Origin of the sequence: Sodalis sp. dw_96, from assembly GCF_018449575.1 — a bacterium.
In the GTDB taxonomy this organism is placed as follows: Bacteria; Pseudomonadota; Gammaproteobacteria; order Enterobacterales; family Enterobacteriaceae; genus Acerihabitans.
The window spans coordinates 56,638-114,308 of sequence record NZ_JAAVUT010000010.1; the positions used below are offsets into that span (position 1 = coordinate 56,638).

At 52.2% G+C, this 57,671-nt stretch carries 48 protein-coding genes, 1 tRNA gene and 6 pseudogenes (2 of these 55 only partly in view); 36 read left to right on the forward strand and 19 right to left on the reverse strand.

The window, feature by feature from the left end:
- The 3 genes in view from HB631_RS15890 to HB631_RS15900 are tightly spaced (at most 40 nt apart) and all read left to right on the forward strand, a layout consistent with a single transcriptional unit that may run on beyond the window.
- Positions 1-370 carry the 3' portion of an organic hydroperoxide resistance protein gene (locus tag HB631_RS15890; RefSeq protein WP_213992151.1) on the forward strand. Its footprint begins 56 nt before the window's first position, so only the last 370 of its 426 coding nucleotides appear in the window; its start codon lies off the left edge, out of view; the stop codon is at positions 368-370.
- Positions 371-375: 5 nt separating this feature from the next.
- Positions 376-849 (forward strand): MarR family transcriptional regulator, encoded by a 474-nt coding sequence (locus tag HB631_RS15895; protein WP_213992152.1) that lies wholly within the window; start codon positions 376-378, stop codon positions 847-849.
- A gap of 40 nt (positions 850-889) precedes the next feature.
- Entirely contained in the window at positions 890-1,849 is a 960-nt protein-coding gene (locus HB631_RS15900) for a helix-turn-helix domain-containing protein (protein ID WP_213992153.1), read from the forward strand.
- A gap of 133 nt (positions 1,850-1,982) precedes the next feature.
- On the opposite strand, the gene HB631_RS15905 is transcribed toward HB631_RS15900, so the two are convergent.
- Positions 1,983-2,231, reverse strand: coding sequence for a hypothetical protein (locus tag HB631_RS15905; protein WP_213992154.1), 249 nt, complete (start codon positions 2,229-2,231; stop codon positions 1,983-1,985).
- Between the two features lie 33 nt (positions 2,232-2,264).
- On the opposite strand from HB631_RS15905, the gene HB631_RS15910 reads away from it, so the two are divergent.
- The 4 genes from HB631_RS15910 (at position 2,265) to def (ending at position 4,936) form a co-directional block, all read left to right on the forward strand.
- On the forward strand, positions 2,265-2,540 hold the full coding sequence (locus HB631_RS15910; RefSeq protein ID WP_213992155.1) for a metal/formaldehyde-sensitive transcriptional repressor: 276 nt from the start codon (positions 2,265-2,267) through the stop codon (positions 2,538-2,540).
- A gap of 68 nt (positions 2,541-2,608) precedes the next feature.
- Positions 2,609-3,718 carry an S-(hydroxymethyl)glutathione dehydrogenase/class III alcohol dehydrogenase gene (locus HB631_RS15915; protein WP_213992156.1) on the forward strand — a complete coding sequence of 370 codons (1,110 nt, stop codon included), beginning with the start codon at positions 2,609-2,611 and terminating at the stop codon, positions 3,716-3,718.
- Between the two features lie 13 nt (positions 3,719-3,731).
- Positions 3,732-4,298, forward strand: a complete 567-nt coding sequence (gene gfa, locus HB631_RS15920; RefSeq protein WP_213992157.1) for an S-(hydroxymethyl)glutathione synthase — start codon at positions 3,732-3,734, stop codon at positions 4,296-4,298.
- Positions 4,299-4,420: 122 nt separating this feature from the next.
- Positions 4,421-4,936 carry a peptide deformylase gene (def, locus tag HB631_RS15925; protein WP_213992158.1) on the forward strand — a complete coding sequence of 172 codons (516 nt, stop codon included), beginning with the start codon at positions 4,421-4,423 and terminating at the stop codon, positions 4,934-4,936.
- Positions 4,937-5,020: 84 nt separating this feature from the next.
- On the opposite strand, the pseudogene HB631_RS15930 reads toward def, so the two are convergent.
- The 3 genes and pseudogenes from HB631_RS15930 to lptF form a co-directional block, all read right to left on the reverse strand.
- Positions 5,021-5,286, reverse strand: a pseudogene (locus HB631_RS15930) (transposase); the annotation flags it as partial.
- 74 nt (positions 5,287-5,360) lie between these two features.
- Positions 5,361-6,440, reverse strand: a complete 1,080-nt coding sequence (gene lptG / locus HB631_RS15935; RefSeq protein ID WP_213992159.1) for an LPS export ABC transporter permease LptG — start codon at positions 6,438-6,440, stop codon at positions 5,361-5,363.
- Complete coding sequence (lptF, locus tag HB631_RS15940; RefSeq protein ID WP_213992160.1) at positions 6,437-7,507, reverse strand: LPS export ABC transporter permease LptF; 1,071 nt, start codon at positions 7,505-7,507, stop codon at positions 6,437-6,439. The genes lptG and lptF overlap by 4 nt, the downstream gene beginning before the upstream one ends.
- 576 nt (positions 7,508-8,083) lie before the next feature.
- Here lptF and HB631_RS15945 point away from each other — a divergent pair.
- Entirely contained in the window at positions 8,084-9,421 is a 1,338-nt protein-coding gene (locus HB631_RS15945; RefSeq protein ID WP_213992161.1) for a lipopolysaccharide biosynthesis protein, read from the forward strand.
- Positions 9,418-10,254, forward strand: coding sequence for a hypothetical protein (locus HB631_RS15950; RefSeq protein WP_213992162.1), 837 nt, complete (start codon positions 9,418-9,420; stop codon positions 10,252-10,254). Before HB631_RS15945 ends, HB631_RS15950 begins: the two co-directional genes overlap by 4 nt.
- Positions 10,255-10,354: 100 nt before the next feature.
- On the opposite strand, the gene HB631_RS15955 is transcribed toward HB631_RS15950, so the two are convergent.
- From HB631_RS15955 to HB631_RS15975, 5 genes are all read right to left on the reverse strand, one after another.
- Positions 10,355-10,912: a YtfJ family protein gene (locus HB631_RS15955; protein ID WP_213992163.1), complete on the reverse strand. Its 558-nt coding sequence runs from the start codon at positions 10,910-10,912 to the stop codon at positions 10,355-10,357.
- A 200-nt stretch (positions 10,913-11,112) separates the two neighbouring features.
- Positions 11,113-12,285: an aminotransferase class I/II-fold pyridoxal phosphate-dependent enzyme gene (locus HB631_RS15960; RefSeq protein ID WP_213992164.1), complete on the reverse strand. Its 1,173-nt coding sequence runs from the start codon at positions 12,283-12,285 to the stop codon at positions 11,113-11,115.
- A complete protein-coding gene (locus tag HB631_RS15965; RefSeq protein ID WP_213992165.1) occupies positions 12,272-12,532 on the reverse strand; it encodes a phosphopantetheine-binding protein in 261 nt (86 codons plus the stop codon). Before HB631_RS15965 ends, HB631_RS15960 begins: the two co-directional genes overlap by 14 nt.
- A 31-nt stretch (positions 12,533-12,563) precedes the next feature.
- Positions 12,564-13,481: an NAD(P)-dependent oxidoreductase gene (locus HB631_RS15970; RefSeq protein ID WP_213992166.1), complete on the reverse strand. Its 918-nt coding sequence runs from the start codon at positions 13,479-13,481 to the stop codon at positions 12,564-12,566.
- A gap of 227 nt (positions 13,482-13,708) precedes the next feature.
- Positions 13,709-15,409: a fatty acyl-AMP ligase gene (locus HB631_RS15975; RefSeq protein ID WP_213992270.1), complete on the reverse strand. Its 1,701-nt coding sequence runs from the start codon at positions 15,407-15,409 to the stop codon at positions 13,709-13,711.
- A 531-nt stretch (positions 15,410-15,940) separates the two neighbouring features.
- Here HB631_RS15975 and HB631_RS15980 point away from each other — a divergent pair.
- The 3 genes and pseudogenes from HB631_RS15980 to HB631_RS15990 form a co-directional block, all read left to right on the forward strand.
- Positions 15,941-17,065 carry an N-acetyltransferase gene (locus HB631_RS15980; protein WP_213992167.1) on the forward strand — a complete coding sequence of 375 codons (1,125 nt, stop codon included), beginning with the start codon at positions 15,941-15,943 and terminating at the stop codon, positions 17,063-17,065.
- A 233-nt stretch (positions 17,066-17,298) separates the two neighbouring features.
- Positions 17,299-17,658, forward strand: a complete 360-nt coding sequence (locus tag HB631_RS15985; RefSeq protein ID WP_213992168.1) for a diacylglycerol kinase — start codon at positions 17,299-17,301, stop codon at positions 17,656-17,658.
- A 100-nt stretch (positions 17,659-17,758) separates the two neighbouring features.
- A pseudogene (locus HB631_RS15990) lies at positions 17,759-17,842 on the forward strand (IS200/IS605 family transposase); the annotation flags it as partial.
- Positions 17,843-17,920: 78 nt separating this feature from the next.
- Here the strand turns inward: HB631_RS15990 and HB631_RS15995 are convergent.
- Positions 17,921-18,676: a hypothetical protein gene (locus HB631_RS15995; RefSeq protein ID WP_213992169.1), complete on the reverse strand. Its 756-nt coding sequence runs from the start codon at positions 18,674-18,676 to the stop codon at positions 17,921-17,923.
- A gap of 30 nt (positions 18,677-18,706) precedes the next feature.
- Positions 18,707-19,432, reverse strand: a complete 726-nt coding sequence (locus HB631_RS16000; RefSeq protein ID WP_213992170.1) for a hypothetical protein — start codon at positions 19,430-19,432, stop codon at positions 18,707-18,709.
- A gap of 152 nt (positions 19,433-19,584) precedes the next feature.
- On the opposite strand from HB631_RS16000, the gene HB631_RS16005 reads away from it, so the two are divergent.
- The 4 genes from HB631_RS16005 to HB631_RS16025 all read left to right on the forward strand — a co-directional run bounded on the left by HB631_RS16005 (position 19,585) and on the right by HB631_RS16025 (position 22,847).
- A complete protein-coding gene (locus HB631_RS16005) occupies positions 19,585-20,310 on the forward strand; it encodes a thymidylate kinase (protein ID WP_213992171.1) in 726 nt (241 codons plus the stop codon).
- A gap of 475 nt (positions 20,311-20,785) precedes the next feature.
- Complete coding sequence (locus HB631_RS16010; RefSeq protein ID WP_213992172.1) at positions 20,786-21,538, forward strand: glycosyltransferase family 2 protein; 753 nt, start codon at positions 20,786-20,788, stop codon at positions 21,536-21,538.
- 504 nt (positions 21,539-22,042) lie between these two features.
- A complete protein-coding gene (locus tag HB631_RS16020) occupies positions 22,043-22,495 on the forward strand; it encodes a hypothetical protein (protein ID WP_213992174.1) in 453 nt (150 codons plus the stop codon).
- 85 nt (positions 22,496-22,580) lie between these two features.
- Positions 22,581-22,847 carry a hypothetical protein gene (locus HB631_RS16025; protein WP_213992278.1) on the forward strand — a complete coding sequence of 89 codons (267 nt, stop codon included), beginning with the start codon at positions 22,581-22,583 and terminating at the stop codon, positions 22,845-22,847.
- Positions 22,848-22,866: 19 nt separating this feature from the next.
- Here the strand turns inward: HB631_RS16025 and HB631_RS27310 are convergent.
- A pseudogene (locus tag HB631_RS27310) lies at positions 22,867-23,016 on the reverse strand (transposase); the annotation flags it as partial.
- Between the two features lie 305 nt (positions 23,017-23,321).
- Between HB631_RS27310 and HB631_RS16035 the strand changes: the two are divergent.
- Positions 23,322-23,597 carry a hypothetical protein gene (locus HB631_RS16035; RefSeq protein ID WP_213992176.1) on the forward strand — a complete coding sequence of 92 codons (276 nt, stop codon included), beginning with the start codon at positions 23,322-23,324 and terminating at the stop codon, positions 23,595-23,597.
- A 59-nt stretch (positions 23,598-23,656) separates the two neighbouring features.
- Positions 23,657-23,914, forward strand: a pseudogene (locus HB631_RS16040) (transposase); the annotation flags it as partial.
- Positions 23,915-24,150: 236 nt separating this feature from the next.
- Here the strand turns inward: HB631_RS16040 and HB631_RS16045 are convergent.
- From HB631_RS16045 to HB631_RS16065, 5 genes and pseudogenes are all read right to left on the reverse strand, one after another.
- Positions 24,151-25,788: pseudogene (locus HB631_RS16045) on the reverse strand (IS66 family transposase).
- Between the two features lie 66 nt (positions 25,789-25,854).
- Positions 25,855-26,190, reverse strand: coding sequence for an IS66 family insertion sequence element accessory protein TnpB (gene tnpB, locus HB631_RS16050; protein ID WP_213992177.1), 336 nt, complete (start codon positions 26,188-26,190; stop codon positions 25,855-25,857).
- Positions 26,184-26,492, reverse strand: a complete 309-nt coding sequence (locus tag HB631_RS27080) for a hypothetical protein (RefSeq protein ID WP_255557048.1) — start codon at positions 26,490-26,492, stop codon at positions 26,184-26,186. Before HB631_RS27080 ends, tnpB begins: the two co-directional genes overlap by 7 nt.
- Before the next feature lie 588 nt (positions 26,493-27,080).
- Positions 27,081-27,763: pseudogene (locus HB631_RS16060) on the reverse strand (site-specific integrase); the annotation flags it as partial.
- 229 nt (positions 27,764-27,992) lie between these two features.
- A tRNA-Asn gene (locus tag HB631_RS16065) sits at positions 27,993-28,068 on the reverse strand.
- Positions 28,069-28,512: 444 nt separating this feature from the next.
- Between HB631_RS16065 and nifH the strand changes: the two genes are divergently transcribed.
- The 5 genes from nifH (at position 28,513) to HB631_RS16090 (ending at position 33,521) form a co-directional block, all read left to right on the forward strand.
- On the forward strand, positions 28,513-29,397 hold the full coding sequence (gene nifH / locus HB631_RS16070) for a nitrogenase iron protein (protein WP_213992178.1): 885 nt from the start codon (positions 28,513-28,515) through the stop codon (positions 29,395-29,397).
- A gap of 80 nt (positions 29,398-29,477) precedes the next feature.
- Positions 29,478-30,926, forward strand: a complete 1,449-nt coding sequence (gene nifD / locus HB631_RS16075) for a nitrogenase molybdenum-iron protein alpha chain (protein ID WP_213992179.1) — start codon at positions 29,478-29,480, stop codon at positions 30,924-30,926.
- A 58-nt stretch (positions 30,927-30,984) separates the two neighbouring features.
- Entirely contained in the window at positions 30,985-32,556 is a 1,572-nt protein-coding gene (gene nifK, locus HB631_RS16080) for a nitrogenase molybdenum-iron protein subunit beta (protein WP_213992180.1), read from the forward strand.
- Positions 32,557-32,604: 48 nt separating this feature from the next.
- Positions 32,605-32,841, forward strand: a complete 237-nt coding sequence (locus HB631_RS16085; RefSeq protein ID WP_213992181.1) for a NifT/FixU family protein — start codon at positions 32,605-32,607, stop codon at positions 32,839-32,841.
- Between the two features lie 2 nt (positions 32,842-32,843).
- The gene (locus HB631_RS16090; protein ID WP_213992182.1) at positions 32,844-33,521 is read left to right on the forward strand and encodes a NifB/NifX family molybdenum-iron cluster-binding protein; all 678 of its coding nucleotides are present in this window, start codon (positions 32,844-32,846) and stop codon (positions 33,519-33,521) included.
- 58 nt (positions 33,522-33,579) lie between these two features.
- On the opposite strand, the gene HB631_RS16095 is transcribed toward HB631_RS16090, so the two are convergent.
- Positions 33,580-35,721 carry an ankyrin repeat domain-containing protein gene (locus HB631_RS16095; RefSeq protein ID WP_213992183.1) on the reverse strand — a complete coding sequence of 714 codons (2,142 nt, stop codon included), beginning with the start codon at positions 35,719-35,721 and terminating at the stop codon, positions 33,580-33,582.
- Positions 35,722-36,051: 330 nt separating this feature from the next.
- Here HB631_RS16095 and nifE point away from each other — a divergent pair, with 330 nt between their 5' ends.
- From nifE to nifM, 10 genes are all read left to right on the forward strand, one after another.
- Positions 36,052-37,425, forward strand: a complete 1,374-nt coding sequence (gene nifE / locus HB631_RS16100) for a nitrogenase iron-molybdenum cofactor biosynthesis protein NifE (protein ID WP_213992272.1) — start codon at positions 36,052-36,054, stop codon at positions 37,423-37,425.
- A gap of 18 nt (positions 37,426-37,443) precedes the next feature.
- Positions 37,444-38,823, forward strand: a complete 1,380-nt coding sequence (nifN, locus tag HB631_RS16105) for a nitrogenase iron-molybdenum cofactor biosynthesis protein NifN (protein WP_213992184.1) — start codon at positions 37,444-37,446, stop codon at positions 38,821-38,823.
- A complete protein-coding gene (locus HB631_RS16110; RefSeq protein ID WP_213992185.1) occupies positions 38,820-39,287 on the forward strand; it encodes a NifB/NifX family molybdenum-iron cluster-binding protein in 468 nt (155 codons plus the stop codon). Before nifN ends, HB631_RS16110 begins: the two co-directional genes overlap by 4 nt.
- Positions 39,288-39,438: 151 nt before the next feature.
- A complete protein-coding gene (locus HB631_RS16115) occupies positions 39,439-39,780 on the forward strand; it encodes a hypothetical protein (protein ID WP_213992186.1) in 342 nt (113 codons plus the stop codon).
- Positions 39,781-39,795: 15 nt separating this feature from the next.
- Entirely contained in the window at positions 39,796-40,647 is an 852-nt protein-coding gene (gene nifU / locus HB631_RS16120; RefSeq protein ID WP_213992187.1) for a Fe-S cluster assembly protein NifU, read from the forward strand.
- Positions 40,648-40,659: 12 nt separating this feature from the next.
- Positions 40,660-41,871 (forward strand): cysteine desulfurase NifS, encoded by a 1,212-nt coding sequence (nifS, locus tag HB631_RS16125; protein WP_213992188.1) that lies wholly within the window; start codon positions 40,660-40,662, stop codon positions 41,869-41,871.
- Positions 41,872-41,887: 16 nt separating this feature from the next.
- Complete coding sequence (gene nifV / locus HB631_RS16130; RefSeq protein ID WP_213992189.1) at positions 41,888-43,048, forward strand: homocitrate synthase; 1,161 nt, start codon at positions 41,888-41,890, stop codon at positions 43,046-43,048.
- A 1-nt stretch (position 43,049) separates the two neighbouring features.
- Positions 43,050-43,415, forward strand: a complete 366-nt coding sequence (locus HB631_RS16135) for a nitrogenase-stabilizing/protective protein NifW (RefSeq protein WP_213992190.1) — start codon at positions 43,050-43,052, stop codon at positions 43,413-43,415.
- Complete coding sequence (locus HB631_RS16140; RefSeq protein ID WP_213992191.1) at positions 43,412-43,855, forward strand: nitrogen fixation protein NifZ; 444 nt, start codon at positions 43,412-43,414, stop codon at positions 43,853-43,855. Before HB631_RS16135 ends, HB631_RS16140 begins: the two co-directional genes overlap by 4 nt.
- Positions 43,856-43,871: 16 nt before the next feature.
- Positions 43,872-44,696, forward strand: coding sequence for a nitrogen fixation protein NifM (gene nifM / locus HB631_RS16145; protein WP_213992192.1), 825 nt, complete (start codon positions 43,872-43,874; stop codon positions 44,694-44,696).
- A 219-nt stretch (positions 44,697-44,915) separates the two neighbouring features.
- Here nifM and HB631_RS16150 read toward each other — a convergent pair whose 3' ends face one another.
- Complete coding sequence (locus tag HB631_RS16150; protein ID WP_213992193.1) at positions 44,916-45,254, reverse strand: hypothetical protein; 339 nt, start codon at positions 45,252-45,254, stop codon at positions 44,916-44,918.
- 628 nt (positions 45,255-45,882) lie between these two features.
- Here HB631_RS16150 and HB631_RS16155 point away from each other — a divergent pair.
- The 3 genes from HB631_RS16155 to HB631_RS16165 form a co-directional block, all read left to right on the forward strand.
- Complete coding sequence (locus tag HB631_RS16155; RefSeq protein ID WP_213992194.1) at positions 45,883-47,190, forward strand: condensation domain-containing protein; 1,308 nt, start codon at positions 45,883-45,885, stop codon at positions 47,188-47,190.
- Positions 47,191-47,560: 370 nt separating this feature from the next.
- The gene (locus HB631_RS16160; protein ID WP_213992195.1) at positions 47,561-53,158 is read left to right on the forward strand and encodes a type I polyketide synthase; all 5,598 of its coding nucleotides are present in this window, start codon (positions 47,561-47,563) and stop codon (positions 53,156-53,158) included.
- Positions 53,151-57,671 carry the 5' portion of a type I polyketide synthase gene (locus HB631_RS16165; protein ID WP_213992196.1) on the forward strand. 786 nt of this gene lie beyond the right edge of the window, so 4,521 of the gene's 5,307 nt are visible here — the first part of the coding sequence; the start codon lies at positions 53,151-53,153; the stop codon falls past the right edge of the window. Before HB631_RS16160 ends, HB631_RS16165 begins: the two co-directional genes overlap by 8 nt.

Genomic DNA, 57,671 nt, shown 5'->3' on the forward strand with positions numbered 1-57,671 from the left:
CCGCAGCGATGATGGTTTGCTTGACCTTCATCTTGCACTTCCAACGGCAATGGGTGGCACGGGAAAGGCGACCAATCCGGAACAGCTTTTTGCCGGAGGATATGCGGCGTGTTTTGAAAATGCCGTTATCCATGTCAGCCGTAACAAAAGTGATAAAATTACCGATAAAAATATAGAAGTGACCGCCGAGGTGGGTCTGGAGCTCAATGGCAACGGCGGTTTTCGCCTTGAGGTGTCATTAGACGTGATTATCTCCGGTGTTAATCAGACCGTCGCTGAGGAGATTGTCACGGCTGCCCATGCTGTCTGCCCGTATTCCAATGCAATACGCGGCAATATTGACGTTGCTATTTCTGTTTCGACACGCTGAGATTGATGATGACATCCGAATTTGATGATGATGCATTAACACTGGATCGGCAAATTTGTTTTCCGCTGTATGCCGCGTCTAATCTCCTTACCCGGCTCTACCGGCCCGTACTGGCGAAATTGGGGCTAACCTACCCGCAATATCTGGTAATGCTGGTGCTCTGGGAAATCTCACCGCACAGCGTGGGTGAAATCGGCGGCAAGCTGCATCTGGATAGCGGCACATTGACTCCGCTGCTGAAACGCCTGGAACTGAGTGGCTTTGTACAACGTTCCCGTGATCCCGCTGATGAACGCCGGGTACTTGTCCATCTTACGCAGGCCGGGCGAAGCCTCAAAATCGCGGCAAGAGCGGTGCCGACGACGTTATCGCATGAGCTTAACATGGCAGAAAATGATATTGAAACACTGCGCGACGCGGTGAAAAATATGGTCCGGGTGCTCTTGAAACATCCTGATATTGAAAGCGCTTCGAAATAATAATCTTTGTCCGGGCAGGCATTTTGCGGATCTAAGATGAATGGCGTGGGCATCTGATTCTCTTTTATCTTTATGCCCATTATTTTTATTAGAGCTGCCGGAATATAACATGCCAATTTTAGATGAAAAAAGCTTTCATGAAAGATTCATTTATGATTTGCTTACTTGGATGGAAGATAACCTCCACACTAAATTATTCATAACTGATATTGCTACCCGTGCGGGTTATTCACCGTGGCATTTACAAAAATTATTCAAAATGGTGACACGCGTATCGTTGGGGGAATATGTTAAAAATCGAAAACTGAGCAGGGCCGCCCTGGTTTTACGTTTGACACGCCTCCCTATTATAGATGTAGCCCATTTTTATAGTTTTGACTCTCAACAGACTTTCAGCCGCGCATTCAAAAAACACTTCCACATCACTCCGGCAACCTATCGCCAGAGCAGTGATTGGCCGTTGGCCGGTATTTCATTACCTTTTCATTTACAACCCTCTTCAGTGCCGGCTGTTGATATCGTCCTCAGGTCGAAAATTTGTTTACTGGGAAAGACTGAACAGCATTTTAGTCCGATAGCGCATATTTCCAGTGCGCTTAATACCATCCGGGGGAAGCTTTTACGTCGGATTTTTTCCCAGGTTAAGAAAGAAACAACGGAATTTTGCCTACTGACTCAGTCTAGACCTGATGACGATAAGGAAGATGGGCTGAAAATAAACTTCACATTGGCCTCAATGCTAAACGAAAACCTTCACCCAATCTCATCGGATAATCAGATCATTATTGGCCCAGGGCGATATGCGAAATTTAGTTATGAAGGAAATATTATTGGCTTAAACGAGTTTATTATGGCCGTCTATTTAGAATATCTCCCGATGTATAAATTATCGCGGCGTATAGGCTACGATATAGAGCATTACACACAAAAAAGTGTTAATGGTACCGAAGAGAAATCATGGTTACAATTTCATTGCGACTATTTTGTACCCGTGACATAGTCATGATCGCCAGTACATCACAGATACTCTTGGATTTCCTGAGAGCATGGCACTATCTGGAAAATAAATAAAACTTGGTAAGTAATAATCCGTTGTCAAACATACTTAGCATGTTTAATGGCCTTTATGTCTTCTAATGAACCATTAGCCGCTTTCGCTGCCGAGGTGAGCGTTCAAATACGCCATGACGTCCATGGGGCGCGCGCATCGGCAAATTGACATGACCGGCCTGGTCCTGAATGAATACCGAGCGGGTGTGGTTAACTTGTTTGAAACCTTCCATTCCGTGATAGGCGCCGCTGCCCGACGCGCCCATGCCACCGAACCAAACATGCATCCGGCGCAGATATTCTCCAAAAGAGTTGATCTTATCCATAATCATTATACTATACCCCCTATAGTATAGGAGACGGTTATGCCACACTCGATTGAAGATAAAAAACGCGTTCTTGTCCGGGTGCGACGAATCAAAGGACAGGTAGAAGCCCTTGAGCGTTCACTGGAAACAGGCGCTGACTGTAGTGCGATATTACAGCAGATCTCCGCCATCCGTGGCGCCTCACACGGCCTGATGTCCGAGATTATGGAAATTCATATACGGGATGAACTGGGCCAAAACGATCTGACTGAAATACAGAAAGCCAATCGCCTGAATGAGGTGGCCAGCCTGGTTCGATCCTATTTAAAGTGAAGATCGCTTTTGCTAAAAATGCCTAAAAATGCCGACTGAGTTTGTCCGTTAATGAGTGGAGAAGAGTGATGAAATCTCGTGCCGCCGTGGCCTTCGGGCCGGGCCAGCCCTTAAAAATTGTTGAAATCGATGTTGCGCCGCCGCAAAAAGGCGAAGTGTTGGTGAGGATCACCCATACCGGCGTGTGTCATACCGATGCGTTCACCCTGTCCGGCGATGACCCGGAGGGGATCTTCCCGGCGGTGCTGGGACATGAGGGCGGGGGTATCGTGGTCGAGGTGGGCGAGGGCGTGACCAGCGTGAAGCCCGGCGATCATGTTATCCCGCTATACACCGCCGAGTGCGGCGTATGTAAATTCTGCACATCCGGCAAAACCAATCTGTGCCAGGCAGTGCGCGCCACCCAGGGCAAGGGGCTGATGCCGGACGGCACCACCCGGTTTTCCTATAACGGCCTGCCGATCTACCACTATATGGGCACCAGCACCTTCAGCGAATATACCGTGGTGGCGGAAATCTCTCTGGCGGTGATCAATCCCAAGGCACCGCTGGAAAAAGTCTGCCTGCTGGGTTGCGGCGTGACAACCGGCATCGGCGCGGTGCATAACACTGCCAAGGTCAAGGCGGGCGACACCGTGGCTATCTTCGGCCTCGGCGGTATCGGCCTGGCCGCTATCCAGGGCGCGGTTCAGGCCAAGGCCGGGCGGATCCTCGCTATTGACACCAATCCGGGAAAATTTGATCTGGCACGCTCCATGGGGGCCACCGATTGCATCAATCCCAAGGACTATGACCGGCCGATACAGGACGTGATAGTCGAACTGACGGACGGCGGGGTGGATTTCAGCTTCGAATGCATCGGCAATGTGGATGTGATGCGTTCAGCGCTGGAATGCTGCCATAAAGGCTGGGGCGAAAGCATCATTATCGGGGTTGCCGGCGCGGGCAAAGAGATCCGGACCCGCCCGTTCCAACTGGTTACCGGCCGCGTGTGGCGCGGGTCGGCCTTTGGCGGCGTAAAAGGACGCACCCAGTTGCCCGGCATGGTGGAGCAGGCCATGGCCGGCGAAATCAATCTCGATCCGTTTATTACCCATACCTTGCCGCTTGAAAAAATTAACGAGGCCTTTGCGCTGATGCATGAAGGCAAATCCATTCGCACGGTCATTCATTTTTAAGAGGGCATAGCACATGATATCCATCCATCCTGCTGTAGATTCAGGGTTCAAAAAGGGCTCGGATGATTTTACCGGCGGCACGCTCGAATGCCTCTGCCAAAGTCATAAGGTTGTGGTAAAAATCGAGTCGCAGACCGCGCATAACCACGTTTGCGGCTGTACCCAATGCTGGAAACCCCAAGGCGCCTTGTTCGCCCAATTGGCCGTTGCGCCGCGGGCGAAAGTCAGCGTTATTGCCAATGAGGATAAGCTTGAAATCGTCAATGCGTCGGCCACTATCCAGCGGCATGCCTGCAAGGAGTGCGGCGCGCATATGTTCGGGCGAATAGAGAACACGGAACATGCTTTCTTTGGACTGGATTTTGTCCATACTGAATTGTCAGCGCAACAAGGATGGAGTGCCCCGACTTTTGCCGCCTTTGTCTCGTCGGTAATTGAAAGCGGCACGCCGCCGGAACGTATGGCGGAAGTTCGCGCCCGCTTGACCGAATTGGGCTTGCCGACCTATGACTGTCTTTCCCCGGCGCTGATGGATGCTATATCGACGCACATCGCGCGTAAAAAAGGTGTTCTGCGGTAATCACCGGTGAAATCAGCCATAATGGGATTAGAAAGACAGGTGCCCATTGTGGAAAATGCACTCTTGCCTCGCTGGGGCGCGGCAGAGAAATAGGGATAACACCTATTTGGACGGAGAGAAAAATGACGTCTGATAACGTTCTCTGGCTTGACGACCCGCGGATAAAAGCTATTTCCCAGGCGATTGCCGGTGTTGACGACAAGACCAAATTGCTGGTGGCGCGGATGTTTGCCACCATTGATGCCATTGACGATTCCGGTCTGGCGGCGATACAACTGGGCGTGCCGCAGCGCATCGTTGTCATCAATATGGATGATGATGACAAGAAACATCATCGGCTCGCCCTCATTAACCCGAGGATCGTGAAGCAGTCCGAGGAAAAAACCACCCATCTGGAATTATGCTCCTCGATCCCAGGACATCCCCTGCCGGCGGAGCGGGCTCAACGGGTCCGTGTCGCATTTACCGATTTGGACGGCAAGCCACAGGAAATCGAGGCGACCGGCGTTTTTTCCGTTTGTCTGCAGCATGAAATCGATCATTTGGACGGGCGGCTACTGACCGATACGCTGTCGGACTTCAAGCGTGGACGGATCAAGATCCAGCTTTCAAAGTTGCGCCGGAAAATCGCGCAATAAGATTAATTTCTGCTGATATCGCCGGCAAAGAGAAAACGCGATGAATATGCAGCCATTCAGGGTGGAGATTACCCATAGATAGTTTTTTAATATTTCATTCTCTATTTCAATGCGTTGCAATCTTTTTTTTTGAAATCGCGTATTTCAATTTGCTCAGGGGTTATGGGGGAGGCATTGGGCGACAAACCCTTGCGTTCGGCATTAAGTTGCCGAACCCATTTACCCATAGTGGATATACCCACGATCATTGCCTTTGCCGCTTCAACGACACTATAGTGCTGGTCAAGAACCAGTTGTGCGGCTTCCAGCTTAAATTCAGCGCTGAATGTTCTCTTAGTACGTCCGATCATGGTGTCACCTGTTTGTGTGCTGAGGTGATGATATCACCTCTATCCAGGTGGCCAAATTCACTATGCCACTTCAATTAGTGCCGCTTATTAAATCGATAAGCCAGTATTAAGGCCATGATAAGGAGCAATATCGGCGGAGTAAGTGTCGTTAATGGGACGTTGAGGGAAAATAGCAATCCCAGGTTAACGATGATTTGGTAGCTGATGTATGTGAGTAGCCCAACAATTACACCAACGGCTAAACGGCTTCCTAAACCTGGTGCGCGGGGGACGCTAAAGGTGAATGGGATCGCTAGTAAAATCATTGCCAGGATTAAAATTGGCCGTCCCAGCTTTTGCCATAAAGCGAGCTTGAATTCGATATTGGGCTGATTGGTACTTTGTAAGTAGTTAATGTAATGATTGAGCTGCTTGATGGAAAAACTTTCACTGGGCATGGTGAGTTCTTTCAGGCTCATATGGGTGAATAGGGATTGCCATTGCAAATCATCCTGTGTTGTTACAGTTTCTTTTCCATTCGCCCATTTTTTTTGATTGACGCCATGTAGAACCCACATCCCATTATCAAGAATGGAGGCTCTTTCCGCATAAATATAAGACTCCAGAGAAAGGTCGGGCTTGTAGTGAAATATCTCAATGCCTATCGGTTGATTATGTTCATCCAAGGTCTTTACCGTAACAAATTCACTGTTGCGTCTGGCCCACAGGATGTTCCCGGTGCTAACGTTATTCTCCCCTTGGGCAACGGCGGTCTCCTTAAGTTGAAATGCGCGTTGCTGCAAGGGAGAAGCAACCCACTCATCAAGTGCGCCTAATGATAGGGTCAACATTAGACCTGAATATAAAATGACCAAAGAAATTTTGAAGATTGAAAAGCCGCTTATGCGCATCGCTGTTAATTCTAGCGTCTTCGAGAGTTGCCCAAGCCCCACGATACCGCCGAGTAGCGCAATAAAAGGGCCCAAATCGATCAGGTATCTGGGTATTGTCATTAACACGACCATCAGGGCCTGTGTCCAACGGTATCCGTGGGCGCTTACATCATCGAGTTCGTTGATAAAGTCGAAGGTTGTAAAAAGCGGGATTAACAATCCCGCAGCGGCTGCGAATCCCAAAAAGACGTTACGAATGATATAGCGACTGAAGATGTTCATCGAAACAATTTCTGCAGTAATGAGAATTCGCGAGCTATCAGAATCAATACTCCAATCGACATGAGTAGGGGGACCAACCATAACCCGGGGATAACGGGGAGAGTACCGTTGGCAACCAAGGTGCGACAGATGTTACCGCCATAAAAAATGATGGTAAATAATATAGTTAAGGGGAGCAACGTCGCAAAGCGGCCTTGGCGTGGTCTGGTGCGGCTTAAGGCGGTGGCTAGTAGCGCCATTAAAATAGCATTTATCCCGCGACTTTCCCGCCATTGCAGTTCTGCGATATCGGCAGGATCAGAAGAACGTGATAACTCCGCTGCCGACGCCGACTTACTCTTGACGTCAGGGCTCTGCTGTAGCGGTTTAAGATGTAGGTTAAGATTATCATACCTCTGCTCGGTGTCTTCCGTGCCTTTATGATCTAGCTTATAAGCGGTACCCGAGTGCAGCATAACAGAGGGGGTGGTGGGCGAAGGATCAATAACCTCTAGTGAGTGAACTCTATAGATGGATGTTTTGCTGGCTGAGGGCGTATAAATCAGTGCGTCAGACAGGTGGTCAGAGGTTGCGTCGATATGCTCGGCCAAGATCATTCTGCCGCTATCATTGATATTGAATTTTTTCGGTAGCAGATGACTGACATCCAGTTCGGATTGTGATTGCTGTTTTAACTGATAAATTTGTGCGTAGGCCCAAGGCCTGCCATACATGGAAAGTACCGTTACCAGCATGCCAAGGGGAATGGCAAGGATCAGAACGGCTTTATAGAGCCGTAAAGGACTCGAGCCAGAAGCAAAAATTGCGGTTATTTCAGAGTCGTTATAAAGCTGGCCAAGAGCAATGGCGACTGAAACATAAAGACCAACCGGTAACAGCATCTCCAGCGCAATCAGCACCTTATACCAGACAATGTCTAATACGGCCTGCAGGGCCAATGTGCCATTGGCCGCTTCGGTCAGGTAACGTTGGGCTGAGTAACTGGCAAAAATGAAGATGAGAAATCCAACGATGATCATCACTAACCGGCGAGTCTCGGCCATGATGTAGCGCTCAATCAAGTACATATAATACGAACACCCCACATTGCCAAGAAAGTATAGAGAATATCTGTTAAATAACGGCGGATCACCCCCTGTGTAAATGCTGGATAAGCATTCAGTTGGCTTATGTGACTGATAATCAAGCTAAGTACCGCTAATCATATAGGTGATGCCCATAAAGTAACCACCGGATGACTTTCTCCGGCAACGGGTTGTTGAACCGCGTTTCGCAACATTCAGCGTCAAACCCTGCTCCGTCGTGCTGTCGTAGCCGCCCGTGTTCGTCGCCCAGTTTATGGCTTATCTATCGCAGCAGTCCAGCGCGACCGTGATCCGGAGTCATCCGGCAGCCTGGCTTGCAGCTTCCGTTTGTCCACCCCATCAACACCACGACATTTTGACTGTGAGCCATCTTTTGGCTGAAAGTTTACTCACTTAGTACCGTGTCCACTAATGCTACGCAGGATCAAAAACCTTTAGGTTGGCTTGGATTTGGTTTATCCTACTTCCCGGCTGATATGTATGCAAGGCGGGCTTATCCCTGCTGAGTTATTAATAACCGAGTATGGCTGAAGTAGCTAATATGGCTGGTTTTTTACCATGAAGTATTGGTTTTCCGATGGTGCTTTCCGCACTATCATACGTAACTCCGCCTACTTGGGCTCCGGTAATGTGGCTAGTGCCTTGCTTGGTTTACTTGCGCTTTCCTGTGCGGGTAAGGGCATGTCCCCGGAGATGTTTGGGGTGCTCATAGTCATTCAATCGTATACGAAAGCGATCAGTGACTTTATCAAGTTTCAGACGTGGCAATTCGTGGTTCAATTTGGTACGCCTGCATTGGCGAGCCAAAACCCTCAACGATTCCGTGATGTGATTTCATTTTCTTTCGGCTTGGATATTGCAAGCGGAGTAGTTGCAGTATTGGGGGGGATGTTGCTGCTGCCACTGCTTTCTAAATCTTTAGGGCTCGATGCGGAAAGCTTCTGGCTCGCACTGCTTTATTGCACGTTAATTCCTTCCATGACATCGTCTACCCCCACAGGCATTTTACGGGCGGTTGACCGTTTTGATTTGATTGCTATTCAGCAGGCAATCAAGCCCTTATTGATTGCAGTCGGAAGCGTCATTGCTTTTTTTGGTAATTTAGGTTTTGCGGGTTTTGTCATCACGTGGTATGCCTCCAACTTAATTGGCGGAACGCTGTTTTGGTGGTTTGCTGCACGTGAATTGCGCCGCATGAATATTCATAACGCGTTACGACCTAGCTTATTTGAGGCTGCGCGTCAAATAAAGGGCGCCTGGAGCTTTGTATGGACAACAAACATTGCACATTCTATTTGGGCCGCTCGTAACTCGTGCAGTACAGTGTTAGTGGGTATCATCTTGGGGCCGGCGGCTGCAGGATTGTTTAAAATTGCGATGACTTTTTTTGATGCAACAGGAACGCCGGCTAAGTTGCTGGAAAAGAGCTTTTATCCCGAGATTATGCGCTTAGACCCACGCACTAAAAGGCCATGGCTACTGGGGCTTAAATCCGCAGTTTTAGCCGGTGGCATTGGTATACTTGTTGCGCTTGTCGTTGTGGCTGTCGGGAAGCCGTTAATTTCAATTGTTTTTGGCTATAAATATCTGCAAGCATACGATTTGATTGAAATTATGCTGAGTGCCATTGTCGTGTCTATGCTGGGCTTTCCTCAAGAGTCCTTACTGTTTATGGCGGGTAAGCAGCGGGCTTCCTTAATTGCGCAGGCGCTTGCTTCAGCTCTCTATATCCTGCTCTTGGTCCTGCTGTCCCATGCTTTTGGTGTGCAAGGCGCTGCTTTTGCTTATTTTGGGGGCCAATGTTTAGACGTGCTGTTTTCTCTCATACCGACTTTATGGGTTTACCGTCACCGCTATTTACTGGGGTTTAGTGCACCTATAGAGAGTACCAAGTGACTAATAGCAACGAATGGAAAAAATTCTCACCTGAAACGGTGCAGTTATTATTTACTGCGGTGGATGTGGACGACATCGTTGATGAGCATGCCAGCCTACCACCATTTATTGATTTGCAATGCTCCCAAGAAAATATTCGGAACAATTACGCATTGTGTCTGCAGTTTTGGGAGGACGGTTTTACCCGGGTGGAGCTGCTGCGCTTAGTGCATAAGCTATTAAAAGGGGGTGACTTATCTGCGACAGAACGAATGCAATACAAATATATTCGCTCACGCTATAAGCATTTACGCTTCGCCCAACGGCTTTATAGTAGAAAGCATCAATCCAGCCTTTTGTTTCACCATACGACCGTATTACTTGGGCACTTTCAAGATGCTTTTCGTAACGGAAAAAAAGATACCATTATGTTTTACGGCAAGATTCTGCGTATTTATCTAAGCATGCCGGTTTGGATGCTGGCGCATTATGCTTTACGTCATACCTGCTTAGATAGGGATAATGGGTTTATTGCGTATCGTCAAGAGCAAATGCGAACGTTACGGACACTTATAGCGAAGCCCCTGCTGACAGGAAGGGAATTCCATGGCGTGCGCAAAGTTATTAGCCAGCAAGTATCTTATTATGACACGTTAAGATCTATTGAACCGAGCAACCAGGATGCCTATAGGATTTCCAGATTTTTAGCGAATATAAACGGATTAATGGGAGATCGGCATGATGAGATGGTGGCGGATAAGCTGGCGGGGCGCAAGCCCTATGACGAACCTGCTCTGTTGGATATAAATATACGCCAGCGTTTGGAATTGCTCCTCGCACGTTATCCATTGTAAGTTTGTCGCCGGTTGAAAGGCGTTGTGGATTTGCTCCTGCTAAAATGGACATGGTTGATTAGCCGCTGACATAACCTATTAACAATGGACGTCAGGATTTCTATTTACTCAGCAATTTTTGCAATAGGGTAATCACCTGATTCACTTCCTCAGGCGTCAGGGCGCCATCTTTTGCCCACTGAATGCGTCCGTCTTTATCCAGCACCACAATTGTTGAACTCTCTTTATCCAGTTGCCAGGCTTTGCGGGCCAGACCATTGCTGTCGACGATAAATTGCGCCCAAGGATAGCGCTTTTTGTTTTTCTCGATTTTACCGCGCACGAACATGCCGGAGCCTGGAATCGCATCGTCCGTGTTGACGATGGTGGTGGGTTGAAAGCGGTCATTCGGAAAATTCGCATCCTCAATGGCTTTGATTAGCATTGAATTTTTCTTTTTTGCGGCGGTGCGCCCGGCGATGTGCTGCATGACGCGGACCTTTCCTTCCAGCTGTGAGCTATTCCAGTGTTTATAGCCAAACTTATCATTATCTAGAACTAACTCTCCTCGGTCCGCAATGTCTACCGGCGCGACACGTTGGCCGTCGATAAAGTTATGCGCAAAGGCCATCAGTGGCAACAAGAGAAGGAAAAAGCTCAGTAGCCTACGTAACATCATGATATTTATTATTTTTACAGGTAGTCAGAAGACTTGCGCGGGCGGCAAGCCGGTAACCCCGCGCCGCTTCAACACGACGGCGTTTCATATCAAGGCTCCATTGCCCCCTGTAGATTTTCAATATGGGTGATTAAGTTCGTTTGCGTGCTTTGCTGCCCATGATTGACCCATGAGCAGCATGAATACTGCTTTGCGCGGTATCAATTTTTCAGTCCGGCAAAGGCCTGGATAATTGCGTCGATTTGTTCTTCGCTGTGCGCTGCATTGACGCTGCAGCGTAACAGCGTAATGTCCACCGGTGCTGCTGGTGGTAACACGAGGTTTACATAAACACCCTTTGCTATCAGGTCACGCCAGAGACTCAGACCGCCTTCTTTCGAGCCAATCATGACAGGAACGACCGGGCTGATGCGTGGCCCTAGCTCGTAGCCGAGCTTAGCAAGACCTTGATAGAGTCTATGTGCGTTGCTCCAAAGTTTTTCGCGTAGCTCTGGGTGTTGCGCAATGATTCTTAACGAGGAGCGCACAGTGGCGATGCATGATGGCGATGGTGACGCGGTAAAAATGTAAGGGCGGCTGCGGTAGCGTAGAACTTCCATTGCTTCAGCGCCCACTGCAAAGCCGCCGATGGAGGCTAAGCTCTTGCTGAAAGTGCCCAGTACAATATCTACATCTTGCTCAACGCCCAGCTCTTCAGCAAGGCCTCGACCTTTAGCGCCCATAACACCGAAAGAATGGGCTTCATCTACCAATAAATAACCGCCAAGGCGTCGTTTGATGTCGACAATTTCGACTAGCGGAGCAACATCGCCCAGCATGCTATAAATACCTTCAACGATAATTATCGCGCCTCGCGCACGCTCGCCCAGACGTACCATGCGGCGTTCCAGATCTTGGGCATCATTGTGACGAAAACGAATAATTTGCGCGCCGCCTAGGGCACAACCGTCATAGATGCTTGAGTGGCAGTCTGCGTCTATCAATGCGACGGCGCTAGGATCGGCAAGCGTGCTGATGATACCCAGGTTAGCTGTATAGCCAGTAGAGAATACGATGGCAGTGGGCCGGTCAAAAAAAACAGACAGCTCTTGCTCTAAAGTAAGGTGCGAGCCATAGCTACCGTTAGCCATGCGTGACCCGGTAGTCCCGGTGCCTTGGGCTGCTAATGCAGCTTGGCCGTCCGCTATAGCTTGAGCATTGAAGGTGAGGCCCAGGTAGTTATTTGTGCCTGCCAGAATAATCTTCTGATTGCCAATGCGTCCTTCAGTTGCTGAGTAGATCTCGTCAATGCAGGTGCCAAATGGGTTTAGGCCGGATGTTTGGAATTGCACTCGTTCCTCGGCAAGGCGTGCAAATTTATCATAAAGGCCCATCGGTGCCCTCCATGTGTGGGAGTAGGGCATCCAATAACTGCTCAGGTGTTCTAACGTTTAACAAGATATTTATCGGGATTGAAATATCTAATTTGTCTTCTAACATCATCAACAGGCTCATCACTTTTATGGACTCCAGGCCAAGATCATTGACGAGATCGCTTTCCGGCTTTATCTCTTGATCGCCTTCGACCATACCCTGTAAGCACTCAAGGATATAATCCATCATAATTTCACGATTTAGCATAGAATCTTTGACCCACCTAATATCAAGATAATCAAAATAGTCCTTCACGTAGGGCGCGTTCCAAACTTATCTGGGGAGACCAGTTAATATATTCAGACAAGCTTTGATTGCTTGCAGACCAGTCTTGATGTGTTAATTCGCGGATTTTGCTGTGGGTTAGCATCGGTTCTTTTCTTGCTAAACAGTTCAATAGCATGCTGATATCGGCAATAACTTTGAGCAAAGCTAAAGGTATTCCGATTAACCGCACAGGACCATTACGCACTGCAGCGCCTATTTCTTGTAAGCGCTTCCAATTATAACCACCTGCAATACCGTCGCAGAGTTCATAGGGATGTGCTGGCGGTTGCTCGACCATTAACCATTGGCTGACGGCTTCAGCTAAATCGCTCACATGAAGGAACGATAGCTGTGCTTCAGGCGCGCCAAGCCGAGGGAGTACTCCGCGCAAGAGCCAGCTAAATAAGGGTTTTAACTCCTTATCGCCCGGCCCATACACCGCCGTCGGGCGAAAAATCCCCAGGGAAATATTCGAGGCCATGGTGATTAATTGCTGTTCGGCAACATATTTTGACTTCGCGTACCAAGACAGTTCAGGATGACGGGCGGCAAGAGAAGACATGAACAAGAAACGCTTGCAACTGCCGCTTTCTTTGGCAGCCCGCATGAGGCGTAAGCTGCCTGTGACATTACAGCGGGTAAAGGTTTCCTCCGTGTGCCCGCGAACCTGACCTGCACAATGGACGACATGAGTAGCGCCGCTTACCAACTCCGAGAGAGAGATTTGATCTTCTAGTGCACCATGAACCCAAGCGAAATTGTTGTTAGTTGAGGCTTTACGTGCGGTTCTGGTTAAAGCCCGCACTGTAAAACCGTGTGAGAGCAGATTTTCGGCGATATGCTTACCGATAAAACCTGTTACACCTGTAACCGCAACCGTTCTTGTCATTGCACAAAACCTGCTGACCCTATCTGCGAGCTGATTGATTTAGTAAAATAACGTTTCTTTAATTATTGTTTGAGTCTTTACGTGCGGTTCTGGTTAATGCTCCGTACGGTAACAACCGCGTCAGACAGATTTCGGCGATGTAGTGCTTACGGATAAAACCTGACCCACCTGTCACCGTGGCCGCTCTTGTTATTGCGCATAACCGGTTGATCGCACCTGAAGATTGATTATTCGGTAAGGTAACGCTTCTTAGCCTCAGCGCGCGCAGGCTTCCCTGAGGAGGTACGCGGGATGCTATGCGGCGGCATTAATTCAATATTTACAGTAACGCCGAACTCGCTTTGAATGCGCGCCGTCAAGGTGTGGATGATTTGCTCCCGACGTTCTTCAGAGCTAATCCTGCACTGGATCTGTAAAATAATCTTGTCACCCTCATCGTGCTCTTGGGCGGCGACGAAGGCTATCGCATCACCCGAGCGGATTTCTGGCTCAGATTCCGCAACATATTCAATATCTTGAGGCCAGATGTTACGGCCACGAATAATAATCAGATCTTTTTTACGGCCGGTTACATAAAGATTTCCTGCCAACAGGTAACCTAAATCACCGGTATCCATCCATCCCGTAGCCTGAATGTGTTGCATTGAAGCAACATCCCGGAAATATCCGCTCATCAAGCTGGGGCCGGAGATGCAAATGTGGCCCACCTCGCGCTCTCGCAGTGGTATTCCGGTTTCGCTACGGATTTCAATACGATGGGTAGGGAGTGCCTTGCCGCAATTGACAAAAGTAGCAACGGCTCGCGTATTTTTCGTAGGCGCTACCGCTTTACCTTCGTATGCCAAAATATCGCGGTCGACTTCGTTGACTTGCGGGCCCGATACCCTATCGAAAAAGCTTACCGCAAGCGTATTCTCGGCTAAACCATAACAGGGCATAAAAGCCTTGCTATCAAAGTGGATTTTGATGAAGTGCTCGCCGAACTGACTCAGCAGCTCTCCGGGAATGGGTTCAGCCCCCACGCCAGCCACTCGCCAGCTCGAGAGATCCAGCTCGGCAAGCTCCTTATCGTTACTGCGGCGTAAGCATAATTCGTAGCCAAATGGAGGAGCAACGGACACGGTACCACGATTTTTACTGATCAATTTTAACCATTGCAGCGGACGCATTGCAAAATCTTGTGTGCGTAAATAGTCAACGGATAACTGGGTCGCCATAGGGGTAAGCAGGCAACCTACCAGCCCCATGTCGTGGTAAAAGGGTAACCAAGAGACGCAGCGATCGCCAGCACGTAATTTGATACCGTCATGGCTAATAACCTGCAGGTTAGCCATAACAGAACGCTGGGTAATTATTACGCCGCGGGGAAAGCGCGTGCTACCAGACGTATATTGGAGATAGGCAATGTCGTCTGGTGATGGCGGTTGCAATTCAACATCCCCCTCTGGCAATGCATCCAGATCGGTGTTGCTGAGAATGTGTGTAGGCGGCGCATCACCGCATGCAGAGCTAATTAGCGGCAACCATTCCTCGCTACTGATAATAGCAGTAGGCTTACAGCGCTTTATTAGACCTTGGAGCTTGTCAATATAGGAGGCTTGCTGCCCCACACCCATAGGGATGGCAAGCGGCACCGCGACTAAGCCAGCATATTGACAGGCAAAAAAAGCTTCTACGAAGCCGACACTGGTTTCAGAGACAAGCGCAACACGGTCACCTTTGTTAATGTTCAGTGATAATAGACGCTTAGCTCCCATGATCGCACGGCGTTGCAGCATGCTATATTCCAGTACGGCTACTAGCTGATTGCGTCGATCGTAAAAATTCATGCCGGTGCTTCCCTGGGCGGCATAGTCTAAAGCCTCCACCAGAGAGGGGAAGTCTGCATAGCGCATGGGAAGAGAATGGGTAGAGCTTGTTTCATACATATACAACACAGCCTTAGATTCAAAATCACTCAATAAGACAGCCAACTCATGATGCGAGAGCGAGAGTCTTTGTAAGCTTTTGTATGGGACATTGATTTTTATTTATCATTTTATAGGATATAATACAATCATCTATTAGTCGCAGTATCTTCCAAACTGCTTTAAATCGTGGTATTTCCGTGAAAAAAGCATTTAGTGGTAAAGGATAGCAATGCTTATATAGATAATGTCAGTAGACATATTGAATGTGTTGAGCGGGCCTGGCAAGCGCGGCGCTTAATCTTAATAATGGAAAGCATAATATGCCTAACGCGCGGATACACGCACATGACATCACGTTTTTAGAGGACACTGGAGGTGCGAGATCAAAATATAATAGGGCTCCTTTTGCCTAGACATAGCTAAGGTAATAATATTTTTTCTTGTCTCTAGATAGGGGGAAGAATTACGCACCAAGACAACACAGACTGGATAATATAGGCCAGGTTATCATATGTTTTTTCAGTAAATTCTAAAGATATAAGGGTGTTTATGATTCGCGTTGAAAAAATTGTGGACAAGCGTGAGCTTAAGGCCTTCATCGCTTTTCCTTCTTCACTATATCGCGATGATCCTAATTGGATCGAACCCTTGTATCTCGAGCGTGCAGAGCATCTTTCCAAGAAAAACCCCGGTACTGAACATATCGAGTGGCAGGCATGGGTAGCCAAAAAAGAAGATAAGATTGTTGGCCGGATAACGGCACAAATCGACACTTTACACCGCGAACTTTATGGCGAGGATACGGGGCACTTTGGGATGATTGATGCCATTGATGATCCGGAAGTATTTAGTGCGCTATTTACCGCTGCAGAGGACTGGTTGAAGTCTAAAGGCACGCGAAAAATTACCGGGCCTTTTAGTCTAAATATTAACCAAGAAAGCGGCTTACTGATTGATGGTTTTGATACTCCACCGTCTGCACTGATGACGCACGGCAAGCCTTATTATGCCGCTAGTGTAGAGCAGCAAGGATATGCACAAGGGATAGATTTACTGGCCTATTGGATGCATCTAGCAGACCTGCATTTTTCTCCTTCATTAACTAAACTTATGAATCAGGTGCGCAAAAAGGTGACCATTCGTCGTATCAATCGTAAGCAGTTTAGTGAGGAAATGCAGATTTTGCGGCAGATATTTAACTCTGGATGGCAGAATAACTGGGGATTTGTGCCCTTTACTGAGCATGAGTTTGCCACCATGGGTGAGCAATTGAAGATCTTAGTACCGGACGACATGATTTATATTGCCGAGATAGACTCAGTACCTTGTGCCTTTATTGTTGGTTTGCCAAATATTAATGAGGCTATCGCAGGTTTAAAGGGGCGTTTATTCCCTTTTGGCTGGGCGAAGCTGTTATGGCGTCTGAAAATTCGTGGTGTGCCTACCGCCAGAGTGCCCTTGATGGGGGTTCGCCAAGAGTATCAATTTAGTCGTTTGGGGCCCGTTATTGCGTTGCTATTAATTGAGGCGTTACGTGACTCCTTTGCGAAGCGGGATATCGATGCTTTAGAGATGTCTTGGATCTTAGAGACTAATACAGGTATGCGTACGATCTTGGAGCGGATTGGCGCGATTCCTTATAAGCGCTATCGCTTGTACGAAAAGCAGTTCTGACCCGGCGTAGATAAGTCGGTTTGTTTTTGAAGTCCCTGAGGTGATGCTAACGGGTCACTTAGTGCGCGCGCCTTGCCTAGGATGTCTTTGGCCGCTGACAAGACAAAGCGGCTGAGTGAACGACGATTGAATAGATTTATCTGGAATGTTTCTGATCGCTAAAAATGACAATACCCGACCATTTATTAGTGGAAACTCTTGATCACTTTCGTTTGTTATAAGATCAAATATTCATGACATTTGAAAAGAAGAAAGGAGTCAAACGATTGACAAGCAGCATAAATAATTCGTTGGCTGGGCTTGTTGATGCCTTGCTAACAGAGGATGCTTTTCGCCAGTTGTTTATTATTGACTCAATATTAGTGATCATCGCATTTTTTTTGGACATTACAAAGATCGAGCGTTTATTCTTAATTTCCAGTTGTTTTCTTTTACTGGTGGTTGAGTTACTTAACACAGCTATTGAAACCGTGGTAGACCGTGTCTCCTTAGATTTACACCCTTTATCAAAGCGAGCAAAAGATTTGGGTGGGGCGGCGCAGTTAGTCACTGTAGTGATGACGGCAATAATTTGGTTAATTATTTTACTTTAGCAACCGGCCGGCGAACTCACCCTGCCATCCAATATTAACCGGGCAATACTTCCCGCGTCACCGGCAAAGCTGATTTGACAACGTTAGGAACGGGATAGCGGTGCTATGGTCACGCGCTTATTTCGCCGGTAGTGCCTGCGGCGCAACAATCGAAACGCTGAAATCGTATGTCCGTTCGCAATAAACCCCAGGTTAGATCCCCCTTATTTCTCCGCCCGCATTAGGCAGAGGGGGGACCGGGCTATTGCTAAAAGCGGCATGTTTACACGATGACTTTATCCCTACGCTGAGAGGCTACGGCGACTGAAGATATAACATCCAGTGCTTTTTCCAGCACCTCACTATATGGCGCTCTGGCATCCAGCTCGAGAATCCTGGAGCCATTGTAATGAAGCTTTACCATGGCATCAATTTTATCCTGCAGTTCCTCATATCTATGGTCAGGTTTGCGGGAAAATGCAGTATCGACATCAATATCAAGGCGAATGATTAATTCGGGGCGGCATAAAGCCATCCGCTGATACAACCGCCGCTCACTTGCCGCTAAACGAGTCATCAGCCAGCCCTTCACGCGCTCCACCCCAATGCCGGGCCCATCAAAGTAAAAACCTGAAATCTCTGCCTGCGGATAGCGATCGCTAATAACCAACACGCCGCTCTGTGCCAAACGCTGTATTTTGCGTAGATTAGCCAGACGCAACAATGAGAAACCGTACATAATCAAAGCAGCCCAGAGTGCTGGAGACTTGCTGCTCATGCGCTGGGTCTTTTCAGACTTGGCAGCCAAGCGCCGCTCGAGCCACACGCCGATTAATGGCAGGCGTTTGATTTTATCGCCACCTTCACCGGAGATTAGCCCTAAATAACGACGCTCCGTTACCCAACGTGTTCGCAGGTTTTTTACTAATTCCGCGGTAAGTGTGGACTTTCCCGTGCCATCACAGCCCACTACCGCAACCAACCCGGCAACATATGCGGGTGACGAATCGTTTTTTTCGTTCAAGCTATCTATTAGCATTTACTTTAGTATTAAAAGGTAATGACAAGCCTAAACTCGTGACGACGAAAGAGAGGCTCGAATCGCACGTAACGACTCATCGAGAATCTCACTCGCTGGCTTTCGCCCATCTAAGTCAAGAATCCTGGCACCATGAAAAGTAAGATGTGGTATGACCGTAATCTTCTCACGCAAAGCAGCAATCTTGTGATCATGTTTGCGTGAGTGTGCCGTTTGTTCATCAATATCAAGCCGAATCAATAACAGAGGCGGATAAGAGGCCATCCATTGGTAGAGCTTTTGCTCACGTTTTCTCAGCGCACGCACCCAACAGTTGCCCCCAACCGTTTTGGCAAGCTGTGGACCATCAAAGCGAAACCCAGCCACTTCAGCTTGAGGGTAACGATCCGTAATCAGCAAATGCCCCTGTTGACTCTTCGCCAACATTCGCCGGAACTTGTAAGCCCGCCAATGAGAAAGTAAGTAGATCACCAGCGTCGTTATATTGTCTGGGGGGGACGCAGGACGATCATGTACACGATCAGATTTCGCCAGCAAATAACGACCAAAGGGAGCACCAATAATGGGTAGACTACGGATCCATTGGCCTATGCGTCCCGACGACTGCCCAAGATAAATCAATTCCGTCGAGCTTTGCGAAGAGAGGTGGCTTACTAGGCTAGCGGCCAGAGTCGATTTACCCGAGCCATCACAACCCGTTATCGCTATTACCCGTATTGGGGGATGATTAGCAATGGATCTAATCTGTTGGCTCACATCAAAAAATCCAATATTAAAAAAATTTATTGTATGCTAATCCACTCTAGGTTCAAGATATTTGTTCCACTTAGTCGTGACAACGACTGATAGCGACGTTCCCCTTTTCAAATGATATATTTTTGGGGATATCTTAAGAAGAGAGTTTTTTTATGAATTCAAAACTTCCACCGATCATAGCAGTTATTGGCAGCGATGGTTCTGGAAAATCTACTGTCTGCGAACATCTTATTACCTATGTAAAAAAATATGGGCCTGCAGCAAGGGTCCACTTGGGCAAACAAGCAGGAAATGTAGCCCGTGCAGTTGTAAAGCTACCTGTCATGGGTAACTCTCTTGGCAAGGCTATTGAAGTTAACAAGGCCAATATTGCCAAGTCTCTTCCCGGCCCACTGCCTGCCTTGGTCATCATGTCTTTCGTGCTACGTCGATTATTGCGCTTTCGCCGCATGTTGGCTTTTCGTCGACGCGGGCTAATGATATTAACCGATCGTTTTCCGCAGGTGCAAATCCCTGGTGGTTATGATGGCACGGTGCTTCCAGCCAACGCACCAGGTAGTCGCTTTGTTACTTGGCTAGCGGGCCGTGAACGTGCGGCTTTTCGATGGATGGCCGATCACAAGCCAGATTTAGTGATAAAACTAAATGTTGATGTTGATGTTGCCTGCGCTCGCAAGCCTGATCATCGTCAAGAATCGCTTGCCAAAAAAATTGCGGTAACGCCGCTCCTGACTTTTGAAGGCACTCAAATTGTTGATATCGACGCCAATAAGTCTCTTGAGGAAGTGCTTTGTGACGCTGAAGAGGCCGTATCGAAGTTCATGGAAGCTCGTGGATACAGCTATGTTGATGAATGCAAGTCCGTTGCCAATCCATAATCATTGACGGCCGTTGTACTGGTCCCTAAAGGGAGTTATTGCAGTGCCGAAGGGCGTAACATCCCCAGCCTCTTCGGCACTGTAAAGGACTGTCTGCACAGTTTCTGTCGTCGCCCCCCGTTAAACCGAACACTTCCCCAGCAAGGTATAGACCTATGTTTAAGACGTGTCTTGTGCAATGAATCGAAGGAAAGCGTATCGCCAGAACCCCTTGTTAACTATCATCCTTTATTCTGATGATATTGCCTCATAATCAGCGCATTAACGGTCTCATAGCGATCCGGCAGGGTTAGTATTTTCTGGTGGTAGTAGAATGTACTGCGCGGCAGCCCCGCTGCTTTTAACCATCAGGGCTGATAGGATTCAACTATGAATAAGAAAGCAGCATTTTTCGCACAACTTTTGTAAAGTATTGTATGTATATAATACATTACTATTTTTGCTTATTTAATCCTGATTTGGACATGGCGGGGATATGGATAAAATTTCTATATGTCTTTTAACCTATAACTCTGACAAGCTATTGCATGAAGTTATAAAACCAATTCTTTTGATCGCAGATGAAATTATAGTAGTTGATTCTGGAAGCACTGATAATACTTTGTCCATTTGCCGGCAATATACATTGTCGCCTGTATTTAATCCATACATCACGCATGCGCAGCAAATGAATTTTGCTATCTCATTAGCTACCCATGACTGGGTGTTATGCTTAGATAGCGATGAGATCGCAGATGATGTGCTGGTGAATGAAATAAAAAAATTGAAAAATATTAAAATTAATAACATCAAGGTCGCATATCGAATCCCTAGGTACTGGTTTGTCTTAAATGAACCTGTCAAAACAATGTATCCTATTTCATCGCCCGATTATCCGATAAGGTTATTTAACCGGCAGAGTGCAAAGTTTAATAACTCTCCTGTGGATGATGCCGTTGAGGGGGCGCTAATGACACTAATTCTTAATGGCCGAATTAATCACTATACTTTCCATTCCATCCATGAAATTTTTAGTAAGCTTAATACGTATACCACAAGACTTGTTAAGTACAAAGATATAAAACCCTCTCTTGCTCGGGGCATAATAAGCGCTATTGGTGCTTTCTTTAAGTGGTATATATTCACTGGAGCATGGAAAAAAGGGAAAGTGGGTGTCGTCACAGGGACTTATGCTACGCTTTATAGCTTTCTGAAATACTTCAAAGCTTGGTATTATGATAAACATTAAAAACGGAATTAATGTTGATATCTGAAGAAGTTAAGTTATATAGGCTGAGGACCGCTCACAGTATCCTTTCCCCGAGTTTTTGATCTAACCGGTTTGTTTTTTTAATAAAATGAATAAATATCCAGTCAAATCCATCCTGATGGATTCCGGTTGGAGACCCTATAATAATTCTGCTCCAGGATACCACGGCATTCGGCTACCACCGGGACAATCCTGATGCAGTAGGATTTGCAGGCAGCCATACGGCCGGACTTATCACAACAGGCAAGGATACCGGCATCAACTGCGGGATCCTGATGCATTCCAGTCTGGCCGTAACGACATCCGGGCTCCCGCTGTGCCTGACTGCGGTGAAATTCTGGACCCGGAAAAAAATTCAAAGGTACGAATGCACTCAAAAGGAAAATTAATCCCACCCGTGTTCCCATTGAGGAAAAAGAAAGCTATCGCTGGCTTGAGAATTTGCGGCAGTCAACGGCGTTACTGCAATGTCCGGAACGATGCGTGCATATTGGCGACCGTGAGAGTGATATTTACGAACTGTATTGCCTGGCATCAGAGTTAAATACTCATTTTCTGGTCAGAACGTGTGTAAATCGTCTGGCTGAAAATACCACCATGGAAGAGGAAATGAAAAATGTACCTTCTGACCATCAGGGGCGTCATCGAATCCTTCTTCGGAATGACAAAGAAGGTGCGCACGAAATAATACTGAATGTCAGATGGAAAACTTTCACATTACATCCTCCGATTGGTAAGGCAAAGCAATATCCTGATCTACAGCTGACGGCAATTATCGCGACAGAAGAAGGCCCGAAAAATAATAACGCCAGGGTTGAATGGAAATTACTGACTGACCTGCCGGTGACAAATCTGGCTGAGTCCACGGAAAAGCTGGAATGGTATAGTCATCGCTGGAAAATTGAGACGTTCCATAAGGTTATGAAGTCAGGATGAGCGCTCCAGACTGGGTTCGGCAGAGCGGCGGTCTAATTTACTCTGTTGTTACTGTATTCTGAGCTGGCGAATATTCTGGTTGACAATGTTAAGCAGAGAAATGCCCGCCGCTCCGGCAGAACTTGCTTTCAGCGAAACAGAGATAAAAATACTGGACACGATGGTTAAAGATACAACGCAAGTCATGTCATCATCTCCTCTCGAGAAATATACGATAAAACTTGCCCAACTGGGAGGTTATATGGGAAATAAAAATAAACATCCGCCCGGTAATATTGTTATCTGGCGTGGCCTGCGACGATTAAACGAAATACAGACCGGATGGGAAATGGCCACCGGGAGCTGTGGGTAGTTGCAAGGGTGAAAGTACGCTTACGGATAAGGTTGCTGCCAACACTATTATCACGGGCGATTTGGGAAACATTGGCACTTGGCCGGGACGCCAATTCAACCATATGCAGTTTAAAGTCGTCGGAATAGGTGTTACGGGAACCGTTACGCCAATTGGCGGGCTTTTCCATAAATAGAGCTCTTTCTAAATGAGATGGAGCTCTAAACTACCCACCTCAAGACGTAGGGAACAGACTGTGTATTTTGGCTCACCGTGAACACCTATTCTGGCGGAACGTGAACGCTGATTCTGATTTATCGTGAACGCGATTTCTGGCTCAAAATGCCACAGTTTTGCTCCATGACCAGAATTCCTGTTCATGCCGCCGGAATCTGTGTTCACCTTGCCAGAATCCGCGTTCACGTTCCCCAGAATCTTTCTTAACGCATTGTTTGTTCCTGCTATACATCTCTTTTTCCCCTTCAGGAGAGAGAGATGCCTAATCAAAGGATCGCAATGCGTAAAATCCGTGAAATTTTAAGACTGCGTTTTGACGTCGGACTCTCTTTGCGCCAGATAAGCCAGTGTACCGACGTCAGTACCGGTGCCATCCAGAAAATGCTCAAACGACTCGCGGGCTCTCCCGTCTCGTGGCCCTTGCCTGAGGGCATGTCTGATGCACAGCTTGCCCGTCTGCTCTACCCGGAATCTGACAGCCGGCCCGGTGCACGGGAAGATCCTGACTGGGCGGTCATGCACATGGTGAGGTAGCCTGAGTTTTACGGACACTCCTTCCTGAAATAGAATGGGATCAGAGGAGTAAGTAAATCATGACGAGAAAAACCCAAAGCTACTCGAAAGAATTTAAAGCTGAAGCCGTTAAAACCGTCCTGGAGCAGGAGCTGTCGATAAATGAAGGCGCATCGCTGTTATCCATTCCTGAGGGAACTCTGGGACAGTGGGTTACTGCGGCTAGAAAAGGGGTAGTGACACCGGGCTCCCGTTCGGTCGCTGAGCTGGAGTCCGAAGTTCTCAATCTGCGAAAAGCGCTGAATGAAGCCCAGCTCGAACGGGATATATGTAAGCGGCTGGTGAACTCACCTTGCCGTTTAACACCGGCCGGATAATACTTTCCGCGTCTGCCGTAAAGCTGATTTGACAACCTTAGGAACGGTTAAGGAACCATTGAGACCGGCCATGCCACTCTACAACCTCACTCTTATTCGTTTGCTGAGAGCCTGGGGCAGAGAGTGGGCAACGAAGTGCCGGTCGGACTTTCGGGTCCGACCACCCACGATGGGGGGATGAGATATCAAGGGATTGGCTATGCGCTAAAGCTGTTTTCGGCGTAGGGCAACAGTTCGTTTAGCCGGCTGTTGGGCCAGGAAGGCAACCGCGTCAGCACATCCCGCAGCCAGATATAAGGGTCATGACCGTTGAGTTTGGCGGTTTCCAGCAGGCTAAGGATAGCCGCCATCCGCTGCCCGGCACGAAGCGACCCGGCAAAGAGGCAATTTTTTCGCCCCACCGCCACCGGACGCATGACATTTTCGACCCGGTTATTATCGATGGGCACCCGACCGTCCTTGAGATAACGCAACAATGCCGGCCATCGTTTGAGGGTATAGTCCAGCGCGGTACGCAACCCGGAGTGGGGCGCGGATTGCGCATGCTGCAACAACAGCCATTGCCGGAAGGCCTCAAGCCGGGGTTTGGCATAGCGCTTTCGCCATTGACGTTTTTTATCCGCCGGCCGGTGCTTGATTTTGCGCTCAAGTTTGTACAACTCGCGGATGATATCCAGCGCCTGTTTGGCCACCGGGCTTTTATTGGCGCTAAAGAGGTCAAAGAACTTGCGCCGGACGTGCGCCATGCAGCCGGCCTCCAGCACCTTGGGCTCACTCCCCGTCTTGTCCTTTTCGAACAACGCCTGATAACCGGTATAGCCGTCCACCACCAGGGTGCCGGACCAGCCCTTGAGTACGTCGCGGGCGTATTGACCGCTGCGCCCCGGTTGGCAGTCATAGAGCACTATCGCCCGGTCGGCGCTTTGAGCGGTGATGTAGGCCTACAGATAACCGCGTTGGGTTTTGCCCTTGCCGGGGTCGAGGATGGAGAGCGTGGTCTCGTCAGCCTGCAGCACCGGGTGTTGCAGCAGGTCGTGGTGAAGCGTCTCGGCCAGCGGCTTGAGCGCCGCGCCCACCGCGCCGAACCAGCCGGCGAGCGTGTTGCGGGGGAGTTCGACGCCGCTGCGCTGATAGATGGCCTGCTGACGGTAGAGCGGCAGATGATCAAGGCTTTTGGCGCACACCACCTGCGCCAGCAGCCCCGGCCCGGGTTGCCCTTTTTCTATCAGCTGTGCCGGGAGAGCCGCGCTGACTAAGGTGTCGCAGTGTTCACAGCTATACTGCGGGCGGATATGACGATGCACGATAAAACGCGCCGGCACATAGTCCAGCCGTTCGCTGATTTCATCCCGGATGAAGCGCAGGATATGGCCGCAGTCCGGGCACATGTCCGATGCCGGCGCCAGGCGGATGTCCTCGCGCGGTAGTTCCGGCGGCAGCGGCTGGCGTTTAGGTACAGCCGGTTTGGGGGCTCTGGGTTCGGGTAATAGCGTTTCAAGCTGCTGTTCGATATCGGCGGTGTCAACCTCGATATCTTCGTCGAACAGCCCACGCTGCTCGCCCTGGAAGGCTTCGCTTTTACGGCCGAAGCGCCAGCGGCGGGCATTTTTCAGCGCCTCTTCCAGTTGCTGGATATACCGGGCCAGCGCCTGATTTTTTTGTGTTTGCTGCTCGAGGTCGGCGCGCAGTGTCGATGCGACCGCCTCCTGCGCCCGGTTTTTTAGCGTTTGCTGCTCAAGCTCCGATGTTTGCTGTTCAAGGTCCGCGAGTAATTTCAACGCCAGGGAGCGCAGGTCATCGGGGTCTTGTGAGGTCAGCAGCGAGTCGATATCCATGCACTGATTTTATCAAATCACTGTATTATTGTCATTTAAAATCAATGTATTAATTCACTTTTATCTTTATTTCCATTGGCTTAAATCCAGGCCGTCAACGCGTTGCCAGTCGATGCCCTTGGTCAGCCAGTCGAACTGCTCGGGCGACAACATCCAGACGCCATCGCCCTGTTTGGGCCAGATAAAATGGCCCTGGTGGAGGCGGCGCAGGCATAGCCAGACGCCGTGTTTATCCCAGCGCAGGACTTTCACGCGGGAATGAGACTTGTTGCAAAAAACAAAGGCGGCGCCTTCCTGCCAGGCCTGGTGCAGATTGTCGGTGATGTATTGGGTGAGCGTATCAATGCCGCGACGCATGTCAACCGGCTCAAGCGCCAGCCAGATGTACTGTGGGGTCAGCATAAGGATAAAGCCTGCATGACGACCATCAGCTGAGCCGGAAGGCAACTGACCGAACAGCCATTGGGCAGATTGAACAAGACAGTGTCGTTGCGGCCGGCATCCGGGGTCCTGCGCTGAACGGGAATAAACGCGCCGGGCGCAGGGGAGGTCACATCGCTGCTCATTGGCCGAATTTTCAACCAGCGATAAAAGTTGTGAGGCGCAATGCGGTGTTGTTGACAATAAAGTGACTTGGTTAATCCGCTGCGCCGCCAGGCTTCAATATGCCGTAACTGTTCGGCGCGGGTATGCCGTTTTAACATGCTCTCTTCCAAACCAAAAATAATATAGAAAAGAGCATGCGATAACGAAATGAGATCAACAAGGCGAGATGCCCGTTTGCTTACGGTGTTTCAGCGCCTGGCTGTGGAAAAACGGAGCCGAGTTGAGGAAGGTGGATTTGTACACTGGTCATGTGCACATGATGTTGCGGATGCCGTCGAAGGATGATCGCCTGAATCAGTTGCACCTTCCGTGATAGGCTTTCCACCGCCAGATGGCGCCAACTTAGGGATGCGCATTAGCATCCACGCCAGCCGCTTTTTGAGCGGCTCACACCATGAATGCCCCGGACTTGCCGGGAAATTGTTACCTTGAGCAGTTCAGAAAAGGCGAGTTAGTCTCACTGTAGTGTAATTGCTGTAAGGGGCTCCCTCGCTCATTTTCTTTAATTTTCTCGTGGGGACGGCTGTGGCTGATGAAACGTTGTCCGACGTGCTCCATTCTGAACAGGGGCGGATAAGATGATGTTCATCTCTTTTTATTGCCGCTTGCTGTCTGCTCTGAATAACCAACCGGCTATTGGCGGCATCTATATGACCTTGTTCTAACAAATCAAGACGGTCCGCCTAATCCTGCATCATGATTCGTCGCTGTTCAACGTAGGCCGCATGGTTGTAGGCTGCACTCACTTTATTCGGGTCGGTATGAGAAAGCTGTGCTTCTATCCATGTCTTTGGATAACCAATTTCATGCAGTGCAGTAGAGATTGTGCCACGGATACCTTGGCCAGTCAGACGATCTTTATATCCCATCCGTTTGAGGGCTTGGTTGAGTGTGTTTTCACTCATGCGCTTTTTCAGGTCAGAACTGTGGGGTAAGAGGAATCGCTGCGCAAGTTTGATATTACCGAGCAGGTGGCGGATGATTTCAATAGATTGGACAGATAAAGGGACGGTATAGGGCAGGATATCTTGTACGTGCTTGCCGTTCTTGCGCAAAAGCTTTTTTTAGCTGTTTTACGTTATCCGGTGGAATAAACCATAATCCACGCCCCAGATCAAACTGCTCTGGCGTAGCCAGGCGTAGCTCGCCAGTGCGAACACCTGTCAGCAACAGCAGGCGAAGCCCCAACTGGGTGTTCTGTTGGCCAGTACAGGGAGATTCGCTTTTGTTTTCCTCCCCAGTAATAGCGGAAGTGCCAGGTTTTTCCACCTTTGGGTGAAACAGCAAGCGAAAGGCCGGCATCATCGGGGAGGGTATAGGCTTTGCCGGTAATTTTGGCCCGGCGGACTGTGGTATCGGAAAGTGCCATGATCGTAGCTCCTGATTTTTGGTCAGAGCTGGATTCTGGTTTCCAATCGAACAATCATAAAGCAACAATCCGGAATCGAACTCCCCCGCATTTCCGATGGACTTAAAAATGGACTTAAAAGTATCGGATACAGGTGGATTTCAGTGGATGTCGCTGGAGCATACAAGGATAATTTTCATCCCTATATCAATGACCTGTGGATATCATTAGACATCCACAGAACAAGAATTGGCTCCTCTAACTGGACTCGAACCAGTGACATACGGATTAACAGTCCGCCGTTCTACCGACTGAACTACAGAGGAATTGACCGAACGCTGCGAATAATAATGGTGTCGGCCGGATTTGTCAAAGCGCATTTTCATTCAGGGTTGTGTTTGGTCAAAGCCCCGGCAGAATGCTGATTTTACAAGCAAAATAATCTTGATTAACTCAATGTAAATCCTCCGCTAACGTAATTTATTTCTTTTTATCATCACTTCAATGACGGCCCCGGCCGTTTTTTATCGATCCCAAGACTGATTGGCCAGTTCTGGTCATGCCATTGTCCATTATGTCCATTTCCCCGCTTCTAACCGGACATCTTGTGTCCGGTTTCCGACAAAAGGTTTGCTGTTTGTTCATAACCCGGTCCTGAAATAAACGCCGCTTTTATAAAAATAACTATAAATCAATATGTTGAGTATTACAGGCTTTTGGTACATTCCCTGCTTTGTATAAAGGGTCAATCCACTCACAGGAGAATGTTCATGGCTATCCGTCAATGCGCCATTTATGGCAAAGGTGGCATAGGTAAATCCACTACGACCCAGAATCTCGTTGCCGCCCTGGCCGAGATAGGCAAGAAGGTCATGATCATCGGTTGCGATCCGAAAGCGGACTCAACCCGGCTGATCCTTCATGCCAAAGCACAAAATACCATTATGGAGCTGGCCGCCGAAGTCGGCTCGGTTGAAGACCTGGAGCTGGAAGATGTGTTGCAGGTAGGGTATGCCGGCATCCGCTGCGCGGAATCAGGCGGCCCGGAGCCGGGTGTGGGCTGTGCCGGCCGCGGTGTTATCACCGCCATTAACTTCCTGGAGGAAGAGGGCGCGTACGAAGCAGATCTGGACTTTGTTTTTTATGACGTATTGGGCGACGTGGTCTGCGGCGGGTTCGCCATGCCGATTCGTGAAAACAAGGCGCAGGAAATCTATATCGTCTGTTCCGGCGAGATGATGGCCATGTATGCCGCCAACAATATCTGTAAAGGCATCGTGAAGTACGCCAAAACCGGCAAGGTTCGTTTGGGTGGGTTGATTTGTAATTCCCGCCAGACTGATTGTGAAGACGAACTGATTATGGCGCTGGCGGATAAGCTGGGCACGCAGATGATTCATTTCGTTCCCCGGCACAATATCGTGCAGCGGGCGGAAATCCGCCGCATGACCGTAATCGAATACGATCCTACCTGCTCACAGGCCAATGAATACCGCACTCTGGCGAAAAAAATCGTTGATAACAAACTGATGGTCGTTCCGACACCGGTCACCATGGACGAACTGGAAGCGCTGTTAATGGAATTCGGCATTATGGACGTGGAAGACGAAACCATTATTGGCAAAACCGCCGCTGAAGAATCGCAGTCCGTCTGATATCGACCTGCGTAAGTCCCTGAGCCGGCAACGGCTGGCTTAGGACATTGCCCCCGTTATTTCTCGTAAAGGATATCGCCATGACCGATATTACCGGCGAACAAACCCTGGCGCTGATTCAGGAAGTGCTCGAAGTTTTCCCTGAAAAAGCCCGTAAAGAACGTGCCAAGCATTACATGTTAAGCTCCCCGGAATTGGAGAGCGTCGGTAAATGCATCACCTCCAACCGTAAATCGCAGCCTGGCGTTATGACGGTGCGCGGCTGCGCCTATGCCGGCTCGAAGGGGGTAGTGTTCGGCCCGATCAAAGACATGGCCCATATTTCCCATGGCCCCATCGGCTGCGGTCAATATTCCCGCGCCGGGCGCCGTAATTACTATACCGGCTACAGCGGCGTGAATGCGTTCGGTACCCTGAATTTCACCTCTGATTTTCAGGAAAAGGACATTGTGTTCGGCGGCGATAAAAAGCTGGCCAAGCTGATAGACGAGTTGGAAACGCTGTTTCCGTTAACCAAGGGAATCTCCATTCAATCCGAATGCCCGGTGGGCCTTATCGGTGACGATATTGAAGCGGTGGCGCGGGAAGCGCAGAAAAAATTCGACAAACCGGTGGTGCCGGTGCGTTGCGAAGGTTTCCGCGGCGTGTCCCAGTCCCTGGGCCATCATATCGCCAACGATGTGGTGCGTGACTGGATCCTGTCCAATCGTGACGGGAAAGAGTTCGACACCACACCTTATGACGTCGCCATTATCGGCGATTACAATATCGGCGGCGACGCTTGGGCTTCCCGGATCCTGTTACAGGAAATCGGTCTGCGCGTGGTGGCGCAGTGGTCCGGCGACGGCACCCTGGTGGAAATGGAAAATACGCCGAAGGTGAAATTGAACCTGGTGCACTGCTACCGGTCAATGAACTATATCTCCCGTCACATGGAAGAAAAATACGGCATTCCCTGGATGGAATATAACTTCTTCGGCCCGACCAAAATCGCCGAATCCCTGCGCAAAATCGCCGCGCTGTTCGACGTGCATATCCAAGCCAAGACCGAAGAAGTCATTGCCCGCTATCAGGCGCAAACCGACGCCGTTATCAACAAATATCGTCCGCGTCTGGAAGGTAAACGGGTGCTGTTATATCTCGGCGGCCTGCGTCCCCGCCATATTATCGGCGCTTACGAAGACCTGGGCATGGAAATTGTCGGCAGCGGTTATGAATTCGCCCATAACGACGATTACGACCGCACCCTGCCGGATCTGAACAAGAGCACCTTGCTGTTTGACGATGCCAGCAGCTTTGAGCTGGAAGAGATCATCAAAATCTTGAAACCGGATTTGATTGGTTCCGGCATCAAAGAGAAATATATCTTCCAGAAGATGGGATTCCCCTTCCGGCAGATGCACTCCTGGGATTATTCCGGCCCTTATCACGGCTACGACGGTTTTGCCGTATTCGCCCGGGATATGGACATGACGTTAAACAACCCGAGCTGGACCCAAATGACCGCGCCGTGGCTGAAGACCGCCTGAGATTGCCCGCTTGTTAAACCCGTCAGTTCACAGATTTGTGGCGCGGGAGGAGAGAATCATGAGTCAGAGTGTTGAAAAAACCAAAGCCTGTTATCCGCTGTTTGAAGAGGCTGAATATCAGGCGCTGTTCACCAGCAAGCGCGACCTGGAAGAAGCCCACGGCGCAGCCCGGGTGAACGAGGTCTTTGCATGGACCACCACGCCGGAATACCAGGAGCTGAACTTTAAACGCGAAGCCCTGACCATCGACCCGGCCAAAGCCTGTCAGCCGTTGGGGGCGGTACTCTGCTCACTGGGGTTCGCCAAATCACTGCCGTATGTGCACGGTTCCCAAGGCTGCGTGGCCTATTTTCGTACCTATTTCAACCGCCATTTCAAGGAACCGGTGGCCTGTGTTTCCGATTCCATGACCGAGGACGCGGCGGTATTCGGCGGCAACAAAAATATGAATGATGGCTTGCAAAACGCCGCGGCACTCTACAAACCGGAGATTATCGCCGTCTCCACCACCTGTATGGCGGAGGTGATCGGCGACGATATCAGCTCCTTTATCGCCAATGCTAAAAAAGATGGCTTTGTGGACAGCAAGGTTGCGGTGCCCTATGCCCATACCCCGAGCTTTATCGGCAGCCATATTACCGGCTGGGATAACATGTTCGAAGGGTTCGCCCGGGAATTTACCGATAAAAGCGAAAGCCGGGACTCTCAGCCGGGCAGCAACGGCAAGATCAATCTGGTGACCGGTTTTGAAACCTACCTGGGTAATTACCGGGTCATTAAACGCATGATGGAACAGATGGGCGTCGGCTACAGCCTGTTGTCCGATCCCTCCGAAGTGCTGGATACCCCGGCGGACGGCGAATACCGCATGTACGCCGGCGGCACTACTCAGGAGGAAATGCGCGATGCCCCCAACGCCATCGATACCTTGCTGCTGCAACCCTGGCATCTGCTGAAAACCAAAAAAGTGGTGCAGGAAGAGTGGCGGCAGCCGGCGACCGCGGTCAGCGTCCCCATGGGATTGAACGCCACCGACCGGTTTTTGATGACCGTCAGCGAACTCACCGGAAAACCCATTCCCGATGCCCTTACGCTGGAGCGCGGCCGGCTGGTGGATATGATGCTCGATTCCCATACCTGGCTGCACGGCAAGAGCTACGGCCTGTACGGCGACCCGGATTTTGTCATGGGCATGACGGAAATGCTGCTGGAACTGGGGTGTGAACCGACGGTGATCCTGTGCCATAACGGCAACAAGCGTTGGCAAAAAGCCATGAAAAAAATCCTGGCGGATTCCCCTTACGGCCAGGAGAGCGAAGTCTATATCAACTGCGACCTGTGGCACTTCCGTTCGCTGATGTTTACCCGTAAACCGGATTTTATGATCGGCAACTCCTACGGCAAATTTATTCAGCGCGATACGCTGGCCAAAGGGGAGCAGTTTGAGGTTCCGCTGATTCGCATCGGTTTCCCGATCTTTGACCGCCACCATTTGCACCGCCTTTCCACCTGGGGCTATGAAGGCGCCATGACGGTGTTGACCACCCTGGTGAACGCCACGCTGGAAAAACTGGATCGCGACACCATGAAACTCGGCAAAACCGATTATAGCTATGATCTGATTCGCTGACCTTTCACCCCGGACTTGCGCCGGGGTGGACTTTGCTGGAGACCTGTGATGCCGAGTGTATTGTTCAGTGAAAAAAACGATGGTTTGTACTGCTATATCGCCAAACAGGACCTGGAAGCGCGGGTCCTGCATATTGAATTCGACGACGCGGCGTGCTGGGGGGGCAATTTCGAACTGGAGGGCGGCAAGTCCTACTATATTTATCCGCAACCGGGAAAACCGCCTTTTCCGGTGCGTCTGCGCGCCAGCAAAAACGGCGGGGAATCTTCGGGAACAGGAGTATAGCGATGAATGTACCAACAGACGATGCCTTATTCTGGCGCGTATTCGCCCTGGCTCAATTGTTGCCGCAGCTCCCGCCGCCGGCGTTAATTTCCTGGCTGGAGCTGGTATGCCGGCAGCCTTTGTCGTCCGCCCCGCTGGCGCGGCTCAGTTCCGCCGCGCTGGCGCAGGGATTTCCCGCCGATGTTCCGCCGCCGTCGGAGACGCAATGGCGTCAGGTGATGGCCTGCCTGAAGGGGGATTTGCCCGTCCATCTCACCACGCACCCTGAGCGCGGGCAACCGTTGCAGCTGCGCGCCGCCTTCGCTTCCAGCGACGGCCTGATGGTGGACGGCCATTTCGGTCAAAGTAAGCTGTTTTTTATCTATGCCTTTGACGGCCTCGAGCCTTTTCTGCTGCAGGTGCGCCGCTATCGCGAAACCTCCGACGGCCAAGAAGAGGGCAATGAAGCGCGGGCCAGGCTCATCAGCGATTGCCATTTACTGTTTTGTGAGGCCATCGGCGGTCCGGCCGCCGCCCGTGTAATCAGAAATAACATTCATCCGATAAAAATCAAGCCGCCGATGGACATCAGCCAACAGCTGCAAGCGCTGCAAACCATGCTGGGCGGGCGTATACCTCCCTGGTTGTCGAAGCGGCTGGGCAAACCACAACCTTACGCGCAGCCGGATTTTTCGGTGTAATTGAGTGAATTATATCATATGTGATAATGTGCCAGCCGGCATCAGCAGACTGGCTTTATTATTGATGCTCTTGATGATAGGCAATTTTTTTAATAATATTTTGATTGCCTGATTTTTTTGCCAGCATTAATGGCGTCATGCCTTCATTGTCCGTGATATCATTATCTATAAGCCGCTTTTGCAAAAACGCATCGACAATCATTTCATTGCCCTTGACAACGGCGATATGGAACGCCGTTTTGCCCGCCTCATTGCGCCGGTTGATGTGGAGCCCGGGAGATGAAAGGAGTAATTTAACGATATCCACTCGATTCTCTGTTACTGCTTTAATTAAGGGCATGCAATGCATGTTGTTACCGTTAATATTAATAAATTTGTGCTTTATGATGTTTTTTACGATTGAAAATTCTTTAGTAATCGACAAAAATAGTGCCGAATGTCCCTGTTTGTTGAGGATGTTGATGTCAGTGCGTTTATAATTCAACAGTTGCCTGATAATGACTTTTCTCTCACACATGATGGCATGAAACAAAGCGGTATTCCCATCGCAATCCTGGATATTAACGTTAATATTTTTATTTTTAATTAAGTTATTGAAGGCTGATCTTAGGTTAAGTTTCACCGTCAACATTAAGGCTGTTATTCCATTATTGTCCCTGATGTTAACGTCGATGTTTTTGTGTTTAATTAAGGCACGAGCTGCTTCCATTGAGTTTAATTTTATTGCCAAGATTAAGGCGGTCATTCCGTCGTTATTTCGAATGTTAACATCGATATCCGAACGTGTGAGTAAATAATTTATTATAGTTTTATTTTTTAGGATAATCGCAGCCATCAAAAGAGTCGTGCCATTTTTGTACGTCGTATTGATCGGGAGTATGTCATTGCAAAAATAATGTTCGGCGGTAATAAAAATAGCGGGATGTTCTATTTCATAACATACGCTTCTTATGTCATCAAACCACTCTGCTAGCAAATTTGTCGAGATTTGACTATGTTCGGAGTTAATGATGGCAAATTTAACCATCTCGTCATCGAGAATGCCGCTAATTTTTTCACTCTTCAAAATATGCAGGGTAAGAGGAAATTGGATACCGGTAATTTTGTTTTCAACCCAATAAAGCCCTTCAACAAATCTTATTTTAACGTTAGGCGTCTCCCTTGCAAGTCCGATTTGAAAATAACACTGGCTTATGTCGTTTTTCTCTAATGCCACTGCAATAGCGCTGTAAATCATATCTGGATGTTCTAAAACATATTCATTGGCGACAGAGTCAATTTTAAGGCAATCCGGTAAAGATATATAAGGATAATTTTGCAGCAAGTAAACATTAAGCATACTCATTTTTTCACGACATAAAAAATTTTCATTTGTGTTATTGTAATCATTGTTTTTTAGAATGGCTAAAACGTTTTGATATATCTCTTCTCCTATGGAAATGATGGTTTTACCAAGGGTTATATTTGAGTTTAATTGTTGCAATAGGCCACATAGTGTATTTTCGGTTTCGGGAGCTTTTCTTAAATCAATAATTTCTTCACCATCCGCATAATCGATGCCCCAGGGTGTATCTCTCAATTGATATTTGAATGCATCAATATATCCTTCGATATTCGTTAAACCATGCATACTGATGACATATTCATAAATTGTTTTCTTGATCAACCGCGTTTTTTCAATCCACATTTTTTCGTAGACATTACCAGACACCATGCTGTTAATTTTTTCATAAAACGTTGGAATGATAATTAGTGCTATTCCTGGACCCTGATCTATATAAGAAAACATTTTTTCCAGGTAATGTTGAATGGAGGGGGTGTTTTGTTTAGCAATTAGTTGAATGATGCAATGTAAATATCGGCCTAAATCATGACAGAGGATCAGTTTTAGAGGGTCGGGGAAATATCCTTTGCAGGAAATATCTTGAATGAAAACGTTAATTTTTTCATCAAAATTGTCAGTTAAATCACTTTGGCGTGAAATTTCATGCAACAAAAAATTGATCCGGGATATATAGACTGAACAGGGATCATCTTTATCAGATTTTGCGATATCACCCTGGTACACCGGATTGTGAGGCATTCCTGCAACAGAATGATCAGGGTGAGCGGATGGTGTCATTTCATGAGAAGCGGTTATGTTCTGAAGCAAATTAAACGGCACGGTTATATTTCCATGGCTATTGTTTTTAATTGACATAATTGCAGACTGCAATTATATTTTATTTTCCCGGAAAGAACGGAAAAGAACGCTATGTCTGGTCGTTCTCTAGGTTTATTTTTACTTTGTTAATACTCAATAATATGTCAATTCTTCTCACTCCCAATTTACCATTTGTCAATGAGATATATGGTGGCGGCGCGGTGGCTATCGATTTAAAAAAGTCTTCGGCGGACTGTTCGGTCCGTTGTCTGATTTGTCGCAATCACGACAATAAAAAGTCCTTTTAAAACAGGTGTTAAACTCTGGCCTCTGAATTGCATCTTAATTGCAATAGGTAAAATAATGCCGCTTCACAGAGAACCCATGATGAATAATAACGAAATAGCCGCCCTGTTTGTGGAACCCGCCTGTGAACACAATGGCAAACACAAAACCGGTTGTAAACCGCCCAAGCCCGGTTCCACCGCCGGCGGCTGCGCTTTTGACGGCGCGCAGATTACGCTGCTGCCGGTGACGGATGTGGCGCATCTGGTGCACGGCCCCATCGGCTGCGCGGGCAGTTCCTGGGACAACCGCGGCAGCCGCAGCTCTGGGCCGGAGTTGAACCGTCTGGGTTTCACCACTGATTTAAGCGAGCAGGATGTCATCATGGGGCGCGGCGAGCGCCGGTTGTTCCACGCCGTCCGCCACATTGCAGAGCGCTACCGGCCGGCGGCGATATTTATTTACAACACCTGTGTACCCGCCATGGAAGGAGATGATATCGAGTCGGTGTGCCGCTCGGCCTCGGCGGCGGTGGGTATTCCGGTCATTGCGGTGGATGCCGCCGGCTTCTATGGCAGCAAAAATCTCGGTAACCGTATCGCCGGCGACGTGATGCTGCGGCAGGTGGTGGGGCAGCGCGAGCCCGCGCCCTGGCCCAGTCATTATCCGGTGACGGAGAGCGGCGGCCACAGTATCGGCCTTATCGGCGAATATAATATTGCCGGTGAGTTCTGGCAGGTCTTGCCGCTGCTGGATGAACTGGGGGTGCGGGTCTTGTGCACCCTATCCGGCGATGCGCGCTTTGCCGAAATTCAAACCTTGCATCGTTCCGAAGCCAATATGCTGGTGTGTTCCCGCGCCTTGATCAATGTGGCCCGCCAGTTGCAAGAGCACTACGAAACGCCCTGGTTCGAGGGGAGTTTTTACGGTCTGCGTGAAATGTCCTCCTCCTTGCGCCAACTGGCGGGATTGCTGGGAGATGAGGATTTGCGCGTCCGCACCGAAGCGCTTATCGCCCGCGAAGAGGCTGCAGTCCAGCTGACATTGGCGCCATGGCGCGACCGGCTGCGGGGTAAACGGGTGTTGCTCTATACCGGCGGGGTCAAATCCTGGTCGGTGGTGTCGGCGCTGCAGGACCTGGGCCTGGACGTGGTGGCCACCGGTACCCGCAAATCAACCGAAGAAGATAAGGCCCGCATCCGGGCGCTGATGGGTGAAGACGCCCTGATGATGGATGAAGGTAATCCTCGTCTGCTGCTCGACACCGCCTATCGCTACGGCGCCGATATGATGATTGCCGGCGGTAGAAACATGTATACCGCCTATAAGGCCAGACTGCCGTTTCTTGATATCAACCAGGAGCGCGAAGAGGCGTTCGCCGGTTACCAAGGTATGGTCAATCTGGCGCAAGCAGTATGCCGTACATTGGAAAGTCCGGTCTGGTCGCAGGTCAACCGCCCCGCGCCATGGCACTGAAAGGCTGAGGAGAAGATCATGACACATGTTGTCCGTTCCGTTAAACCGCTTGCCACCAGTCCGATTAAAAGCGGGCAACCCCTTGGGGCCATCCTGGCCGCCATGGGGCTGGAAAATTGCATCCCGCTGGTTCATGGCGCACAGGGATGCAGCGCTTTCGCCAAAGTATTCTTTATTCAGCATTTCCATGAGCCCATTCCCTTGCAATCTACCGCCATGGAGCCGATTACCACCATCATGGGGGCGGACAATAATGTTTCCGCCGCGCTGCAAACCTTATGCGAACGCAATACGCCGCGCATTATCGTGCTGTTGAGCACCGGCCTGTCAGAAGCACAGGGCAGCGATTTAAGCCGGGCAGTGGCGCTGTTCCGCGAAAGCCATCCCAAACATCGGCAGGTGGGGATTTTAACCGTCAGTACGCCGGATTTTTACGGTTCAATGGAAAACGGTTATGCCGCGCTGCTGGAAAGCCTGGTGCAGCAATGGGTACCCGCCGCCCCTCCGGCGGGTATACGCAATAAACGGGTAAATCTGTTTCTCAGCCATATGTTCACGCCCGGCGATCAGGAGTTAATCCGCAGCTATGTGGAGGCGTTTGGTTTGCAGCCCGTCATGGTGCCGGATTTGACCCAATCCCTGGACGGTTATCTGGCTACAGGGGACTACAGCTCCCTGACTCAGGGAGGGACGCCGTTTCGTCTGATGGAGCAGTTGGGACAAAGCGCCGCGAGTTTTGTTATCGGGGTATCGCTGCAACGGGTTGCCGCGCTGTTGGAGCCCCGTAGCCGGGGCGAATGCATCCGTATGCCGCACGTGATGACGTTGCAACAGATGGATGAATTTATCCTTCAATTACACCGTATTTCCGGGCGGGAAGTGCCAAGCTGGATCGAGCGCCAGCGCGGGCAATTGCTGGATGCCATGATTGATTGCCACGGCGCGCTGCAAGGCAGCCGGCTGGCAATGGCCGCCGAGGCGGATCTGCTGCGGGCATGGGTCGATTTTGCCCAAAGCCAGGGAATGGCGGTGGGCAGCGTGGTGGCGCCGGTGAATCAGCCCGGCTTGGCCGCGCTGCCGGTGGAAACCGTTACCTTGGGGGATTTGGAAGATTTGTCGGATTTGCTGTCGGATAACCCGGCGGATATGATATTTGCCAATTCCCATGCCGCCGGCCTGTCGGCGCGGCTGGATATTCCGCTGATCCGCACCGGCTTTCCCATTTATGACCGGCTGGGAGAATTTCGCCGTACCCGCCAGGGATATGCCGGTATGCGCGACACGCTGTTCGAGTTGGGCAATGTCATGGAATATCGCCGACATCACCAGCCGGTCTACCACTCTCCCCTTAAACAGGATTTTTCCCTGGTTCCGGCCGAACAGGACAGCGGCTTATGATTAACTTCCAGCGCAATTTAAGGGTGACAACCGATTCGGACTCGGATTATGCCCTGCGCGTCGCCTTCGCCAGCTCCGATTTACACCATGTCAATCAGCATTTCGGTTCGACGCCCCGGCTGGCGATTTATGGTGTGAAGCCCGATCGGGTCAAATTGTTGCAGGTGACGGATTTCATGGCTCAACCGGGACACGATCCGGAGAAACTGGCCGGCCGCATCGCGGCGCTGGATGGCTGTTTGTCCCTGTATTGTGTGGCGGTGGGGGAGAGCGTATTCCGACAACTGTTGCGTGTGGGCGTCAGGGCGGTAAGCGTGCCTTGCACCACCTCCATCGCCCTGCTGTTGACGGAGATACAGGAAAACTGGAATGCCCCCTGTCTGCAACGCCATCAGGTTAAACGGGATCCGCACCGTTTCGAGCAATATCAGCGGGAGACACATTGGGAGGAGGACGAGTATTAATTGTGTCATTTCTCTGACAAAACCGACAACCCACCCCGACATGTTCGGGGTTTTTTATTGGCCGGGTGCGGCTATCCTATTGAAAAATCGATAAAGCTGTGACTGGCATCACATTTGCTCATTATAGATGACCCTCTTGCGGAGCGACAACATGATTCAGATCGAAGCGGAAGCCTTGCAACAGCTCTTGACCTTACAGCAACAGCTTACCGGTCCCTGCGCCGGTTTACGCATCAAGCTGGATGGCGACAGTTGCCAGGGCGGGCAAGTGACCCTGGAGTGGACCCGCCGGCAGCGGGAGGAGGATTACCCCGTCAGCTATCAGGGACTGGTGTTAATCGCCGCCATCACGCACTGGCCCTATTTACATCGGGCGGTGATCCAGGCGGGCGTCCAGGGGCAAGAGCCGGGAATATGGATTGAACTACAACTGCAGGGGACAGCCTGTCACTGCGACAATCAGGTATGCGCAACACCACAGGCAATACTGTGAGTAGGAGAAAAATTTATGTGGAATTATTCAGAAAAAGTTAAAGATCATTTTTTTCATCCGCGTAATGCCAAAGTCGTCGAACAGGCGAACGCTATAGGGGATGTCGGTTCCATCAGCTGCGGCGATGCGCTCCGGCTGATGCTGCGCGTGGATCCGGCCACTGAAGTGATCGAAGAGGCGGGTTTCCAGACCTTTGGCTGCGGCAGCGCCATTGCTTCGTCGTCCGCCCTGACCGAACTGATTATCGGCCGCACTCTCACCGAAGCCTCACAGCTGACCAATAAACAGATCGCCGATTATCTCGACGGCCTGCCGCCGGAAAAAATGCATTGTTCAGTGATGGGCCAGGAAGCGCTGCGGGCCGCTATCGCGCAGTTCCGCGGCGAGGCGCCGGAAGCGGATCACGAGGAAGGGGCGTTGATCTGCAAATGCTTCGGCGTCGACGAAGGCCATATCCGCCGGGCGGTGTTGCAAAACAACCTCACGACGCTAGAGGATGTGATTAATTACACCAAGGCCGGCGGCGGCTGCACTTCCTGTCATGAAAAAATCGAACAGACCTTAAGTGAAATCCTGAGTCAGCAGCCGGTTATGTCCAAGGCGCCTGAGAAGCCCCACGACGAAAACTGGCTGGCGGTGGAAGAGGTCATTGCCGGGCTGCGTCCGCATATCCAGGCCGATGGCGGCGACATGCGGCTGCTCGATGTCACCGAAAAACAGGTCACGGTATCGCTTTCCGGCAGTTGCAGCGGTTGCATGATGACCGATATGACTCTGGCCTGGCTACAGCAGAAATTAATCGAACGCCTGGGCCGTTTTATGCATGTGGTGTCGGACACAGCCACCATCTCCACCAGCGCAGTGTAATGAGGCAAGCCGATGAAACCTGTATATCTGGATAATAACGCCACAACCCGTATCGATCCCATGGTATTGGAAGCGATGATGCCGTTCCTCAGCGAACATTACGGGAACCCTTCTTCCATCCATGATTTCGGCCAGCCCGCCGGTATCGCCCTGGAGCGTGCGCGGGAACAGGTGGCCAGCCTGTTGGGCGCCCGCCACGACAGTGAAATCATTTTCACCTCGTGCGCCACCGAGGCCACCTCCACGGCGATCCTTTCCGCGGTGGAAGCCTACCCGGAACGCCGGGAAATCATCACCACCGTTGTGGAGCACCCGGCGACGCTGCAGGTGTGCGAACGGTTGGAGCGACAGGGTTATGTGATTCACCGTGTGCCGGTGGACGGCGACGGGGCGCTGGATTTGGACGTTTATCGGGCGGCTTTGAGCGACAAGGTTGCGCTGGTCACCGTAATGTGGGCAAATAATGAAACCGGGGTGATCAATCCGGTACGGGAGATGGCTGAACTGGCCCACCGGGCGGGCACCCTGTTTCATTGCGATGGGGTGCAGGCGGTAGGGAAAATTCCGGTCTCGCTGGCGGACAGTGAAATCGATATGCTCTCCTGTTCAGGTCATAAGTTTCACGGCCCCAAAGGCGTCGGGGGTCTTTATGTCCGGCGCGGCACCCGCTTCAGGCCCTTATTGCGCGGCGGCCACCAGGAACGGGGACGCCGCGCCGGTACCGAGAATATCGCCGGCATCGTCGGCATGGGCGCGGCGGCGGAGCTGGCGGATATTCATCTGCCGATGATGGCGGACCAGATTGCCTCTCTGCGGGATAAGTTACAACACAGCATAACCAGCGCCATTCCTTATACTCTGGTGATGGGCGGTACGCAGCCGAGAACGCCGAATACGGTGAATATCGCGTTTGAATATATCGAGGGCGAGGCGATTTTACTGCTGCTCAATCACTGCCAGATTGCCGCCTCCAGCGGCAGCGCCTGTACGTCCGGTTCGCTGGAACCTTCCCACGTCATGCGCGCCATGGGCATTCCTTATACCGCCGCCCACGGCACCATCCGTTTCTCGTTGTCTCGTTATACCCGCGAGAAAGAGATTGATTATGTCATTGAGCAGTTGCCGCCGATGATTGCCCGTTTGCGGGCGCTTTCACCCTACTGGCAAGGGGATCACCCCATGATGGCGGCGGATAACAGCGGTTTTGTCCCCACCTACGGTTAACCACAGGAACAGACCAATGACCGCTATCGTGATTAACGACACCACGCTGCGTGATGGTGAACAAAGCCCCGGCGTCGCCTTCAGCGCCGCGGAAAAACTGGCCATCGCCGCCGCGTTGACCGAGATCGGGGTCGGTGAGCTGGAGGTGGGAACGCCGGCGATGGGGGATGAGGAGTGCCGGCGCATCGCCCAGATCCGGCAGGCGTTGCCGGGCCAGACGTTAATGGCCTGGTGCCGTCTCAACCGCAAGGAAATCAGGCTGGCGGCGGAACTGGGATTGGACTGGGTGGATGTCTCGCTGCCGGCCTCGGCCCAAATGCGCGACTATAAATTGCGCTTGAACTGGCCGCAAATGGCGCAGGAGCTGGCAAGCCATATTCTTTATGCCCGCCAGTGCGGGCTGCGGGTAAGCGTGGGCTGTGAAGACGCCTCCCGCGCCAGCGACGAGGAGTTAGGGCAGATAGCGCGGGTGGCCGGCGATGCCGGCGCGCTGCGGCTGCGTTTTGCCGATACCCTCGGGGTACTGGATCCTTTCGCCACCTACGACAGCATCAAAGCGTTACGCGGTCACTGGAGTGGCGAAATCGAAATGCACGCCCATAACGATCTCGGCCTTGCCACCGCCAATACCCTGGCAGCGGTGCGGGCCGGCGCCACCCACGTCAATACCACGGTAAACGGATTAGGCGAACGGGCCGGCAATGCGTCGCTGGAAAGCGTGGCTATGGCGTTGGATACCTGCCTGCATATGGAGACCGGTATACGTTTCGAACAATTGCCCGCTCTGTGCCGTCAGGTGTCCGTGGCGGCCCGCCGGCCCATCGACCCGCAGCAGCCGCTGGTGGGGGAACAGGTGTTCACTCATGAATCGGGCATCCATGTCGCCGGTTTACTGAAGAATGCCGCCTGCTATCAGAGCATCGATCCGGCCCGTTTCGGCCGCCGTCACACACTGGTACTGGGCAAACATTCCGGCCGACACGCCGTGACGCGTATTTTTGCCGATTTGGGCTATACGCTGATGGCGAGCCAGGCGGAGCAACTGCTGCTGGTGCTGCGCAGCCGCGCCGAGGTGTGGAAACACAGCCCGTCGGACGCGCAATTACAGCAATTATATAACGAATTATTCGGCGTACTGGGACCGGACATGGGCCTGGCACTCTGCTCGGGGGGCTGATATGGAATGGTTTAACGCAATACCGGGTATTGATGAGATTGATACCGCCGAGAGCTTTTTCGACTTTTTTGAATTGCCTTACGATCCGTCGGTTATTGTCGCCAAGCGTATGCATATCATGGGTGATTTCCACCAGCGGCTGGCTGCCATCATCAGCGTACCGCTGGAGAATATCCCCGAGGGAGAAGCCGGGGTGACGGCCCGCGACAAGGCGCACTGGACCCTTGCCCGGCATCTGCTGGGGTTGAGTTATGACCACTTTTTGCAGGGCACGTTGGCCACACAGTCCGGCCTGGCGGTGTACCAGCGCAATAATAACAAACGTTATTTCATACCTTTGAGCTCCTTGACGGAGGTACAGTCGTGAAGCCCAGTTATGATTTCGGCTCCCAGGTCAGAGTTATCCGTTCATTGCGCAATGACGGGACTTTCCCGGGCATTGCCCGCGGGACGCTGCTGGTGCGTAAAGGCAGCATCGGTTATGTCCGGGAGTGGGGCAGTTTCCTGCAGGATACTCTGATTTACCAGGTCCATTTTGTGGAAGAAGACCGCATCGTCGGTTGCCGGGAACAGGAGTTGATTTCCGGCAGCGCCCCGTGGATTGCCGGCGAATTCCAGTACGGCGATTGGGTCAGCGCCGCGTTGCCGCTGGCCATTGGCGGCCAGCCGGTGGTGGTGGCCGGACAGGTCGGGCAGATAATGGATGAAATCCGCGACAGGCAGCCCATGTCCTATGTGGTGCTGTTCGACGGCCGGTTGTTCCAGGTGCCGGAAGTAGCGCTGGCGGCACAGGTATGCGAAAGCTAGAGGGAGGGTGAACGCAATGCAGCAGTGGCAGGTTTATACCCGGTTGACATTATCGCAGTCGTTATACCGCAATCCACCGTGGTTATTGAACGCGGAGGAATCAGATGAATTCGAGCGGCAATATCACCGCCAGGTCATCCTGGAAAGCCGGATAGAAGAGCAGGCCGCCCAGTGGGGCCTGCTCGCGCCGGAAAGCGATATTCTGGCCGCGCTGGACGCGTTGGATTTACGGATGGCCGACCAGGGCGATTGGCCGGCGCACTTGGCGCGCAGCGGTCTGGATCGCAACGGTCTCTATCGTGCCATGGCGCATCAGGTCTTGCTGGAAAAAGTCCTGGCCCGGGTGGCCGAACAGGCCCCGGAGCCGGACGAACAGCGAGTGGTGGACTGGTACAAAGCGCACCAGGCGCAATTTCTCCGGCCCGAACAGCGCCAGTGCAGCCATATTTTATTGGCGGTGGACGAGGATCAGCCGGATTGCCAGCCCGACCAGGTGCGCCAACGCATAAACGAGATACATGCACATCTTGAAGACGACAACGGACAGTTCGCCCAGTTGGCCCAGCGCCACTCGCAATGTCCCACCGCGCTGGACGGCGGCAACCTGGGCTGGATCAGCCGCGGGTTGCTGTTCGACATGCTGGATAAGGTGTTATTCGAGATGTCGGCGCCAGGCATCAGCGAGGTAGTGGAGAGCCCCATCGGGCTGCATATTCTCTATTGCCGCGATATCCGTGCCGCCTCCACCCAGCCCCCAGACGAGGCGATCGCGTCCATACGCAGGCAGTTCCGGGAAAAATTACAGAAGCAGCACCAGCGGCTTTGGTTAAAGGGGCTTTGAACATTTTAGGATCTTTTTTCTCACGGTTCCTGGCATGATTAAGCATGCCTTCGGAAATGTCATAGCCTACGACCTCGCCAGCGCCGTTTTCCTTCAGCCAGCGCGAGAAAAAACCGGGGCCACCGCCTAAATTCACTATTTTCAATCCATCAATAGTGCCGAGATAAGTGCCGAGATAATTTTTAATCGCGTGTATTCACCCTCTCTGGCAATAGGGCGTTAATGCAAAACATTGATTGGCGCATCGGTTAATAATCGATAATCCATGATGTCCCACCAATTCTCCTGCTCAATATACCGTTTTCCCCATTCCGGACTTTCACATAGTTCCACCACCGATTTGCAATACTCCCCCAAGGCCTCGCTATCGGCGAACGAAACGTAATGTTCCAGGCAATAATCATCCTCGCCCACGGTCCGAATATACCAGCGTTTGTTTTGTGCCATGGACAGCCGTCCGTAGAACCATTTATCACGATCTGATACCCATTGCCAAAATGCCGTCAGATCCCGGCGGGCTTGCAGAGTGGGCTTATAAAGATACATTAGATGCAACATAAATTTTTCTCCTCAGCGTCATAATGTCATTTAGCTATTTTTCTTTCTAACGACATCCCGGTTCATTACACCTTGGGTAATGGCTGGAGCTTTTTACGTGCTGGATCCTGCAAATGTCGTTTTTATCAGCAGCATGAGATGGCTCTTTTTGACGTTAAAATTGATAATGAATAATTTATAAAAGCAGCTTTCTCTAAATAAGAAGTTTTTGTCACTCATTCTTCCGGGTACATAGGTAAGCTATTTTTCTTATACGGAAATTATGTAAGTATTTTATCATTCAAAATTTGATGAAGATCACGTTGTAAGATCCTTTGGACCGAATGTCAAAAATGAGTATGCGACTGGACTTATTGCAGGCATACAGCAGTGCGTCAATTGCTATTTTTATTATTCAGGTTAAAAAATGTACATAAAATGGTTTTTTTGTATATCAAGAATTAACTTAGGTGATTCTATTCTTTATCGAGTAAGTTGGGATTCGTATTTACCTTAGGCGGCATAAGGGTTATCCATTAATTTATTGGCAATGCAATGAATCTACTGTGATGCTGAGATATTTAAGATCTTACCTCTCTGGTATGACGGCATAATTCTTGTTAGCCTGTAGTCAGGACGGAGGAACCGCATGATGCGACTACAGCTTGGTCAACTTTACGATATTAAATATTCTATAAGGCCGATGAATCTTTTTTTCGGTGAGGTTTTGGTGCCGTTGGAGCGGCTATCACCGGTCTATGCAGAGGTTGCGGTACGGCATCTGGCGGCTAAATACGAAATGCTGCGGGCACGTTTTACCTTTAACGGTTTTGATAGCCGAACAACTATTCTCGCCGCGGACGATCCCTGTTTCAGTCAGGCGTTTGAATGCCGTCCGTCATCACCCCTGGCGGATACGCGACAGGTAGAACTATTGGCGTATGTGAATGAAACAAGAAAAATAATGTCCGCCGGGGTTCCGCCTTTATTCCGCTATTGTCTTTTTACCAGCCCAAACCATCAGCATCAACGATTGTTATTTATCATTAATCACCTGATGTGCGACGGTATTTCCAGCAGGATCCTTTGGCGGGAATTTTCATGGGCCTACCGGCGAGCGGCCAAAGGAGAATGTATCCCACGGCGGGCCAGCGGGCATTACCGCCGCCTTGGAGAGGAGTTGGTCAATCGCCACCATTTGCTCAGGGGACAGGGTTGCGCTTTTTTAAAGCCCCCGGAAGGTGAACGCCTTGATATTATGGCGGGCACAGCCTTGGCGGAGCGTTCAGTCTGTTTAATGAAGAACCGGAAAACCGAAACCCGGCGCTTTGACGGCGAAAGCCTTGATCGGTTGAAATGTGCCGCTCGCAGTCACGGCCTTGGTCTATCGGAGTTTTTTTTGTTGCTTTTCCTGCGCGCGTTATCCGCTGTCTATGGAGAAGGTTCCGTTGCCATAACGCTCTGGTTCGCGCCACAATTTATCGGTGATTGGCAAACGACGGTGCATGACCTGGTGGGTTCGGCGGCATTCCCCGTCCCCGCATGGTTTTCAGTCCGTTGTTATAAAGAAATTACCGACGCCATCGTTGCCTTGAAACAAGGATTATATGCCGCCATGGAGTCCGCCGCCGATTATGCAGCCTGGTTCTACGCACCGGTAGCCCGGGTGCAAAGGCCGTCGATGCCGGCCGTCAGTTTTAATTTCGTCGGCGACCGCCGGTGTTCACCGGATATTCTTGCTTACCGGCTGGCCCCTGAAGAGGTGCGCATAGGCCGGACCGATGATGAGCTCGCCGAATCACCTCTGAGTTGTGAAGTCGAAACCTATGGCGATATGCTTGAACTCATTTTGGCTGCATATCCCGATGGTGGTCTGGGCCGTCTCCCTTCCTTGCTTATGGTGAATATGGAAAAAGAGTTATATTCGCTGCTGGCTGACAAGAGATTAATGAATTGAGTTATCATCGAATTTGTGGATAGGGCCTCAGATTTCCCAGACTGTTTGTTTCGGGTCTATTATCTTTCATAACGATGAGGTAATTACAGTTTACTCTATTTCATGATGTTTTCGGTATTATATTGCGTTTTGAGAAAAATTCACTAAGGTGTTAACTCATTCGCCTAAATTGGACTTTTAATGATTTCATCACTAGCAGTAGCGCCATTTTTATCAAAAAAAACCAAGTTGCTATCTTTGGCGAATAATGGTATTTCTTGTTTATCAATAAATATCAGTGCGGAAAATTATAGAATTTTATAGAATATCTAAACTGTATTAAATATGTAATTTTAAGCTGAAGGGATTATTACGCAAAGGGATTATTTGCATGAAAATACAGCCAGACTATAACGGAACAGTCAATATTATTCTTCAAGAACTGGACCTGGGCGGCACTGGGTTTATTTCCCCCCATGACCCCATGGGGTCACGAATTCAGGATTCCGTCGCCGCCGCCGCTTTTATGGGTCGTCTGTCACAGCGACTCCATCGGGTTGTGCCGCTGACGGTGTTCTGGGCCTATCCCTCCGCCGCTGAATTGGCCGGCTATCTTACCGATCTCACCCCTGCGCCGGCGCGCTCCCCGGTGAATGAAATCAAGGCCGAACGAGCCGCCACCCTTGAACCCATTGCCATTGTCGGGTTGGCCTGCCGCTTGCCGGGCGCCGGGGACGCGGCGGGTTTTCGTCGCTTGCTCAGGGCGGGTCGTTGCGCCGTGGGACCGGTGCCTGATGGCCGTCTCATCGGCGGAGCGTTTCATCAGCGGTGGGGCAATCCATTATGCAGAGGCGGCTTTTTGCCTGATGTGGCGGGCTTTGATCGGCGGATTTTCGGCATCTCTCGTCATGAATCCCGGCAGATGGATCCGCAGCAGAAATTGGTGCTGGAAGCCGGCTGGTCCGCTATTGAGGACGCGGGGCTTGATCCACATAGCTTAAAACAGGCGCGGGGGGGCGTATTTATCGGGGCGATGTGGAATGATTTTGCCCATTATGCCGTCTCGGGGGAGATATCCGCGCACTCCGCCACCGGAATGGATCTCAGTATTATCTCGGCGCGCCTGTCGTTTTTGCTTGGGTTATCAGGTCCGGCCCTGACTATCAATACGGCATGTTCTTCATCCCTGGTGGCCATCCATTTGGCCTGCCAAAGTCTGCGAGCGGGAGAGTGCGAATTCGCCCTGGCGGGCGGGGTGAATGTGATTCTGTCCGAGCACAGCAACGCGGCCATGCATTCACTCGGCGTTATCTCGCCGTCGGGTGCCTGTCATGCCTTTGCGGCGCAGGCCGACGGCTACGCGCGAGCCGAAGGCTGCGGTATCCTCCTGTTGAAACCCCTTTGCGCGGCCCTTAGGGATGACGACCCTATTTATGGAACGGTATGCGCCAGCGGGGTGAATAACAATGGTGACAACGCCTCCCTGACCGCCCCTTCGGCGCGGGCGCAGGAGATACTGATGCGTGAGGTGTGCCGTCAGGGGGGAATCTCGCCGGGGGACGTGGACTATCTGGAGGCCCATGGCACGGGAACACTGTTGGGTGATCCCATTGAGGCCGCCGCGGCCGCCAAGGTGTATTGCCAGGGGCAAAACAGGACCGGACCCTTGATTGTCGGATCGGTGAAGGCCAATATCGGCCATTGCGAGGCCGCGTCCGGAGTGGCCGGGCTGATAAAGATCCTGCTCGCCATGCATGACGGCGAGATACCGTCCCAGGCTAATTTTCATCACCCCAACCCCCATATCGATTTGGCGGAGTTGGGCATAACCATTCCCCGGCAGCGGGTACCCTGGCCCGCGGGCAGCCGAGGGCGCCTGGCGGCGCTGAGTTCCTTTGGGTTCGGCGGCACCAATGCCCACGCCATCATTGCCGATACCTGGCAGAGTCGACATCACACGCCTCCCTCCACGCATCATACCCTGTCCGCAGGAAAGGCCGGCGATGCCGCGCCCGGCGGTTGCAAAATGACTGCGAATACAGGCGCGGCGGTTAATAATTCAATGGCGTCGGCCTTTTCCGGTGCGGCGGTCAATGATTCAATGGCGTCGACAGTTGCCTGTGCGGCGGCCATTCACCCCGGGATGCCTTCGGTTGCCGGTGTCCCCGGCGCGACACTGGTATTCTCCGGGCAAGGATCGCATTGGACCAGTATGGGTTTAGCGCTGGCGGGTATCGATCCCGTCTTTCGCTCCCGGATAAAAGCCTGTGATGGGGCGGTGGGTAAACTTGCCGGTTGGTCCCTGGCCCAACGGCTGTACTCCCCCAAGGAAGATTTTACCGACATTCGTATCGCCTGGCCCTGTCATCTTGCCATTCAATTGGGCATCGCCGATATCTGGCAGAGCCGGGGACTGGCGGTGACGGCGGTGCTGGGGCATAGCATCGGCGAATTGGCCGCGGCTCATTGGGCGGGCATGCTGTCTCTCGAGGAGGCATTTGCTATCTCACTGGCCCAGGCCGAATGGGCCGCCGGCCAGCATGGAATGATGGCGTTGATCGGCCTGGACTGGTCGCGAACCGGGGCGTTGTTGAAACAAACCGGCCTTCCGATCGATCGCGCGATTCAGCACCAGGAACATGCCACCGTCGTATCCGGTTCTGTGGAAACAATGGCCGCTCTCAGGTCGGCCTGTAAAGCTCAACGCATTGACTTTGCGCCGGTAAACTCGTCGGCTGCGGTTCATCGGCCGGTGACGGATTGGCAGGGGGAAAAGCTGGAGGCGGCGCTGCCCAAAATAACCGCCGCGCCGCCGGCAATAACGTTTTATTCGGCCATGGCCGGGGGCGATGCGGCGACAGGCGGACTGCCATGGACGCATTGGCGAGACCTGTTGATAAAGCCGCTTTATTGGTGTGATCACGTCAACATCGTGATGGCCGGGAAACGGACAGTGTTCGTCGAGATTTCGCCGCATCCCGTGGTGCTGTCGACACTGTTACGGGATAACGGCGAGAGGCATGTGGCTGTAGCCAGCGCCCGCAAAGACCAATTTGCCCCCAAGATCATGGATGAAGCGATAGCGTTGTTATCCCGTCACGGTTTTGACCTTTCTCAACGCACGGCGAATAGCGTTCAGGCCGGTACCGGTCCGTTGCAACGACAATCTCCGCCGAAACAGGCCTTTTGGCTGCTACCGGTGTCGGCGCGCTGCCCGGATGTTCTTGGGGCGCGATGCGCCCAATTGGCGGCGTTGCTTGAGGATCCGGCCGTTTCGTTATCAGACCTCTGCTTCACCCTGGCGGCCCGAACAGCGCATTATGCCCACCGGGCAGCGTTTGTCGTTGCCGAAAAGGAGGAGGCAATACAGGCGTTGAGGGGGTTCAACGGTGAAACGGCAAGGGCTGATATCGCCAGCTCGCAAACGGCGACAAGCAAACGGGTCGGCCTGCTGTGTTCCGCCCGGCACTGGATATCGTCTGAGGATCTGGCGGTATTGATTGAACAGCCGGTTTTTCGTTTGACGTATAAACGCGGCCAGCGGGCGCTGCAAAACCTTTCTATATCAGACTCGAGCGGTGTCGGCGCCGCCTTCCTGCAGCAAATTTCCCTGGCCGCATTGCTATTCTGGTATGGGGCCGGGCGGGCCGAATTTATCGGCACCGACGAGGGCGGGGTGATTGCCGCCCATCTGCATGGGGACCTGACGCTGTCTGACGCCATTGCCCAATTGCGCCGGAATCCGGACCGGCCGGCGACACATGTCTGCCCGGGTGAACAAGCGGAAGCAATCCTGGCGGCGGCGCGGGAAAATCATCTCAAGGCCATCATGCCCTTAACGCTGGACATCCATAACGCGGCAATACCGGATGGCGATACCGCTCTTGCCGTTAGCCGCTGTGAACAATGGTTTAAGCCTGGGGCCGGTCCTGTGCATAAACGTTTATTAGGGCTGTTGGGCAGCTTATACACCCTGGGTTCGATAGCGGATCTGCGCCGGCTAGGGGGACAGGGCGACAAAATCATCCTGCCGGAACCGCCTTGGCGGCATGATAACCCCATCCGTCCGCGCAGCGCCGACGCCAATGGCGAAGGCACCGCACCGGGAAAGCCGCCAATAAACCTGTATGAGCTGCAATGGATTGCGGCGCCCCGCGCTCCCGCTGAACCTGACCGGAATCGTGCCGGGGAAAATAACGGTGAAGATAACAGTGACGACGCCTCGGGTTATGCCGGCGCGGGGCGGATGATATTTGCCGATCCCGCCCTTGCGAAGCAACTCACGGCCCGGGGCGTTGGCGCGCAGGCGATATGGGTAGCGTGCGGCGACCGCTATCACGACCACGGCAATGGGCATAACGTGACGGTGAACCCCGCCGACCCGGACCACCTTTCCCGATTGCTGGAGAGATATCCGGTCATTAAGATCCTCTATCTCCGGAGCTTGTCCATGCCAACCGACGAGGATTTACCGGCGCGTCCCGTCCGGGGTTTGCGCAAGGCCGCCGACGGCGGCTTCCCTGCGCGTTTCGTGCTTGAACCGCTCCTTCATCTTATCCGGGCCCTGGCGACGAAAAACCTTGGCGATACCGAACTTTGTCTCGTCACCGCCGGCTGCCAGCCGGTGGGCGGCATACCCGTTAATCGGCCGGAACCGGCCTTATTATGGGGGTTGGCCCGTACGTTGCGGCTTGAGCACCCTGAGATAAATTGCCGCATTATCGATATCGATCCGAGCCACGGCGACATCCCGCTCTCTGAGAATGCCCTAACCGGTCTTTTGCGAGGCATTAGCGGCTATTGCCCGGTTGAAAGCGCCTGGCGCGGCGAACAGTGCCATGTGCCGGCGCTTGCCGTTTGCCCGGGACCGCCCCCCGAGAGGCTGAAATCAACCTATATAAGCGATTCGACGGGTTTTTATCTGATAAGTGGCGGCCTGGGCGCATTCGGCTTGCATCTGGCGCACTGGCTTATCGATCGCGGCATTAAAAACATTGTGCTGATGGGCCGCAAGGGCGCTGACGCGACGACGGGACACGCCGTCGCCGGGCTTGAGCAGCGCGGCGCAAGGATAGGGACCTATGCCGCCGATGTGGCGAATCTGACGGCATTGCAAAATGTCGTCTCCCATGCGGAAGCCGCTTTCGGTCCGTTAAACGGCATTATCCACGGGGCCGGACTCTTTCGCGGTGGTTTTCTTCAGCATGATAGCGCCGCCATCCATTACGAGGTCATGCGCCCGAAAATCGAGGGCGCCATGAATCTTCACCACATTACCCGACAGCGGCCGGTGAGAGAGTTCATCCTGATCTCGTCCGCATCGTCGGTATTGGGGTTATCCCGCTACGCGGGTTACGCCGCCGCCAATGCCTGTTTGGATGCCCTGGCCTGGATGCGTCGGGGGTCGGGGCTACCCGCCCTTAGCATTGGTTTCGGGCCTTTCTCCGACGCGGGTCTGGCGTTATCAGAAGCCGCGCTGATGAATTCCTCCCGCTTACCGGCGTTAACCATGACCGAAGGCATCGGGTGGTTATCTCGCGCCCTGGCGGCGGGAATGACCCATGGGATTGCCATGGCTTACGATGCCCCGGCTCCGGCCCATGGGATCGCCAAGGTTTACGGAGCGCCGGAACGATTCACTCAGGACATGGCCGGTGCGGTCCTTCCGGCGAAAACCGCCCCGTCGCACACCGCATTATCTTCCGCCCCCCCCGGCCAACGAGCCGCCCGGGTCATGAGCTATCTTCGCCGACAGGCGGCCGACCTGGCCGGTTGTGACGGCGAGCGCCTGTCCGACCGTCTGCCCTTGCGTGACGCGGGTATCGATTCATTGACGGGGGTCGAGCTGCGCAATCGGCTACAACGGGAATTCTGTATCCCGCTGCCGGTTACGCTGCTATGGGATTATCCGACCCTGGCTGAATTAACGGTGTTTATTCTTAATCGCGTCCAGATGAATAGTCCTCACAGGGAGAATCGTTATGAATAAACGTTCCGACACCGGGCAGGCGTCGCCACTGAAACGGACGACGTTTACCCCCCGCCCGGTGAGTGAGAAACGGGAGGCCGGCCGGGCTGAACCGATAGCGATTACCGGACTGGCCTGCCGGGTTCCCGGCGCCGACACCGCCGACGGATTCTGGCAACTGCTGGCGGACAAACGGGATGCGGTCGGGGAAATTCCTCCGCATCGTTGGGATAACGCAGCCTGGTATCATCCCGATCCGCAGATGCCCGGCAAGCTCGCCACTCGCTGGGGCGGCGTTATTGCCGCCGATGGGTTCGACCATGATTTTTTCGGCATATCTTTCGAAGAAGCCCGGCAAATGGACCCGCAACAGCGAATATTTCTGGAGGTTGCCTGGGAAGCGCTGGAAGATGCCGGTCTGACCCGGGGGGATTTAGCGGGGAGCCAGACCGGCGTCTTTGTCGGCGCCGTTAATTATAACGGCGATTACGCGCGGCACGTTTTTTCGGATATCCAGCGTATCAACGCCTTCAGCGGTCCGGGGGTGGCGAACAGCGTCCTGTCCGGCAGGCTGGCCTATTTATACGATCTGAAAGGGCCGAATATCACTATTGATACAGCCTGTTCCTCTTCGCTGGTGGCGCTGCACCTGGCCTGCCAAAGCCTGCGGCAACAAGAGTGCGACCGGGCGATTGCCGGGGGCGTCAATATAATTATCGCTCCCGAATTTACCCTGGCCACCTCGCGCATGAATCTTATGGCGGCCGACGGACGCTGCAAACCTTTTGACGCCGCCGCCGACGGTATCGTCAGGAGCGACGGCTGCGGCGCGGTGGTGCTGAAACGGCTTTCCGATGCGCAACGGGGGGAAGATCGGATACTGGCGGTCATTCGCGGTTCGGCGATTAATCAGGACGGACGAACCAATGGGCTCACCGCACCCAGCGGCCACGCTCAGACGGCGTTGATAAAACAGGCATTGGCCCGGGCGCAGACAGCGCCGGAGGATATCGGTTATATCGAAGCGCACGGCACCGGCACGCCGCTGGGGGACCCCATCGAAATCGCCGCCATCTCCGCTGCGCTGGGAGAACAGGCCGAACGGCATCCCTGCTATGTCGGTTCGGTCAAGGGCAATGTGGGACATTGCGAGGCGGCGGCGGGCATCCTGTCATTTATCAAGGTGGTGCTCTCCCTGCAACGCGGCGTTATTCCGCCGCAGGCGCACCTGAGCGTGATTAATCCGCATATTGATTTATCCCGGCGTCGGGTGATTTTTCCGCAAAAAATGACCCCCTGGCCGGTGGCAAACGGTTTACTGCAATGTGCGGGGGTCAGTTCTTTCGGCTGGTCCGGCACCAACGCCCATGCCATCGTCGCGGCGGCGCCGGAAGGCGCGGTGAAAGAAAGACCGCGGCAAACGGCGCTCGTCCTGCCGCTGTCCGCCAGCGGCGAGCCGGCGCTGCGACGGCAGGCCGGTCGGTTTGCCGACCTGCTGGCCCAACAAGATTCAACGCAGGAAACGGCATCCGCCGATCTCTGCTATACCGCGGCTACCGCACGAACTCACCACCCTTATCGCCGGGCTTTTGTCGCTGATAACGCCGCCGGACTCGCCTGCGCCATTACTCGTTGGCTTGAGTCCGGACAGACGTTGGTTAAACATTCTCCCGGCGGCCTTGCCCTGATCTTTAGCGGGCAAGGGGAGCAATGGCCCGGCATGGTGGATGAATTGATGACCTGTGAGCCGGTTTTTCGCCAGGGGATGCTGCGCTGTGACGCAGAAGTGCGTCGTTTGGCCGGGTGGTCGGTGCTGGAGGCGATACGGGCGGGAAGCAGCGACGATTTAAGCGCCACCGCCATTGCCCAACCCTGCATTGTATCGATTCAAACCTCGCTTTTTTCAATGCTCACCGGCTGGGGCATCCGGCCGGCGGCGGTAGCCGGGCACAGCGTGGGTGAATTCTCCGCCGCCTGCTGCGGAGGCGTTTTTTCCCTTGTGCAGACGCTGGCGGCGGTTATCGCCCGAGGCCGGATTATGGAGGCCATCCGCTCGGATGGGAAAATGTTAGCCGTCGCCGCCGCCGAAGAGCAACTCCGCACGCTGTTAAAAGATTGCCCCGGTGTGACGGTGGCGGCCTTGAACAGCCCGGGGTCGACGGTGCTCTCGGTGGATGCGGCACAGGCGGACAATCTGAAAACGCTGCTGGAAAACGCCGGATTAACATTTTTTCCCGTCAATCCCCATTACGCTTTCCATGGCCCGCAGATTGAAAAACTCAGCGACCCGCTGTCGGCGGCGTTTACGCCCCTGGAGCCCATGGATAGCCACCTGATTGTGGCCTCCGCGACCCGGGGAGAGATAGTCGAGGGCCGCTGCATGGATTCCCGTTACTGGGTCGCCAATGCCCGGCAGCCGGTACGATTCACGGCGGCTATCGGCTGCTTGCTCCGCGCCGGCATCGACGATTTTTTGGAAATAGGCCCCGGCGCCACGCTGACGCCGCATATCAATAACTGTCTGAGAAAAGCCGGACGGCAGGCACGGGCCGCAGGTGTGTTGCAACGGGGCAGGCCACAGTATCAGTCACTGCTTGATTGCGCCGCGCGGCTCTATTCCTCGGGTCATGATCTTGACTGGCGGGTTGTGATGAAAGATCGCGGCAACCTCGTCTCCCTGCCGCCCCCGCCCTGGCGACATACCTCCTGCTGGCTGCCGTTAACGCCGACGGCCGGTCAGGCCGCTTCACTGGCGGGGGAGGCACAGGGGCCGGCGTTGGAACATCTCTCCTTTCGGGCCGTCTGGGGCGCAAAGGCGCAGCCGCTGCTGGCGGATCACTGCATGTTCGGCTATCTGGTGGTGCCGGGGGCGGTACATATCGCGGTCATTACCACGCATCTTAACCGCTATTTGAGAACCTATGATTTTACCCTTGCCAACCTGGTCTTCATCCGGCCGCTTATTCTGCAATCCGCCGACAGCGCCATTGCTACCCTGGCTTTTGGCCCGCGCCGCAAAGACGCCGATGCGGTGGATTTTACCCTTGACGCCGCCGATGAGCGCGGGCGAGGGCGGCTGGCTCTCTCCCGAGGGACGATAAACCTCGGGGCTGACGGCGAAAATCCGGAGCCGGTGCAACAATGTTTCAAAGAGCGCGTCGAGTTACTGGAGCGTCAGAACGTTGAAGATTTTTATCAGCGGGCGCATTCCTCCGGTTTACAATTAGGGCCGTCGTTTCGCTGGTTAACCGAACTCTGGTGCGACCCCGCCGCGGGCCGGGCCTGTTTCACCCTGGGCAATGAAGCCGACGACCGGGCCGACCCTTATCTGGCCCTGTCTCCCGGGTTGATAGACGCCTGCTTCCAGGCCCTGTTCGCGGCGTTCCGGCGGCGGTTCCCCCACAGCGACCTTTTTATTCCCCTGAGCGTGGACCATCTGCGCATCAGGCAACAAATGACGGCTCCCCTGTGGGGAGAGGCAACGCTGACCTCATCCCTCAAGGCGGATGTGGAAACCCTGTGCGGCGACATCCGGCTGTACACCGACGGCGGTACGTGCGTTGCTTGTTTTCACCGGGTCACCCTGAAAAGAGTGAAGGCGGCGTCATTGACGCCGCCGTTTACGGACCCGTCCGCCGCCCTTTACCGTTTTGAATGGGCCGAACTCCCCCTCCGGCCGGTCACGGCGCCACGGCTGAAAGAGTGTACGATTATCGCCCGCGACGGCGCCGATGCACGGGCGTTTGCGCACGCCATGACAGCGGCGGGAGTCAGGGCAACGACCCTCATTCATCAAGGGGATGCTCTGTCCACCGCCTCTTTGACCGCACTGTCGGGGACGGTGATTTATCTTGCCGGCTGTGGGGATGCGTGCGAATCCTTCACGGCAAGGGAGTGGCTGAACCACGAGATGCGGGCCTTCGGCGACCTGAACCGGATAGCCGATATCGCCGCCCAAAGCGCGGCAAGTCGCCAACTGCGAGTATGGGCCGTCACCCTGAGCCGGTCCGAAGAGCACTGCTGTGATATGGGCGGCGCCGTTTTATGGGGCTTGGGGCGGACCATTGCCAAAGAATATCCGTCAATTTGGGGCGGTATGATAGCGTTGCCCGTTCAGGCACTGGCGGGTGGCGGTATGGAGCCGTTACCGGCATTGCTGGCATCCGTGGCGCGGGTGCCGGAGTACCGGCTGCAGGCTGACAAGGTCTTTGGACGCAAGGTGATCCTGCCGCCACAGGATACCGCCCCACGGCCTCTTCGCCGGGACGGCAGCTATCTCATTACCGGCGGCTGCGGCGAAACCGGACGTTTGCTGGCCGAACGGTTGTTTTCCGAAGGCGCCGGCGGCGTCATGCTGCTGGGCCGATCCGCGCTGACGCCTGAATTGATCTCGCTGGCGCGGGATTATAAGCAGCGGGCTCTTCATCTGCGCCTGTTCCAGGGAGATGTGGCCCATCGGGAAGATATCGACGCCGCGATCCGCGCCATGGATCGTTTTATGCCACCGCTGGCCGGGGTTTTTCATCTGGCCGGC

What these genes read in the sequence shown, in the direction of transcription:
- HB631_RS15895 (WP_213992152.1), top strand. Translation starts at nt 376, where the DNA reads ATGATGACATCCGAATTTGATGATGATGCATTAACACTGGATCGGCAA.
- HB631_RS15900 (WP_213992153.1), top strand. Translation starts at nt 890, where the DNA reads ATGGCGTGGGCATCTGATTCTCTTTTATCTTTATGCCCATTATTTTTA.
- HB631_RS15905 (WP_213992154.1), bottom strand. Translation starts at nt 2,231, where the DNA reads ATGATTATGGATAAGATCAACTCTTTTGGAGAATATCTGCGCCGGATG.
- HB631_RS15910 (WP_213992155.1), top strand. Translation starts at nt 2,265, where the DNA reads ATGCCACACTCGATTGAAGATAAAAAACGCGTTCTTGTCCGGGTGCGA.
- HB631_RS15915 (WP_213992156.1), top strand. Translation starts at nt 2,609, where the DNA reads ATGAAATCTCGTGCCGCCGTGGCCTTCGGGCCGGGCCAGCCCTTAAAA.
- gfa (WP_213992157.1), top strand. Translation starts at nt 3,732, where the DNA reads ATGATATCCATCCATCCTGCTGTAGATTCAGGGTTCAAAAAGGGCTCG.
- def (WP_213992158.1), top strand. Translation starts at nt 4,421, where the DNA reads ATGACGTCTGATAACGTTCTCTGGCTTGACGACCCGCGGATAAAAGCT.
- lptG (WP_213992159.1), bottom strand. Translation starts at nt 6,440, where the DNA reads ATGAACATCTTCAGTCGCTATATCATTCGTAACGTCTTTTTGGGATTC.
- lptF (WP_213992160.1), bottom strand. Translation starts at nt 7,507, where the DNA reads ATGTACTTGATTGAGCGCTACATCATGGCCGAGACTCGCCGGTTAGTG.
- HB631_RS15945 (WP_213992161.1), top strand. Translation starts at nt 8,084, where the DNA reads ATGAAGTATTGGTTTTCCGATGGTGCTTTCCGCACTATCATACGTAAC.
- HB631_RS15955 (WP_213992163.1), bottom strand. Translation starts at nt 10,912, where the DNA reads ATGATGTTACGTAGGCTACTGAGCTTTTTCCTTCTCTTGTTGCCACTG.
- HB631_RS15960 (WP_213992164.1), bottom strand. Translation starts at nt 12,285, where the DNA reads ATGGGCCTTTATGATAAATTTGCACGCCTTGCCGAGGAACGAGTGCAA.
- HB631_RS15965 (WP_213992165.1), bottom strand. Translation starts at nt 12,532, where the DNA reads ATGCTAAATCGTGAAATTATGATGGATTATATCCTTGAGTGCTTACAG.
- HB631_RS15970 (WP_213992166.1), bottom strand. Translation starts at nt 13,481, where the DNA reads ATGACAAGAACGGTTGCGGTTACAGGTGTAACAGGTTTTATCGGTAAG.
- HB631_RS15975 (WP_213992270.1), bottom strand. Translation starts at nt 15,409, where the DNA reads ATGTATGAAACAAGCTCTACCCATTCTCTTCCCATGCGCTATGCAGAC.
- HB631_RS15980 (WP_213992167.1), top strand. Translation starts at nt 15,941, where the DNA reads ATGATTCGCGTTGAAAAAATTGTGGACAAGCGTGAGCTTAAGGCCTTC.
- HB631_RS15985 (WP_213992168.1), top strand. Translation starts at nt 17,299, where the DNA reads ATGACATTTGAAAAGAAGAAAGGAGTCAAACGATTGACAAGCAGCATA.
- HB631_RS15995 (WP_213992169.1), bottom strand. Translation starts at nt 18,676, where the DNA reads ATGCTAATAGATAGCTTGAACGAAAAAAACGATTCGTCACCCGCATAT.
- HB631_RS16005 (WP_213992171.1), top strand. Translation starts at nt 19,585, where the DNA reads ATGAATTCAAAACTTCCACCGATCATAGCAGTTATTGGCAGCGATGGT.
- HB631_RS16010 (WP_213992172.1), top strand. Translation starts at nt 20,786, where the DNA reads ATGGATAAAATTTCTATATGTCTTTTAACCTATAACTCTGACAAGCTA.
- HB631_RS16025 (WP_213992278.1), top strand. Translation starts at nt 22,581, where the DNA reads ATGTTAAGCAGAGAAATGCCCGCCGCTCCGGCAGAACTTGCTTTCAGC.
- HB631_RS16035 (WP_213992176.1), top strand. Translation starts at nt 23,322, where the DNA reads ATGCCTAATCAAAGGATCGCAATGCGTAAAATCCGTGAAATTTTAAGA.
- tnpB (WP_213992177.1), bottom strand. Translation starts at nt 26,190, where the DNA reads ATGCTGACCCCACAGTACATCTGGCTGGCGCTTGAGCCGGTTGACATG.
- HB631_RS27080 (WP_255557048.1), bottom strand. Translation starts at nt 26,492, where the DNA reads ATGTTAAAACGGCATACCCGCGCCGAACAGTTACGGCATATTGAAGCC.
- nifH (WP_213992178.1), top strand. Translation starts at nt 28,513, where the DNA reads ATGGCTATCCGTCAATGCGCCATTTATGGCAAAGGTGGCATAGGTAAA.
- nifD (WP_213992179.1), top strand. Translation starts at nt 29,478, where the DNA reads ATGACCGATATTACCGGCGAACAAACCCTGGCGCTGATTCAGGAAGTG.
- nifK (WP_213992180.1), top strand. Translation starts at nt 30,985, where the DNA reads ATGAGTCAGAGTGTTGAAAAAACCAAAGCCTGTTATCCGCTGTTTGAA.
- HB631_RS16085 (WP_213992181.1), top strand. Translation starts at nt 32,605, where the DNA reads ATGCCGAGTGTATTGTTCAGTGAAAAAAACGATGGTTTGTACTGCTAT.
- HB631_RS16090 (WP_213992182.1), top strand. Translation starts at nt 32,844, where the DNA reads ATGAATGTACCAACAGACGATGCCTTATTCTGGCGCGTATTCGCCCTG.
- HB631_RS16095 (WP_213992183.1), bottom strand. Translation starts at nt 35,721, where the DNA reads ATGTCAATTAAAAACAATAGCCATGGAAATATAACCGTGCCGTTTAAT.
- nifE (WP_213992272.1), top strand. Translation starts at nt 36,052, where the DNA reads ATGAATAATAACGAAATAGCCGCCCTGTTTGTGGAACCCGCCTGTGAA.
- nifN (WP_213992184.1), top strand. Translation starts at nt 37,444, where the DNA reads ATGACACATGTTGTCCGTTCCGTTAAACCGCTTGCCACCAGTCCGATT.
- HB631_RS16110 (WP_213992185.1), top strand. Translation starts at nt 38,820, where the DNA reads ATGATTAACTTCCAGCGCAATTTAAGGGTGACAACCGATTCGGACTCG.
- HB631_RS16115 (WP_213992186.1), top strand. Translation starts at nt 39,439, where the DNA reads ATGATTCAGATCGAAGCGGAAGCCTTGCAACAGCTCTTGACCTTACAG.
- nifU (WP_213992187.1), top strand. Translation starts at nt 39,796, where the DNA reads ATGTGGAATTATTCAGAAAAAGTTAAAGATCATTTTTTTCATCCGCGT.
- nifS (WP_213992188.1), top strand. Translation starts at nt 40,660, where the DNA reads ATGAAACCTGTATATCTGGATAATAACGCCACAACCCGTATCGATCCC.
- nifV (WP_213992189.1), top strand. Translation starts at nt 41,888, where the DNA reads ATGACCGCTATCGTGATTAACGACACCACGCTGCGTGATGGTGAACAA.
- HB631_RS16135 (WP_213992190.1), top strand. Translation starts at nt 43,050, where the DNA reads ATGGAATGGTTTAACGCAATACCGGGTATTGATGAGATTGATACCGCC.
- nifM (WP_213992192.1), top strand. Translation starts at nt 43,872, where the DNA reads ATGCAGCAGTGGCAGGTTTATACCCGGTTGACATTATCGCAGTCGTTA.
- HB631_RS16150 (WP_213992193.1), bottom strand. Translation starts at nt 45,254, where the DNA reads ATGTTGCATCTAATGTATCTTTATAAGCCCACTCTGCAAGCCCGCCGG.
- HB631_RS16155 (WP_213992194.1), top strand. Translation starts at nt 45,883, where the DNA reads ATGATGCGACTACAGCTTGGTCAACTTTACGATATTAAATATTCTATA.
- HB631_RS16160 (WP_213992195.1), top strand. Translation starts at nt 47,561, where the DNA reads ATGAAAATACAGCCAGACTATAACGGAACAGTCAATATTATTCTTCAA.